A 55,830-nucleotide genomic window follows, 5' to 3' on the forward strand; every position below is an offset into this window, starting at 1 on the left:
AGTCGGGATGGTGGGCGTGAACGTGCCGATCCCCGTGCCGATGGCCTTCCACAGCTTCGGCGGCTGGAAGCGCAGCCTGTTCGGCGACCACCACGCGCATGGCCCGGAATCCGTGCGCTTCTACACGAAACAGAAGGCGGTGACGCAGCGCTGGCCGGCTTCGACGGCGGCAGGGGCCGAGTTTGCCATGCCGACCTTAAAGTAAAATCCGCTGTCAAACCGGCTGGTTCGCTTCTTGCTTACTGCAATGGCTAATTGTTTAGCCATTGCAGATCGCTCCCATGACGTCCAGCCGTACCCAGCCTTTGCGCATCGTTGTCGTCAACACCATTGTCGAGCACGGCGTGCACGAGAATGCGGCCCTGGCTGCCCAAGTGCAGCGCGGCAATGCCTTGCGCATCGGCTTGCTGGAATCGGGCTTCGACATCGTCGCCTCCCTGCCAGCCGACCTCTACCTCCCCGAGCGCATCGCGCAACTGCAGCCTGACCTCATCATCATCGACGCCGAATCGGATGCGCGCGACGTGCTCGAGCACATCGTCATCGCCACGCGCGACGAGCGCCGCCCCATCGTGCTGTTTACCGAAGACGGCGCCACGGCCAGCATCGACGCGGCCATGGCGGCCGGCGTGTCCGCCTATATCGTGGCCGGCTTGCATGCCGAGCGCATCTTGCCCGTGCTGAACGTGGCGTTGGCGCGCTTTCGCCAGGAAGAAAAATTGCGCGCCGAATTGCTCGACACGCGGCACAAGTTGTTTGAGCGCAAGGTGATCGAACGGGCCAAGGGCCTGTTGATGACGCATCACGGCTTGACGGAAGACCAGGCTTACCAGCGCTTGCGCAGCATGGCCATGAACAAGAAACTCAAGCTGGCGGACATTGCCCAGCGCATCCTCGACGTGGAGGACTTGCTGGGATGAATCGTCCATTTCCTGACACATGCTGGTGCAGTGCACCATTCCGGTGCGCTTCCAGCTGCCTGGGACAGGGCATGCACAGGCACGGTCCTTGCTGCTGGATGGGCATGACCTTGCCCATGTCGGCACGGCAAAACAGTATTTATCAGCAAGGAATGGTATGACACAGCAAGCGGGCGCCAATGCCCACCCGACGCGCCCACTGCAGCCGGAAAAACAGACGATACGCATCGGCTACCTGCCGCTGACCGATTGCGCCTCGCTGGTGATGGCTTCAAAGCTGGGCCTGGATGAAAAATATGGCATCAAGATCGAACTGAGCCGGGAGATGTCGTGGGCCGGCGTGCGCGACAAATTGAATAGCGGCGAACTCGACGCTGCCCATGTGTTGTACGGTCTCGTGTATGGCGTGCAGATGGGCATTGGCGGGCAGCGGCACGACATGGCCGTATTGATGAATCTCAATCACAGCGGCCAGGCCGTCACCCTGTCGGCGGCGCTGGCGCGCGAGGGCGCCCACGATGGCCCCATATTGGCGCGGCACATGCGCGGCGCGGCGCGGCCCTTTGCGTTTGCGCATACTTTCCCGACCGGCAACCACGCGATGCTGTTGCAATACTGGCTGGCCGCGCAGGGCATCGATCCGCTGCGCGACGCGCGCGTGATGACGGTGCCGCCGTCGCAGATGGTGGCCGCCTTGCGCGCGGGGCAGATGGATGGTTTTTGCGCGGGCGAACCATGGGGTTACAAGGCCATCGTCGATGGCGTGGGCGTGACGGCCACCACCAGCGGCGCCATCTGGCCCGACCATCCGGGCAAGGTGCTGGGCACCAGCGCCGCGTTTGCCCACCAGCATCCGAACAGTTGCCGCGCCCTGATCGCCGCCGTGCTCGAGGCGGGGCGCTGGATCGATGCCAGCGATGCCAACCGGCTGGCCATGGCGGCCACCCTGGCCGAGCCTGCTTATCTGAATACGCCGCAGGAAACGCTGGCGCCGCGCATCCTCGGTCATTATCAGGATGGCCTGGGCAAGACGTGGGACGAGGCGCACGGTTTGAAGTTTTATGGCGCCGGCGCCGTCAATTTCCCCTACCTGTCGGACGGCATGTGGTTCATGACCCAGCACCGGCGCTGGGGCTTGCTGCGCGACGAACCCGATTACCTGGCGGTGGCTAGGCAAGTCAACCGCATCGACCTGTATCGCCAGGCGGCGGAAATGACGGCCACGCCCTTGCCGTCGTCACCGCTGCGCAGCTCGACCCTGTGCGACGGCGTCGTGTGGGACGGCAGCGCACCGGAAGCGTACGCGGCATCGTTTGCCATCGGCCATTTTTTCTGATTGGAGAGTTCATCATGGCGCAACTTGGAAGCGTGACCCTGGTCGGCGCCGGTCCCGGCGATCCGGACTTGCTGACCATCAAGGCCGTGAAGGCCATCGCGCGGGCCGACGTGGTGCTGATCGACGATCTCGTCAATCCGGCCATCCTCGCGCATGCGGCGCCCGGTGTGCGCGTGGTCGAGGTGGGCAAGCGGGGCGGCTGTGCTTCCACGCCGCAAGCCTTCATCGAGCGCCTGATGCTGGCCGAAGCGCGCGCCGGCCTGCACGTGGTGCGCCTGAAAGGGGGCGACCCCTATCTGTTCGGGCGCGGCGGCGAAGAGCGCGCCTACCTGCGCAGCCACGGCGTGGCCGTCGAGGTGATCCCGGGCATCAGCAGCGGCCTGGCTGCACCGTCCAGCATCGGCGTGCCGCTGACGCACCGCGGCTGGAGCCAGGGCGCCACTTTCGTCACGGGTCACGGCAAGGATAGCGCGTCCGAACCGAACTGGCTTGCGCTGGCGCAAAGCGGCCTGACGCTCGTCATCTACATGGGCGTGGCCAGGGTGGCGGCCATCCAGGCCGGCTTGCTCGCTGGCGGCATGGCGCCCGGCACAGCCGTGGCGGTGGTGCAATCGGCCAGCTTGCCGGCGCAACGCCAGCTGCTGAGCACCTTGCAGCGCTTGCCGGACGATTTGCTGGCCAGCGGCCTGGGCAGCCCCAGCATCATCGTCGTGGGCGAGGTGGTGCGCTGCGCTGATGCCTGGGACGACCATGGCGCCTTGCTGGCCGCGACCGTGTGATTTAGCGGATCGGCAGGGCCACGGGACGGATGGGCGCCGCGTCGCCGCCGCGGAATTTCAGGGAGGCGCCGATGAAGGCGAACTGGTAGACCTTGTCGCGCGACAAGCCTTCCAGGTCGACCAGTTCCAGGATGGGCGTGCCCTGCTGCGCCAGCAGGTAGGTGTGCACGGGCAGGTAATTGCCCGCCACTTCGGAGGGAAATGCCTCGAAACTGAGGTTGTCCGCGCCCACCACCATGGCGCCGCCATCTTCCACGAGGAATTTCGCCGCGTCCAGCGACAGGCCGGGCGGGTTCGCCATATAGGCTTGCGCCTGCTCATAGTGCTGCATGCGGCCCGTGCGTATCAGCACCACGTCGCCTTTTTCCAGCGTCACCTTCTGTTGTGCCAGCGCCGCGCGCAAATCCTGCCGCGTCACGCGGTAATTATCGGGCAGTTGCTGTAATCCCTTGGCTACGGCCACGTCGATCAGCACGCCGCGCGCGACGATGGGCGGCAGTTTTTCCGCGCCCGTCACGGTCCAGCCCCGGTCGCCCAGGTATTGCTCTTCCGTAAAACCGTTCCAGATCTTGCCGTTCAAGCCGAAGTGGTTGAGCGCGTCGATATGCGTGCCCATGTGCGCATACATGGACACGGCCGAGCCCGTGTAACTGACGTGGCGGTTCATCTGTTCGCCCACGTGCATCGAGTCGGCCACCACGTTGCCCTTCGGCGTGTGCGTCATCCACATCTGGTAGGGCGGGTCGCCTGCCGCCTGCCAGCTGGGCATGCCGATGTAGAAATCGACGGCCAGGTCGTAGCTCTTGCCGCCGTCGATGCGGGCCAGGATGGCGGCGCGCGAGGCGGCCGTCATCAGGTTCAGGCGGCCGATCTCGTCTTTCGGGCCCCAGGGGCTGATGCCCACTTCGGGCAGGGCGGTGGCCGGGGCGGCTTGCACTGCGCCGGCCAGCAGCGCCAGCAGCAGGGTGGCCAGGGTGGCGGATGGTTTGAACATGGGGTACTCCTTGCGTGACATGAATGAAGAAGCCGCCATCATATTATTTTCAATTTCAATGATAATCAGCGATAAAATAATAAGATATTCAACTGCAAGGAAAGAATCATGGATGTCCTGGCGCACATGCGCGTGTTTCGCAAGGTGGTCGAGCGCGACAGCTTCAGCAAGGCGGCGCTGGACCTGAACCAGTCGGCGGCGGCCATCAGCAAGCAGGTGCGCCAGCTGGAGGCGCATCTGGGCACGGTGCTGCTGGTGCGCACGACGCGGCGCATGAGTTTGTCGGACGGCGGGCGCGCCTATTATCTGGAATGCTGCCGCCTGCTCGATGAAATCGACGCGCTGGAACTGGCCACGCGCGGCTGCACCGGCAAGGTGGCGGGGCGCTTGCGCGTGAATGCGCCGCTGTCGTTTAGCTTGAAGGTGCTGTCGCCGCTGCTGCCGGTGTTCATGGCGCGCCATCCGGAAGTGAGAATCGAGATGACCCTGGACGACCGCCTGCGCGACGTGGTGGGCGAGGGCTATGACGTGTCGCTGCGCATCCGCGCCGCGCTGGCCGATTCGTCCCTGGTGGCGCGCCGCCTGGGCGATGTCGAGCAAATGATTTGCGCATCTCCCGCCTATCTGGCGCGGCGCGGCACGCCCCGGCTGGCGCAGGACTTGCACGGCCACGATTGCCTGGCTTACCGCCTGGCCGACAGCCCCGGCGTCTGGCAGCTGGACGGCCCGGAAGGGAGCAGCAGCATCGTCCTGCCCGTGCGCTTTTCCGCCGACAGCAGCCTGCTGCTGGCCGACATGCTGGCGGCGGGCATCGGCGTGGGCGCGCTGCCGTCGTTCGTCGCCGCGCCGCTGCTGGCCAGCGGCGCCCTGGTGCGCGTGCTGCCGTCGCACGGCATGGCCAGGCGCGGCGTGTATGCCTTGACGCCCGACGGACGCCACGTGCAGGAAAAGGTGCGCGCCTTTTGCGACTTCCTGGCCGGGGCGTTGCGGGGTGCCTAGGCGCCAGGTGTTTTCCAGGGCAACCATCGAACGCGCTTTTTTTCATGTACAGGTGCGTCGCACAGGGGCTTTGATAGTATCCTCGTACTTGCTGGGCGGCCGGGGCGCCGCACATTCAAGGAAACCGGAATAAGCGATCGACAATGCACACTTTGAGCAAGCGCGGGGCGGGATCAGGCATCAGGATATGGGCGGGTGGCTTGCTGCTGGCATTGGCGGTGGGCGGCGCCCTGTATGCGGGCGCGGCGCGCACGGTCGACGACGATGCCGAACAGCGTTTCGACAACCTCACGCATGGCGCCCAGCATAGCCTGATCACGCGCGTAAAAAGCTATTCCGACCTGCTGCGCGGCCTCGAAGCCCTGTTTCGCACGAGCGAGCAGCTGACGCGCCGGCAGTTTCACGATTACGTGGCCGGCCTCGATATCGCGCGCCAGTTCCCGGCCATCGAATCGGTCAATTACGCGGTGGCCGTCCCGTCGGCGCAGCGCGCCGCCTTCATCGAGGCCGTGCGCCGCGACACCAGCCTGGCGCCGCGCGGCTATCCCGCCTTCACCATCCGTCCCGCGGGGGAGCGGCCGGAATACGCGGTGCTCACCTATCTGGAACCCGATTCCCTGCTGGCCGAACGCATGGGCGTCGATATCGGCGCCAACCCGCTGGTGGCGCAGTCCCTGGCGCAGGCGCGCGACAGCGGCGAAGTCAGCGCGTCTGGCCAGGTGATCATGATCAAGGGGCCGCCCGCGCACGTGGGCCTGGGCATGCGCCTGCCCGTATACCGCAACGGCATGCCGCAAGGCAGCGTGGCCGAGCGCCGCGCCGCCTACCAGGGGTCCGTCGGCATCGGCTTTGGCGTGGCGCAGCTGGTGCACAGCGCGCTCGAACGCAGCGCCCTGGAGCCGCTGCACCTGACCCTGTACAGCGCTGCCGACGCGACGCCCGCCGATGGCGCCCTGCGCATCACGCCGCAGGACCGCCTGCTGTTCAACGATGACGGCGACCTGGCGGCGACGCCGCCGCAACCGGGCAGCGATGCCGACTATTTCGACCAGGTGCTGCCCGTGGCGTACCAGGGCGGCCTGTGGAAAGCCCATTTCCGCGTGCGCAAGGCGGAGCTGTACAGCCCCTTCGACCGCTATTTCCCGTGGCTGGCGCTGGCCGTCGGCGTGGCCGGCACCCTGCTCATTTATGGCTATATCTTTACCCTGTACCGTTCGCGCCGCAACGCGGTGGCGCAGCGCACCCTGCTCGATACGGTGCTCGACAGCGTCGACGCCTATGTCTACATGAAGGACGCCGACCTGCGCTACCGCTACGTGAATGCGCGCACGGCGAAGATACTGGGCCGTTCGGTGGAGCAGCTGATCGGCCGCCAGGATGGCGAATTGATGCTCGGCGATGCGGCCGCGTCCGTGCAGCGCACGGAGCGCCAGGTGTTCGACAGCGGCGCCAAGTTCGTCGGCGAGGAGCGCTTCGTCGATGCGCAGGGCCAGGTGCATCACCTGTGGAGCGTGAAGGTGCCGTTGGGCTTGCCCGGCCCCGTCACGGGCCTGATCGGTCTGTCCACCGACGTGACGGAATTGCACCGGCTGAAGGAGCAGGCCGACGCGGCCAGCCAGGCCAAGAGCGACTTCCTGTCGAACATGAGCCATGAAATCCGCACGCCGATGAACAGCATCATCGGCATGGCGCACCTGGCGCTGAAATCCGTGGCCGACGCGCGCCAGCGCGACTATCTGCAGAAGATCTTCCATTCGGGCCAGCATTTGCTGGGCCTGATCAACGACATCCTCGACTTTTCCAAGATCGAGGCGGGCAAGCTGGAACTGGAAGTGCTGGACTTCCGTCTCGATACCCTGCTGGCGAACATCGCCAGCCAGCTGGGCGACGCGGCGGCCGTCAAGGGCCTGGCGCTGCAGTTCGATATCGCCCCGGAACTGCCGCAGCGCTGGCGCGGCGACCCGCTGCGCCTGGAGCAGGTTCTGCTGAACCTGACCAGCAACGCCATCAAGTTTTCCGACAATGGCAGCATCTTCGTGCGCGTGCGCCAATCCGAGGAGCGGGGCAGCCACGGCATGCTGCGCTTCGAGGTGCAGGACCGCGGCATCGGCATGAATCAGGAAGAGGTGGCGCAGCTGTTCCGCTCCTTCCACCAGGCCGACCCGTCGACCACGCGCAAGTATGGCGGCAGCGGCCTGGGGCTGGTGATCAGCAAGCAGCTGGTGGAACTCATGGGCGGCAAGGTGGGCGTGTACAGCCAGCCTGGCCTGGGCAGCACCTTCTGGTTCACGGCACGCCTGGAGAAAAGCGCGCAGGCCAGCGACGAGCGCATTGCCGAAGTGGAACCGGAAGTGCTGGGCGTGATCCGCGGCGCATCCATCCTGCTGGTGGAAGATAACGTCTTCAGCCAGCAGGTGGGCTGCGAATTGCTGGAAGACGCAGGCGCCACCGTCTGCGTCGCCTGCAATGGCCGCGAAGCGCTGGAATTGCTGGCCCACCGGCGCTACGACTGCGTGCTGATGGACGTGCAGATGCCGGAGATGGACGGCTTCGAGGCGACGCGCCGCATCCGCGCCGACCCGCAGCTTGCCGGCCTGCTGGTGATCGCCATGACGGCCAATGCGGGCAGCGAAGACCGCGCCCGCTGCCTGGCGGCTGGCATGGACGAATTTTTGACCAAGCCGATCGCCCCGAATCTGCTGTTCCACCTGCTGGCGAAATGGTTTCGCCTGCGTGGCGGGATCGGTGGGATTGGTGGCATCGGCCATGCGCGCGCGGGCGACAGGCTGGTGGCGGTGCCGAAAGCGTCGCCATCGGCCGCCTCGCCGGACTTGCGCGATACGGCGATTCTCGACCTGGCCACCCTGGCGCTCACGTTCAGCAATGACCCCGTGAAGATGCGCAAATACACCCAGCTGTTTCTCGACACGGCGCGCGACGGCATTGCCGAAATGGAGCAAGCCATGGCGCTGGAAGACCTGGGGCGCCTGGCCGACCTGGGCCACCGCAGCAAATCGTCGGCGCTGGCCGTTGGCGCCCATGCCTTTGCCGGCCTGTGCGCGTCGATCGAAGGCTTGCGCCTTGGCGGCGACCTGCAGCAGGCGCGCGCCTTGCTGACGGCCCTGGGGCCGGCGCTGGCGCAGGTGGCGGAACAAATTTCCGTGGAATTTGCCGCCAGCGACGCCCCCTGACGCAGGCAGCGGCGATAATACGCGTTTGACGTCTCCGGCCACCCGGCCGGAGACGCGGCAACCCATCGGATCAGCATGCATACTCCCGTCACGCCCGGCCTCCTCATCCTGCATGGCAACCAGCTGGAACAGCTGCGCGCCGCCGTCTTCCAGTGGCTGCGCCAGCATCCGCTGGCGCCCCTGGAAACGGATATCTTCCTGGTGCAGTCGAACGGCGTGGCCGAATGGCTGAAGATCGCCCTGGCCGAGGAGATGGGGGTGTGCGCCGCCACGCGCATCGCGCTGCCGGCGCGCCTGCTGTGGGAAAGCTACCGGGGCATGCTGGGGCGCGAGCGCGTGCCGCGCGTGTCGCCGTTCGATAAATCACCGCTGACGTGGCGTTTGATGCGCCTGTTGCCGTCCTTGCTGGCCGACCCGGTCTTCGCGCCGCTGCGCTACTTCCTTGCCGATGGCGACAGCGAGCGCCGGTTGCAGCTGGCCGAGCGCCTGGCCGACTTGTTCGACCAGTACCAGGTCTACCGCGCCGACTGGCTGGCCGACTGGGCGGCGGGGCGCGACCAGCTGCGCACGGCCCGCAATGAAACCATCGCACTGAAGGACGACCAGCGCTGGCAGGCGCAGTTGTGGCGCGCCGTGGGTAGCGACGTCGAGGCTTTCGAGCGCGACACGGGCCGCGCCGACATCCACGACGCCTTCCTGGCGGCGATTGCCGCCGGCGATGCGCCTGTCGGCAAGCTGCCGCGCCGCGTCGTGCTGTTCGGCGTGTCGGCCTTGCCGTACCAGACCTTGCAGGCGCTGGCCGCGCTGGCGCGCTACACGCAGGTGGTGCTGGCCGTGCCGAATCCATGCCAGTTCTACTGGGGCGACATCATCGACGGGCGCGACTTGCTGCGCGCGCAAAACAAGCGCCAGCGGCAGCGCAACGGCACCGACCTGGCGCAAATCCCGCTCGAAGCGCTGCATGCGCACAGCCATCCGCTGCTGGCCAGCTGGGGCAGGCAAGGGCGCGATTTCATCCGTATGCTCGACGAGTTCGACGAACACGCGCAAGCCGAGGGGCGCGACGACAGCCTGCGCATCGACCTGTTTGGCGAGGAAACGGGCGAGACCCTGCTGCAGCAGGTGCAGGTGGCCATCCGCGAACTGCGCCCGCTGGCCGAACACGAGCAAACGCCGCCCGGTGCGGCCGACCGTTCGATCGAATTTCACGTGGCGCACAGCGTGCAGCGCGAAGTGGAAGTGCTGCACGACCAGCTGCTGGCCATGTTCGCGCACAGCGTCGAAACGGGCCTGCGCCCGCGCGACGTGGTGGTGATGGTGCCCGACATCGACACCTTCACGGCCGCCATCCACGCCGTCTTCGGCCAGTACCGGCGCAATGACGAGCGTTTCATCCCGTTCGAGATCGGCGACGTGAAGGACCGCAGCGTCAACCCGCTGCTCGTCGCGCTCGAGTGGCTGCTGCAGCTGCCGCAGCAGCGCTGCCGCCAGAGCGAAGTGCGCGACTTGCTCGACGTGCCGGCGCTGGCGGCACGTTTCGGCCTGCAGCCGGACGACCTGGCCACGCTGGGCGCCTGGATCGAAGGGGCGGGCGTGCGCTGGGGCCTGGACCAGGAACACCGCGCCGGCCTGGGGCTGGGTGCGGCCGGGGAACAGAATGCGTGGATCTTCGGCGTGCGGCGCATGCTGCTCGGCTATGCCAGCGGCAGTGGCGCCAGCTTTGGCGGCATCGAACCGTATGCGGAAGTGGGCGGCCTCGATGCGGCGCTGGCGGGCTCGCTGGCGCAACTGGTCGAGGCGCTGCTGCACTGGCGCACGGTGCTGGCCGGCGCGCGCACGCCAGCCGAGTGGGGCGTGCAGGCGCGCGCGCTGCTGGCCGCTTTTTTCGACGCCGACGACGAGGGCGACCGTTTGACCCTGGCGCAGCTCGAAGGCGCCTTGCAGGGCTGGCTGGAAACCTGCGAACACGCGGGCTTCATCGAGCCGGTGCCGCTGTCCGTGCTGCGCGTGGCGTGGCTGGGTGCGCTGGACGAGCCCACCCTGAACCATCAATTCGTCTCCGGCGGCGTGACTTTCTGCACCTTGATGCCGATGCGCGCCGTGCCGTTCCGCGTGGTCTGCCTGCTGGGCATGAACGATGGCGACTTCCCGCGCCGCGCGCAGAAGGCCGATTTCGACTTGCTGGCGCTGCCCGGCATGGCGCGCCCGGGCGACCGTTCGCGCCGCGACGACGACCGCTATCTGATGCTCGAAGCCCTGCTGGCCGCGCGCGATAAATTGTACGTGAGCTGGGTGGGGCGCAATGTGCGCGACAATTCCGAGCAGCCGCCGTCCGTGCTGGTATCGCAGCTGCGCGATTACCTGGCCGCCGGCTGGTCGCTGGACCGGCACCTTGTATCGTTGACCACCGAGCATGCGCTGCAGCCGTTCAGCCGCCGCTATTTCGAGGCCGATGGCTTGCTCACGTATGCGCGCGAATGGCGTGTCGCGCATGCCGATGCGGATGCGCAGGCCGAGGAACTGGCGCTGGGTCCTTACGAGCTCGATCCCGGCACCCGTCTGAAGCTGGGCGAGCTGGCCAGCTTTTTGCGCCAGCCCGTCAAATACTTTTTCCGCCGCCGCTTGAGCGTGTATTTTGCCGATGCGGCCATGCTGGGCGAGGATGAAGAGCCGTTCGGCCTGAATGCGCTCGAGCGCTATCTGCTGGAAGACACCATGCTGGACGACGGCGGCGCCCTGGAAGCGGCGGATGACGTGCGCGCCAGCCTGGAAGCGCGCGCAGCGAAGCTGGCGCGCGAAGGCGTGCTGCCCATCGGCTTGATCGGCCAGCAAGTGCAGGCGCAACTGGTCGAGGCGCTGGTGCCCGTGCGCAGCGCGTGGCTGTCCTTGCGCGCCTCGTTCCCGTACGCGGCTGACAAGCGCGCCATCAACTTGCCGTTTGGCGAAGTGCAGATCGACGACTGGCTCGACAAATTGTGCAGCAACGGGCGGGAAACGGCTTGGCTGATGCAGATTTCCTCGAAGGTGACGGACAAGGCGGGCCTGGCGCGCGGCGACAAGCTGATGCTGATGTGGCTGCGCCAGCTGGCCGCCGCCGCCCTCGGCTTTTCCGTCACCGGCTACCTGGTGGCGCGCGACGCCATCGTCAGCATGGCGCCGCTCGATCCGGCCGCTTCGCGCGCCGCCCTGGCCACCTTGCTGGCGCTGTGGCGCGAAGGCATGAACCATCCGCTGCCCACGGCGTGCAAGACGGGGCTGGCGCTGGTACAGCAGGGTGATCCGCGCGCCGTCTACGATGGCGGCTTCGATATCTCGGGCGAGCGTGATGAACTGTGCCTGGCGCGCTTGTGGCCCGAGTTTTCCGCGCTGGCCGCCGAAGAAGCGTGGCAGGACTGCACGCGGGAGCTGTATGGCCCGCTGGCCGACTGGCTGCAAGAACACATCACCATCGACCCGATCAGCGCGCCCGATGACGGCGCGGGAGAAGAACAATGACGAGCCATCTGCTCAACCCCCTGGCGTTCCCGCTGCACGGCTCGCGCCTGATCGAAGCGTCGGCCGGCACGGGCAAGACCTGGACCATCGCCGCGCTGTACGTGCGGCTCGTGCTGGGGCATGGCGACGACGACAGCCGTTTCACGCGTCCCCTGCTGCCGGCCGACATCCTCGTGATGACATTTACCCGCGCCGCCACGCGCGAATTGTCGAACCGCGTGCGCGAGCGCCTGATCGAGGCGGCTGCCTATTTTCGCCACGAATTTGGCATTGGATCCGGCGGCAGCGATCCGTTTCTCGACGCCTTGCTGGAGTCCTATCCGGACGAAAGCGAACGGCAAAAGGCTGCGCACCGGTTGATGCTGGCCGCCGAGACGATGGATGAAGCGGCCATTTTCACCATCGACGCCTGGTGTCAGCGCATGCTGCGCGAGCACGCGTTCGACAGCGGCAGCCTGTTCGACGAAGAGCTGGTCAGCGACGAGCAAGCCCTGTTCGAGGATGCGGCCCACGATTACTGGCGCCAGCAAGTCTATCCCTTGCCGCCGCAGGCACTCGACGTGCTGCTGGCCTGCTGGTCCGACGTCGGGGCGCTGAAGAAGGGCGCGCGCGAGCTGGCGCGCCGCGCGGATATCATGGGCATGGCCGACGAAGAACCGCTATCTGCCCTGATCGCGCGCGAACAGCGGGTACTGGCCGCGCAGCTGGCCACCCTGAAGGCGGGCTGGGTCGAGCGCGTCGACCAGATGGCCGCCTGGATCAACGACCACCGCGCCGCCAATCCCAAGTGTTTTAACGGCGTCAAGATGAAGCCGGACAATCTGGCGAAGTGGTTCGACGGCTTGCGCAAGTGGGCGCAAGACCCGCTGCTGCTGCTGCCGGCCATCACGGCCAAGGCGTGGGAACGCTTGACGCCGTTCGGCATCGAAGATGCGTTTGCCAAGAGTTTCTCGGCGCAGGTGCCCGAGTGCTTCGCGCATACGGAGGCGCTGGGGATCGCCCTGGCCGCATTGACGCCGCTGGCGCACAAGCTGCACCTGCATGCGGCGGCGGCCATCGCGCGGCGCATGGATCAGTTGAAGCGCCAGTCGCGCCAGTTCGGCTTTGCCGACATGCTGCAGCGGCTGCACGACGCGCTGGCCGGCGAGAATGGCGCGGCCCTGCGCCAGCGCATCATCGACCAGTATCCGCTGGCCATGGTCGATGAATTCCAGGATACGGCGCCGGCCCAGTACCAGATTTTCAACCTGCTGTACCGCATCGCCGACAACGATCCGGCGCTGGGCCTGTTTTTGATCGGCGACCCGAAACAGTCGATCTACGGCTTTCGCGGCGCCGACATCCAGAGCTACCTGGCGGCGCGCCGCGCGACGACCGGCCGCCACTACCAGCTGGGCACCAATTACCGCTCGACGGCGCCGCTGGTGGCGGCCGTCAACCAGCTGTTCCTGCACGCCGAACGCGACGAAGTACCGCTTGGTGCCTTCCGCTATCGCAAAGGTGATGACAATCCGCTGCCGTTCGAAGCCGTCGACGCCAAGGGCCGCGCCGAGCACCTGGTGAACGCCGGCGGCCCGCTGCCGGCCCTGCTGGCCGCTTGCGCCAGCGATGAAGGGCTGCGCGGCGACAGCTACCGCGAGTATTTCGCGCAGCACTGCGCCGAGCACATCGTCGCCATGCTGGGCGACCCGCAAGCCGGTTTCGATGGCCCCGACGGTTTTGCGCGCCTGCAGCCGGCCGACGTCGCCGTCCTCGTGCGCGACCGCAAGGAAGCGGCGGCCATCCGCCGCGCGCTGGCGCGCCGCCGGGTCGCCAGCGTCTACTTGTCCGACAAGGATTCCGTCGTCGACAGCGAGGAAGCGCAAGATGTGCTGCGCTGGCTGGCGGCGCTGGCCAATCCCCTCGACGGGGGACTGGCGCGCGCCGCGTTTGCCACGCGCACCATCGGCCTGTCGCTGGGCGAACTGGCGCGCCTGTCCAGCGACGAACTGGAATGGGAACGCCGGGTCGAGCAGTTGAAGGCCTTGCACCTGATCTGGCAGCGCCAGGGCGTGCTGGCCATGCTGCGCCGCTTCATCCACGAGCTGCAATTGCCCGCCATGCTGCTGCAGCAGACGGGCGGCGAGCGGCGTTTGACGAATCTGCTGCACCTGGCCGAACTGCTGCAATCGGCCAGCCGCCAGCTCGATGGCGAACAGGCGCTGATACGCTGGCTGGCCGAGCAGATCGCCGGCGAAGGCGAGGGCGGCGACGAGCGCGTGCTGCGCCTGGAAAGCGATGCGGAGCTGGTGAAAGTCATCACCGTGCACAAATCCAAGGGCCTCGAATACCCGCTCGTGTATCTGCCGTTTGCCGTTACGGCGCGCAAGGTGGATAAGCGCAACCGCAGTTTCTTCGACTATGCGGATGACAAAGGCGAACGCCGCCTCGACTTGTCGCTGTCCGACGAAGCCATGGCGGCGGTCGAGGAAGCGCGCATCGAGGAAGACTTGCGCCTGCTGTACGTGGCGCTGACGCGCGCGCGCCACTTCCTGTGGCTGGGCGTGGCCGCCCAGGCGGCGCGCAAGGCGGGCGAAAATACCTTGCACGAATCGGCGCTTGGCTACCTGCTGACGGGCGGCGACAAGCTGCCGGCGGAGCAATTGCCGTTGCGCTGGCAGCAGGTGGCGGGCGACTGCGACGCCATCTACGTGACTTCCCTGGCACAGCCCGACGCCTGCACGGTGCTCGACCGGGTCGAGCGGCGTCCTGAATTGCGTCCCGCCCCCGTGTTCGCGGGGGAATTCGAACGCGACTGGTCGGTGGGCAGCTTCACGTCGCTGACGCGCCAGATCGGCGCCGTGGCGGCCGCGCACGTGCCGCAGCGGGCGCTGGAAGAAACCCTGCTGGAAGATGGCACGGGCGTGCCCGCCGCGTCGCCACTGCAGACGGGCGACGCGCCATGGCACCGCTTCCCGCGCGGTTCCGTGCCCGGCAATTTCCTGCACGAGCAGCTCGAATGGATGGGCAGCGAAGGCTTCGACAGCGTCCACGAGGCGCACTTCGACACGCGCCTGGCCGCGCGCTGTGAGCGGGCGGGCTGGGGGCACCGCCAGGAAGACGCCATCGCCTGGCTCAGGGAAATCGCGCTCACGCCGCTGCCGCTGCTCGATGCGTCGCTGTCGCAGCTCGATAGCACCCTGTCCGAGATGGAGTTCTGGTTCCCCAGCGAGCATTTGTCCACGGGGGCGCTCGACCAGCTGTGCACGCGCCTGCTGCTCGACGGCGCGCCGCGTCCCGTGCTGCCGCGGCGCCAGCTGCACGGCATGCTGAAAGGCTTTGCCGACCTGGTCATCGAACAGGATGGCCGCTACTGGGTGCTCGACTACAAGTCGAATGCGCTGGGCGCCAACGACGCGGCCTATCACACGGCCGCGCTGGCGGCGGGCATGGCGCAGCACCGCTACGATATCCAGGGCGCCATCTACATGCTGGCCCTGCACCGGCTGCTGAAAAGCCGCCTCGGCGACGCGTACGACCCGGCCGAACACCTGGGCGGCGCCATTTTCCTGTTCCTGCGCGGCATCGCGAATGCGGACACGCATGGCTGCTACTGGCTGGCGCCGCAGCTGGAACTGCTGGACGGCCTCGATCAACTGTTAGAAGAAACGGAACACCATGCAGCATGACGCACAGATGAACGCCTTGTTTGCCCATGTCGACGGCGTCGCCGAGGATGGCCATCTGCGCCGCCTGAGCGCCGCCTTTGCCCGCTTCATCGCCAGCCTGGACGAGCAGGCGCCGGATGCGCCCGCCGTGGCCGTGGCGTGCGTGGTGCTGTCCGAGCTGGAAGGGCGGGGCCACAGCTGTTTGATGCTGGCTGACCTGGCCGGCGAACCGTCGCAGCTGCTGGGCTGGAGCGAGGAGCTGTGGCATGGCGTGCTGGCCGTTTCCGGCCCGCTGCCCGACAGCGCCGCAGGCTGGCGCGCGCTGCTGGCCCGCGCGCCGCAAGTATGGCAGGTGGATGCGCCGGACGTGCGCCAGCCGCTGGTGCTCGATGGCGACCGCCTGTACCTGCGCCGCTACTGGCGCGACGAAACCCTGGTGGGCGGGAAAATCGCCTTGCGCGCGCAGGATTTGAGCACGCCGCCGCTGGCGCAGGTGCGGCAATGGCTCGACATCCTGTTCGATCAGCCGACCCGGGACGGTGGCCCGGACTGGCAAAAGGTGGCGTGCGCCGTCGCCCTGCGCGGCAAGGTGGCCATCATCACGGGCGGCCCGGGGACGGGAAAAACCTACACGGTGGCCAGCCTTTTGACCTTGCTGTTTGCCGTCTCGCCGCAGCCGGAGCAGCTGCGCATCGCGCTGGCCGCGCCCACGGGCAAGGCGGCCGCGCGGCTGAAGCAGTCGATCGACAAGGCGCTGGAAGGCTTGGCGGCGAAGGCGGCGCGCGGTGATCAAGGCTTGCCCTTGCTGGAACTGGCGCGGCGCATGGGCGCGGCCCGCACCCTGCATAGTTTGCTGGGCGCGCGGCCCGATACGCGCGCCTTTGCCCACCACGCGGGCAATCCGCTCGAGGTCGACGTGCTGATCGTCGATGAAGCGTCGATGGTGCACCTGGAGATGATGGCGTCCGTGCTCGACGCCTTGCCGCCCACGGCGATCCTGATCCTGCTGGGCGACAAGGACCAACTGGCGTCCGTGGAAGCGGGTGCCGTGCTGGGCGACTTGTGCCACGACGCGCAGGCGGGCGGCTATACGGCCGACACCATCGCGTATGCGCAGGCGGCCAGCGGCGTGGCCATTCCACCTGCCTTTGCGGGAGCGGCGGGCGCGCTGGCGCAGCAGACGGTGATGCTGCGTCACAGCCACCGTTTCAGCGGTCCGATCGGTGAGCTGGCGCTGGCCGTGAACGGCGGCAGGCCGGATCTGGCCAAGGCCTGCTTCGCCGGCGACAGCGGCGGCCAGCTGGCGTGGAGCGTGACCGCGCAGCCGGACGAGGTGCTGCGCCTGGCCCTGCGCGGCAGGAGCGATGCGCCGGGCGGCTACCAGCCCTACCTGGAACTGGTGAATGCGGGCGAGGAGGGCTATGCGCAGCACGACGACTGGGTGCGCGCCGTGCTGCACGCTTTTGAAGCGTTCCGCATCCTGTGCGCCGTGCGCGAGGGCGAGTGGGGCGTGGCGGGCCTGAACACGGCCATCGAGCTGCGGCTGGAAAAGGAAGGGCTGATACGCCGCAGCGAATGGTATGTGGGCCGTCCCGTGATGGTCACGCGCAACGATTACGGCACGGGCGTGTTCAATGGCGACATCGGGCTGACCCTGCGCGACCCTGCGCGGCCCGGCTCCCTGCGCGTGTATTTCCTGGAAGGCGAAAACGTGCGCAGCGTGCTGGCCACGCGTTTGCGCCACGTGGAGACGGCGTTCGCCATGACGGTGCACAAGTCGCAAGGCTCGGAATTCCGCCATACTGTGCTGGTGTTGCCGCAGGAAGGCGGCGCCATGCTGGCGCGCGAACTGGTTTACACGGGCATCACGCGCGCGCGCGACTTCTTCACCCTCGTCTCGCCCACGCAGGCCGTGCTGTTCGACGCCATCCTGCGCCGCACGCAGCGGGCCAGCGGCCTAAGGGGGTTAATCGGCTGATGGCTTGACCGGGTTAGACAGGTTTCCATGTGGAAATATATGTGTTGTATTCCGAATATTGATGGAAATTGTTCCGATTTTTGTGTGAAAATGCTTTCGTAGAGAAAGTAGTGCAAAAGCACTGTTTCACGCCAATAAAATCGAAACGAGGAACCCATCATGTTGTCTTCCCTTCGCACGCGGCTGGTACTGATTTGCGTGGCCATCGTCGTGCTGTCCATGCTGGCCTTGTCGGTCGCCAATTACGTCACCACGCGCAGCAGCATGCTGGCGTCGTCTGACCAGCAGATGCAGCAACTGCTGCAAAGCCAGTCGGCCGTGCTGGCGCAATGGGTCGATGGCAAGAAAAAGGTCATGGCGTCCATCGTCATGTCCGCCGAGACGCCCGATCCGCTGCGCGCCTTCCAGATCGCGGAAAAGGCCGGCGATTTTGCGGAAGTGTTCATCGGTTACGCGGACAAGCGCTCCGTGTTTACCCATCCGGGCCGCCCGGCCGATTTCGATCCCACTGCGCGCGCCTGGTACACGGACACCGTCAAGGCGGGCGTGCCGATGCTCACGCCGCCGTATGTGGACGCGGCCAGCCACAAGCTGGTGGTGTCGTTCACGGCGCCTGTCGGGCCGAAAGAGGCGCCGAGCGGGGTGGCCGGCGCGGACGTGCTGCTCGATACGGTGATCGCCAACGTGGTGGCGATCAAGCCGACGCCGCACAGCTTTGCCTTCCTCGTCGACCAGAGCGGCACCATCATCGCCCATGCGAACAAGGATTTGAGCCTGCAGCCGGTGGCGAAACTCGATGCGGCGCTGTCGGCCGCGCAGGTCAATCGCCTGGAAAGCACGCGCACGAGCGATGCCGTGCGCCTCGATGAGCGCGACGGCAAGCTGTATGTCACGCGCGTGGCGGGCACCGACTGGCTGCTGGCCGTGGTGCTGGACCAGCAGGAAGCCATGCAAGCGTTGCAGACGATGCTGACGACGGCCACCGTCACGGCCGCGCTGCTGACGGGGCTGGCGGCGCTGCTGCTGTCGCTGCTGGTGTTTAAAATGCTCAAGCGCCTGGAACTGGTGCGCGATGCGCTCGACGATATCGCCTCGGGCGAAGGCGACCTGACGCGCCGCCTCGACGCTTCCGGCGTGGATGAACTGGCGCAGATCGCCGGCGCCTTCAATCGCTTCATCGACAAGATCGCCGCCGTTCTCGTGAAAATCCGCACGGCCAGCGAATCGGTGAAGGTGTCGTCCTCGGAAATCGCCGCCGGCAACCAGGACCTGTCGTCGCGCACGGAACAGCAAGCCAGTTCGCTGGAAGAGACTGCCGCCTCGATGGAAGAGCTGACCAGCACGGTGAAGCAGAATGCGGACAATGCGCGCCAGGCCAACCAGATGGCGCAATCGGCGTCCGGCGTGGCCAGCAAGGGCGGGCAAGTGGTGGCGCAGGTGGTCGATACCATGGCCTCGATCAACGATTCGTCGAAGAAGATCGTCGACATCATCAGCGTCATCGACGGCATCGCCTTCCAGACGAATATCCTGGCCTTGAATGCGGCCGTGGAAGCGGCGCGCGCGGGCGAGCAGGGACGGGGCTTTGCCGTGGTGGCGACGGAAGTGCGCAGCCTGGCGCAACGCTCCGCCGGCGCGGCCAAGGAAATCAAGCTGCTGATCGACGATTCGGTGGGCAAGGTCGATTCGGGCGCGCGCCTGGTCGACGAGGCTGGCGCGACGATGCAGGAAATCGTCGACAGCGTGCGCCGCGTGACCGACATCATGGGCGAGATCACGGCCGCCAGCGCCGAGCAAAGTTCCGGCATCGAGCAGGTGAACCAGGCGATCGCGCAAATGGACCAGGTGACGCAGCAGAATGCGGCCCTGGTGGAGGAGGCGGCCGCCGCCGCGGAAAGCCTGCAAGACCAGGCCAGCACCCTGGCGCAGGTGGTGGGCGTGTTCAAGCTCGATGACGGGCAGGCGCCGGCGCCTGTCAAACCGGTGGCGCGCCCACCTGTCGTGCAGCGCATCGCCAGCCGTCCTGTCGCCAAGGCGGCTGCCCGCAAGACGGAACAGTCCGAGGAGTGGGAGACTTTTTAAGTCGTGTTCAGACCCGCCGGGGCGCCAGGGTCGGCGCCATCTGCCTGGCCACCTCGAAAAAGGCGTTGGTGGCGGGCGTGTTCTGGCGCCGGTCGCGCACGGCCAGGCCCACCTTGCGGCTGACGGGCGGGTTTAACGGCAGGGCGACCAGTTCCGGATACTGCTCGCGCAAGCGCTGCGGCAGGGCCAGTTCGGCGACGATGGACAGGCCGTCGCCGCGGCTGACCATGTCGAGGATGGTGATCACCTGGCTGATGCGGTAGGGCACATGCGGCTGCAAGCCCGCGTTGGCGAACAGCGGCTCGATCAGGCAGGCGCAGCCCGCCTCGGACATGATGAACGGCCCCTCGCACAGCTGCGCCAGGGTGATGGCGGTTTCGCTGGCCAGCGCATGGCTGCGCGGCACCAGCGCCATCATCTGGTCTTCCACCAGCGGCGCCGTATCGAAACGTTCGTCGGGCAGCACGACGAAGCCGACATCGACCCGGCGTTCGCGTATCCACTGCACCACTTCATGGTCGGCGCCTTCGTCGATGCGCAGGTCGATGCCCGGATAGCGCAGGCGAAATTGCGCCGTGATGGCCGGCAGCAGATTCAAGGAAGACGTCGGGCCGAAGGAGCCGATGCGCAGGGTGCCCTGGCGCTGGCCCAGCACGTCGGCCGCTTCCTGGCGCATGGCTTCCGACAGGCCGAGGATTTCGCGCGCGCGCACGAGCAGCTGGCGGCCCACGTCCGTCAGTTCGGCCGAGGCCTGGTGGCGCACGATCAGGTCCACGCCCATCTCCTTTTCCAGCGCTTTTAATGCATGCGAGACGGCCGACTGGCTGATGCCCAGCTGCGCGGCGGCGGCGGAAAAGCCGTGCAGTTCGGCCACCAGGGTAAAAATTTCCAGTTGCGTGAAGGTCATGGTGTGGTTTTATTGAGTTATGAGTATTTGCTCATTATTTCATGAGTTGATATTAGTATTAATATATATGCACACCACCCGCCGCACAAGCGGCTTTACAGGATATCCCATGTCTTCTTCCGCCGTACCCCAGGCTCCGCTGCTCGCCGCGCAGTCGCCGCTCGTCTACATCAAACTGATCTTCGTCGCCCTGTTCTGGGGCGGCACCTTTATCGCCGGGCGCGTGCTGGCGCAGCAGATGCCGCCCATGACGGCCGCCAGCGGCCGCTTCGGCGTGGCCGTGCTGTTGCTGCTCGTGCTGGCCTGGAAACTGGAAGGGGGCTTGCCGCGCCTGGACCGCAAGCAGCTGGCAACGACGGCGGCCCTGGGCCTGACGGGCATCTTTTTATATAACCTGTGCTTCCTGGCGGCCCTGTCGCGCATGCCGGCGGGGCGCACAGCCCTGTTCGTTGCCCTGAATCCCATCGTCACGGCGCTGGCCTCGGCCATGCTGTTCCGCGAACGGCTCGGTTCCTTCAAGTGGCTGGGCATCATGCTGGCGTTTTGCGGCACGGCCATCGTCATCACGCGCGGCGATCTGGCCGGCGTGCTGCACGGCACGGGCGGCGGCATCGGCGCCGGCGAGATCTTCATGTTCTGCGGTATTTCCAGCTGGGCCGCCTATACCCTGATCGGCCGGGTCGCGCTGAAGGGCTTGTCGCCGATAGCGGCCACCACGTATGCGGCTATGTGGGGCCTGGCTTTCCTGCTGCTGGGGGCGGCCGTGGAATTTCCGACAGTGCCGTGGCACAGCTTCGGCTGGCAAGTGTGGGCCGCCATCGGCTACCTGGGCGTGTTCGGCACGGTGATCGGCTTTGTCTGGTATTACGAAGGCGTGAAAGCGCTGGGACCGTCGCGCACGGCCGTGTTCAACAACCTCGTGCCCGTGTTCGGCATCGTGCTGGCGGCGGCGCTGCTGGGCGAGCCCGTGCTCGTCTCGATGCTGGTGGGCGGCGCGGTGACGATTGCCGGCGTGGTGATGACCAACCGGCAAGCGAAGTAAGTAGCTTTCCGGTATGAAAGCACGCCTGAAAAACGTTCAGGGCAAGGCGCAGTGCCGCAGGCAGTACGCTGGTACGGCCAGGCACTGCAACGCCGCCATGGGCGTTTTCTCAGCCGTGCTTATTTTGCGCGGCGGCGTTTGGATGGCTTCGCCGGCGCCTTCTTGTGCCGGCTGACGGAAGCGCGCATCACCTTCGGTTCTTCGATGCCGTTCTCGGCCGCCAGCATGCGGCGGATGTTGACGGCGTCCATGGCGCGCACGGAATTGGCGCGCGCGTTGAGCAATATCATGGTGGCGAACTTGCCGGCCGACTTGATGCGCATGATCAGGCAGCGGCCCGCTTCATTCGTGTAGCCCGTCTTCGACAGGCCGATATCCCAGCCCTTGGCGCCCACCAGGCGGTTCGTGTTGTGGTATTCCACGTCGCGCCCCTTGATCTGGATCACGTCCTTCGAATCGGTGGTGATGCGGCTGATTTCCGGGTAGCGCGAGGCGGCCACGGCCATCTTGACGAGGTCCGCTGCCGTCGACTGGTTGTTCGGCGACAAGCCCGTCGGTTCCTCGATCACGGTCTGGTGCATGCCCAGGGCCTTGATCTTGGCGTTGACGGCCACGGCAAAGGCGGTGGGGCCGCCGGGGAAGGTGCGCGCCAGCGAGGCGGCGGCGCGGTTGTCGGACGACATCAGCGCCAGTTGCAGCACGTCGTGGCGGCTCAGCGTGGCGCCCACGGGCACGCGCGAGGTGCTGTGCTTCAAGGTGTCGACATCCTCGCGGTCGATGCTGATTTCTTCCTGCATATTGGCCTTGGAGTCGAGCACGACCATGGCCGTCATGAGTTTGGTCAGCGAGGCGATGGGCACCACCACGTTGGAATTTTTTTCAAGCAAGACTTTGCCTGTGCCGTCTTCGACCACTAGGATCGACTGGGAACCGAAGGGCACGGCGATGGCCGCTGTCGAAAGCGTCATCAGCACCGCGGCGAACATTTTTTTGAGCATGGGATTGTATGTGGGAAAGCAGTTTTGGGGCGCCATCGTGGGCGCTGCGCGCAAATCCGGAAGCGGGCCGCGCGGGGACGCGGCGTGTATCTCGGAGGCAATATTTGCCAAGCTTAAACAATACCATTAAAGATCAAGCGATGTCTACGGGATAAGGGCGCCACAGGCTGTGTAGCGGCCAATTTGACAAATAAACGGGGCTATTCTTGCCGTAGTGAAAATTGTTGCACGATTATTGATTTCGTCTTGGAAACTTCGTATTATTTCAGCAATATTGGCAGCCATGGTCCGGCAGGCGCCGCGCGCTTCGTCGTTGATGCCTGCCGCTTCGTGCTTCGTCGCCCCGCGCTATGCCCTGCAACGGGGGCGCCGTAGACTGCGTTCATGCCTGAATCACAGACCACGGAGAACGCATCGTGTTAAAAAAATGTATGGACTGGTACCGCAGCATCGACGAAGAAGCGCTGCGCGTATTGAAACATCCCGAGATGGCGGCGCAGCTCCAGGGACGGGGGCGCCGCTACGTCGCCATGAAGCTGGCCGGGCTGACGCCGATCGAGCGCCAGCAGCTGCACGATTTCCTGCTCAAGTATCGCGGCGCCGGTTTTTATATCGCCGCGCTCAAGCTGATGCTGCTGTTCAGCGCCATCGGCGCCGTCCTGCACCTGCTGCTGCCGGCCAAGTTCGAATTGCTCAAAGCCGTCATCTTCAGTAACGGCCTGGGTTTTGCGCTGGCGTGGGGCCTGGTGGGCGTCTGGTTCAATTACCGCAGTTCCGTGCGCAACAAGTTCAAGAAACTCTTGCTGATCGTGTCGACCTGCGCGGCAGGGGTATCGGCCGGCGTGCTGCTGGCCGGTTTGAACGATACCGGTTCCATGGGCATGGCTTTCGAGCGCTTGCTGCGCGTGGGCGGCATCGCCTTGCTGGTGGCCAGCCTGTTTTACATGGTGCCGCTGGCAATCGTGACCACCTGGCGCAACCGGCAGTACGAGGCGCTGACCTTGCAGCTGCAGCAGGATGCCGAGCGCGAGCGTCTGGCGCGCGAACTGAGCGAATCGCAGCTGCGCCTGCTGCGCGCGCAGATCGAGCCGCATTTCCTGTTCAATACCCTGGGCGCCGTGCAGCAACTGGCGGAGCAGGGCGCGCAAGGCGCCGGCAGGGCCGCGGCGCTGACGGCCGACCTGATCGCCTTCCTGCGCGCCAGCCTGGCGGAGATGCGCAGCGAACAAGTGCCCCTGCAAAGCGAGTTCGACATGGTGGCCGCGTATCTGCGCGTGATGCAGGCGCGCATGGGTTCCCGATTGCGCTATGCGCTGGACTTGCCGGCCGAGTTTGCGCACGCGACGATCCCCAGCATGATCTTGCTGACCCTGGCGGAAAATGCCATCAAGCACGGTATTGAACCATCCTTGCGTGGCGGCGAGATCAGCCTGTCGGCGCTGCGGGTGGACGGCATGCTGCGCCTGCGCGTGCAGGATACGGGCATGGGGTTGCCGGAAGGCGGCACGGGCAGCGCCCAGGGAGGCGGCCTGGGCCTGGAAAACGTGCGCAGCCGGCTGTCGCTGTCCGATCCGTCCGCCAGCCTGAGCGTGCGCGACGGCGACGAGGGCGGCGTGATCGCCGAGATATTGCTTCCCATTAAAATTGCATCCAGCCTGAAAGAACTTGCCGCATGAACCCCACCATCCTGATCGCCGAAGACGAACCCCTGATGCGCGAACGCCTGCAAACGATGCTGGCGCTGGCCTGGCCCGAGGCGCGCATCGTGCTGGTGGCGGAGAACGGCAACGATGCCTGGGACGGTTTCCTCGAGCATGAGCCGGACGTGGTCTTCCTCGACATCCGCATGCCGGGCCTGTCGGGCCTGGAAGTGGCCGAGCGTATCGGCACGCGGGCACACGTGGTATTTGTCACCGCGTATGACCAGTATGCCGTCGATGCCTTCGACGCGGGCGCCGTCGATTATCTGTTGAAACCCGTGCAGGCCGAGCGGCTGCAGCGGGCGCTGGCCCGGCTGCGCGACAAGCTGGGTGCCCAGCCGGCCGACATGGCCCACTTGCTGCAGTCGCTGCGCGCGGCGCTGCCGGCGGCGCCGCGCGAAAAACTGAAATGGATCAAGGCCAGCGTGGGCAAGCAGATCCGCCTGATCGACATCGACGACGTGCTGTTCTTCCAGGCGGACACCAAGTACACGCGCGTGGTGCTGGCCGGCTCGGAAGCGCTGGTGCGCACGCCGCTGAAGGATTTGCTGGGCGGCCTCGATCCGGAACAGTTCTGGCAAATCCACCGCGGCACCATGGTCAACGTGAAAGCCATCGAGGCGGCCGAGCGCATCGACGCCGAGCGCATGCAGGTGCTTCTGCGCGGCAGCGCGGAAAAGCTGCCCGTCAGCCGCACGTTTACCTATTTGTTCAGGGATTGATATGATGGCAATGTTTTTAATCTGCCACCATATGGACTTTTCATGACAATTCTACGCCGCTGGTTCGCCGCCATCCTTCTTTCCTTGCTCTCCTGTACTGCCGCCCACGGGGCGCAGAAGGAGGAAAAGGTCGTGTATCACGTCAATGACGCCAGCAATGCCACGGCTGCGCTGAGGAATATCCGCAACCACCTCGATGCCAGCCCGCAGGCGACCATCGTGCTGGTCGCCCACGGTCCCGGCATCGACTTCCTGCTCGACGGCGCCATCGACAAGCAGGGCACTCCGTATGACGTGGTGGTGCGCGAGCTGGTCAAGCGGGGCGTGAGCTTTCGCGTCTGCAATAACACCTTGCAAGGACGCAATATCGACCGCCAGCGCGTGCTGCCCGAAGCCGTCATCGTGCCGTCGGGCGTGGCCGAACTGAGCCGCCTGCAGGCGCAGGAAGGCTATGTGTATATCAAGCCCTGATGCACGCGCCGTTGCCAGATGGCAAGGGCGCGGCGCATGGACAGGCGATGCTTACTGGATCTTGGCGATCGACACCTCCGTCGATTTCACCAGCGCGATGACTTCGCTGCCCACTTTCAGGTCCAGGTCCTTGATCGAGCGCGAGGTGATCACCGACGTGACGATGCCGTGCGGCGTTTCCACGTCCACTTCCGACACCACGGGGCCAAAGATGATTTCCTTGATCTTGCCGCGAAACTGGTTGCGTACATTTACTTCCGAGATAGCCATGATATTTCCTTTGTACCCGTAATACGCCGTGCGGCGCGACATGGCCAGAGTACGGCGCGCGCGCGCTTTTGACCACGAATCGATGCGCATATCGATATGCGGAAATGGTGCGCGGATGCCGCCGCAAGCATATTATTCGCCTATACTCGTCCGTCTATCCACGCGGAGGTTTGCCATGCGTCCATGCTTGCTGTCGTTCCTGTTGTTGCCCCTGCTGTTGCCCACCTCTGCCGCGCTGGCGCAACCGGTCGCTGCCCTGCAGCCGATGGCTTTCCTGGCCGGGAATTGCTGGAAGGGAGAGTTTCCTGGTGGTAAGCAGACGGATGAGCACTGTTTCCAGTGGTTGTATGGCGGCCGGATGCTGCGCGACGTGCACACGGTGCGCAGTCCCGGCAAGCCCGATTACGTGGGCGAAACCACGTATTACCACGACGCCGCCGAAGGCAAGGTGGCCTTTCTGTATGTGGAAAACAGCGGCGGCTACAGCCGCGGCACGATGCTGCCGGCGGACGGCGGCCTCGATTTTCCTGCCACGCAATACGTGGGCGCCAGCGGCAAGGCGCTGACGTACCGCGTGCGCTGGACGCCGTCGGGCGATGCCTATGAGGCGGCCAGCGAGATGCTGGTGGACGGGCGCTGGCTGCCGCAATTCAAGCTGCTGCTGAAAAAACAGTGACGCGGCGGCAATAAAAAAACCGGGACTCGTCCCGGTTTTTTTATTGATGTGGCGCAAGCTTACTTCTGATAAATCTTGTCGAACTCGCCGCCATCGTCAAAATGTTTCTTTTGCGCTTGTTTCCAGCCGCCAAAGACGTCATCGATGGTGAACAGGGTGATCGGCTTGAAGCTGGCTGCGTATTTCTTCGCCACTGCCGCCGAACGGGGGCGCAGATAGTGCTTGGCGACCAGTTCCTGGCCTGGCTCCGAGTACAGGTATTGCAGGTAAGCCGTGGCTTCCTTGCGGATGCCGCGGCGGTCGACGACCTTGTCGACGACGGCCACCGGCGACTCGGCCAGGATGGAGATGCTTGGATACACGACTTCGAAGTTGTCGCCGAATTCGGCGCGCACCAGCTGCACTTCGTTTTCAAACGTCACCAGCACGTCGCCGATTTCGCGCTGCGTGAAGGTGGTGGTGGCGCCGCGGCCGCCGCCGTCGAGCACGGGCACGTTCTTGAACAGCTTGGTAACGAGCTCGCGCGCCTGCGCTTCGCTGCCGCCTTTTTTCACGGCATAGCCCCACGCCGCCAAATAGGTGTAGCGACCATTGCCCGAGGTTTTCGGGTTCGGCACGATGACCTTGATGCCGGGCTTGGCCAGGTCGTCCCAATCCTTGATGTGTTTCGGGTTGCCTTTGCGCACCAGGTACACCATGGTCGAGTAGAACGGCGCCGCATTGTTCGGGAATTTCTTGGCCCAGTCGGCCACCACCAGGCCGCGGTCGACGAGAATGTCGATGTCATTGGCCTGGTTCATGGTCACGACGGATGCTTCCAGGCCATCGGCGACGGAGCGCGCCTGTTTGCTGGAGCCGCCGTGCGATTGCTTGATGGTGATGGTTTCGCCCGTTTTGGCTTTCCAATCTGCAATAAATGCGGGATTCACGTCCTTGAACAGTTCGCGCATCACGTCGTAGGACGCGTTCAGCAAGACCACCGGTTCGGCGGCGCTGGCGGCCATCGGCAGGCTCATGGCGGCAGCGGAAGCGGCCAGGGCGCTGGCCAGGAACCAGCGGCGCGAGCGTTGGGTGAGCGTTGCTGCGGCAGTCGATACGGCGTTGGAATGGGTCATGTTGAACTCTTGTTGTGAGAATAGATAGACATAGTCTAAAATTCCGGCCGGAAAAGAAACGAATTTTTCGTAATATGCTTAGATTCGATTCCCGTTTGCGCTAAAAAACATATATCGATTTCTGGAAACATTCGTGGGCAAGATGCGCATCAGCACTTAGTCTGCACGCATGGCGCCATAGGCAAAACCGGTCCGTGGCGTGCGGCAAAAAACCCGAAAGCGCCGCTTGGTGTATAGTCGAATCGCACGATACAGGGGTAAAACCGCCTGCATCGGCAACTGGAATATTTTGTGAGCGTACATGAGTCTTGAAATTCGTATTGCAACATCGACCGACGCTTTCGAGGCGTGCAACGTATTACGACGCTCCATCGTCGAATGCTGCAGCCTCGATCATCGGGACGATCCGGCCATCCTGGAAGCCTGGCTGGGTAATAAAACACCGCAGATGGTGGCGTGCTGGTTCGCGTCGCCCACCAATTTTTCGCTGGTCGCAGTCGAGGCGGGCGCCGTCGTCGGCGTCGGCTTGCTGACGCGCGCCGGCAAGCTGGCCCTGTGCTACCTGCTGCCCGAGGCGCAAGGCCGCGGCGCCGGCAAGGCGCTGGTGGAGCAGCTGGAAGCGCAGGCGCGCGAGTGGGGCATCAAGGCTTTGCAACTGCACAGCACGGCCAGCAGCCAGGCCTTTTTCGTCAAGCAGGGGTATGTCGAGGCGGGCAATGTCCGCTCGCCGTATGGCGTGGAAACGATTTTTTGCTGGAAACAGATTGACCCCGCAGGCATCGCCAGCGGCGACCCCAAGCGCAAGCGCTTTTGCAACTGCAATTCGGCCTGACGCCGGTCTTGCACCTCAGCCCGCCCATCCGGCGGCGGGCCATTTCCTCCCTTTGAATATTTCCCTTCAGTAACTGATCTGGATATACACGCCTTGTTGCGCGCTATCGTTTGCCGGCAGCAAGGTGCCGCCGGCAAACAGTTTCAGTTCGCCGGGCGCGAACGCCAGCCAATCCTCGTTTTGCGTCAATGGATGCGTGGCGATGACGGCGATGCGGTCGTCCAGGTGATTATGCTGGCGAAAGTCGATGCTGCGCTCGCAGTCGATCAGTTGCGCCACGGAAAACGGGTATTCGCGTATCACGTAGTGCAAATGCGTGGAACAGTGGGCAAACAGCAGTTCGCCGTCCGACAGGATGAAATTGAAGGTGCCGTGCGCGGCAATCTCGCGCGCCACTTCGCTGATGGCGGCGCGCAAGTGGGCGCGCGCGGGTTCGCCCAGGGGAAACTGCGTGCGCAAGCGGGCCAGCAAGTGGCAAAACGCCTGTTCGCTGTCCGTGTCGCCGCTGGCGCGATAGTGCGCATTGGCGGGCGCGCGCCACGTTTTCAAGTCGCCATTGTGGGCGAAAGACCAGGTCTTGCCCCACAGGTCGCGGGCGAACGGGTGCGTGTTTTCCGGCGCGATGCGGCCTTGCGTGGCCTTGCGGATGTGCGCGACGATGTTTTTCGCTTTCACGGGATGCTGCTGCACCCGGGCCGCCAGCGGCGAATCGATGGCCGCCAGGTGATCCGTCAGCAAGGTGCAGCCGCTACTGGAATGATAGGCGATGCCCCAGCCGTCGCGATGCTCGTCCGTGCGTCCGCCCCGTTCGGCAAAGCCGGCAAAGGAAAATCCCAGCGCCGCGGGCTTGCTGCTGTTCATTGCGAGTAACTGGCACATGGCGGCCCTTCCTGATGGTATCGGTACACGCCCACAGTAAAGGCCGGGGCAGGCCGCCGGAACGAATGTTTCCGACTATCGTTATGCACTGTCCGTTGTTACGGCCATATATGCTGGGCGCATATCAAATGGCGAAACCATTCGTTCTCCTTTGGTTGGCGCTGCCTTACTCTGCACACTTTGGCGCCGCCTTCCCCATGAGGGCAGCTGGCGCAGCCCGATGAAGGAGCACGTATGCCATTTCCCGTCCTGAAAAACTACCTGGCCCGCCTGTCGCACCAAACCCAGGCCGGCACCAGCGTCTGGCTCGACGGGGAGGGCAGGGCGCTGGGGCGCTTTTTTAATTGCACCATGACCAGCGCCTTCCAGCCGCTGCGCGAACTCGAAAGCGGCAAGCTGGTGGCGTTCGAGGGCCTGGCGCGCAGCGTGTCGAAGGCGGACGAGGGCTTGTCGCTGTGGCGTTTGCTCGACCATGCGGCCAGCGACGATGAATCCGTGGAACTGGACCGGCTGTGCCGCATGTTGCACGCCATTAATTTTTTCCGGCAGGCGGAAGCGGAGCAGGCCGACCTGTACCTGAACGTGCATGACCGCCTGTTGAGCGCCGTCAGCAGCAATCACGGCCATGCCTTCCAGCGCATCCTCGACGCGCTGGGCTTGCCCATCGAGCGCATCGTGCTGCAATTGCCGACGGTCACGCCAAACCAGGGTTGGCTGCTCAACTACGTGGCCGACAATTACCGGCGCAACGGTTTCCGCCTGGCCATCAACGTGGCCAGCGTGCATGAAGCCACGGGCATGCTGGAGCGCCTGCACCCGCATGCGTTCAAGCTCGATGCGGGCAACCTCAGCGACGAGCAGGCCGTCGCCAGCTTCGTCACCCTGTGCCATGCGGCGAAAATCCGCGTCGTCTTCAAGCGCCTCGACACGCCGGCCGCGCTGGCTGCGCTGCAGCGCGTCGCCGCCATCACGGGCTTGCCCATCGTGGCCCAGGGTTATCTGCTCGACAAGCCATTGACGGCGCTGGCGCAGGCAAAGCAGGACGCGGCCGCCAGTGCCGCCGCGTGAGCGGTTTCCCGCTTAAGCCAGCTCAGCGGAAAATACGTGAGAAACAGGCAGAGACGATAGAAAATGAGGGTTTTTCTTCGCAGCACAATACGCTATAGTATTCCCATCGTTATATTGGACTGACTATGGCATCGCGCAGAAACTTTCTACACCATGGTATGGGCCTGGCCGCGTTGGGCCTGGTTGCCACCCCTCTCATCGGCTGCGCCTCGCGCACGGCCGCTCCCGCCTCGGCTTCGGCCAGCGCCAAGCCGCGCGCGCCGCGCACAGGCGTGCCGCCCCAGCCGACGCAACTGGCCAGCATCGACCGCTCGATCACCTCGCAGCAGCGCGCGGCCATCACCGAGATGGAACCGCCTCCCGACATCTTCGACGCACAGGCGCTGGACCTGGAATTCTGGCTCAAGCCCCGCACCCTGGAAGTGGTGCGCCCGGCCAGCAATGAAAAAGCCAGGCTGCTGTACTGGAAAGATGGCGAAGTCATCGATTCCGCCTACCAGGAACTGTGCCACTTGCTGCGCGACGTGAACGGCAAGAAGACGGCGCCCATCGACCCGAAACTGCTGGAAACCCTGTGGGGCACGCAGGCGTTCGTGGCCCGCTACGGCATCGAGCAGCCGCTGGAAATCTTGTCGGGCTACCGCACGGCCGAGTCGAACAGCCGCCTGCGCGAAGCGGGCGTGCCGGCTGCGCGCCAGTCGCTGCACATCTCGGGCCGCGCCGCCGACATCCGCGTGGCGAATTTGAACGCGGAAGTGCTCGGTTCGCTCGTGCGCAGCTTCAAGCAGGGCGGCGTGGGCTTCTATTACCGCTCCGGCCCCCGTGGCGGCTGGATCCATGCGGATACGGGCCTGCAGCGCACCTGGAAGGGTTAAGCGTTAGCACTGAGCGCTAGTCACGCTAGTCATAGTGATACGGCGGTTCCGGCACGCTGTCGTTGCCGGCGCGCCGCCATGCGTCGAAATTCACGGGGCGTTCCCAGTAAATGCGCCAGCCCAAGCGCTGGCTCGTTTGCGCCTCGGGATGCTCGCGCAGATAGCCGTCGATAAAGCGCGTGAATTCCGAGACATAGCCGCCGCGGCGGTAGGGAAGTGGACGAGTCATGGCTCCTCCTGCTGTTGACATTTCTTTCATTCTATCGCCAGCGGCGGAAAAGCGCCGCCCGTTTCCAGCTTCCCATGAAACTCTCCAGCCATAACATCGAACTGTTCCTGGCCGTCGTCGACGGCGGCTCGTTCTCGGCCGCCGCGCGCGCCTTGCGGCGGGCGCCGTCGGCCGTCAGCATGGCGATGGCCAATATCGAGGCGGAACTGGGCATCACCCTGTTCGACCGGGGCGCGCGCGAAGCCGTGCCCACGCCGGCCGCGCTGGCCCTGCTTCCCCACGCGCGCCTGATCGCCGAGCAGTTGAAACAGTTGCACCTGCACGTGCAGGAATTGTCGCAGGGGCTGGAAAGCCGCATTTCGCTGGGCATCGCGGCCGAGCTTGACCATACGCCTTTCCTGGCCGCCGTGCGCGCCCTGTCGCAGCGCCATCCGCTGCTCGATATCGAAGTGCTGACGGCGCCGCAGGACGATGTGCTCGACATGCTGCACCGGGGCCGCATCAGCGCCTGCATGGCTTTCGCTGGCGGGCGCATCAATCACGAAGAACAGTTCCAGCTGGTGGGCAGCGATGCCTTGCTGGCGATTATTTCCACCCAGCATCCGCCCAGCGCGGCGGGCCAGCCCCTGTATATCGAGGAATTGGTGAATTTGCGCCAGATCATCGTCGCCAGCCGCGAACTCGACCTGGCCGATGCGCGCCCCGTGGTGGGGCTGTCCTATTGGCGCACGGACAGCTTGCCGATGGCGCTGGCCATGGTGGAAGCGGGCTTGGGGTGGGGCAACTTTGCCGCTTCGGCCATCCAGCATTCTCTGGCGGCGGGGCGGGTGCGCTGCGTGGCGTTCAAGAATACGGGCAATGGCCTGGTCGTGCCCATCCACCTGGTGTGGATGAAGGACCGGCCGCTGGGCATGGCGGCGCGGTCCTTTCTTCAGTTACTCAGCGAAGCAGCCTGAACGTCAGTGGCTTCTTCCTTCGGCTGCTGCGCCGACAGGGGCACGCCGAACAGGCCGTCGAAGAAGTAATTGAAAATGAAGCTGTAGCACGGGATGATCAGCATCAGCGCGAAGTCCAGCACGAACGCTTGCCACAGGCTGATATCGAGCCACCAGGCGATCAGCGGGATCAGGTAGATGACCAGGGTGATCTGGAAGCCGATCGCGTGCAGGATGCGGCGCCAGACGGTGCGCGTGCGCGACACTTGCCGGATTTCCCAGTATTCGAAGGCCGTGTTGTAGAGCAGGTTCCAGATCACGGCGATGGTGGTGATCATGATCGCCAGCGGCCCCGTGCTGGTGGGCGACTCGCCCGAAAGCAGGGTCAGCCAGGCCGTGGAAATGGCCATGCCGATGATTTCAAAGGCGGTGACGTAGACGATTTTGCGTTTGATGCCTTGCATGTAAAGCCTGTAAAGAAGAGATGGCGCGTATTTTAAGTCAGGTGTTCTGATGTTTGAAGTCGATAGCTGTCAGTTTTTCTGATGGATTCGCTGTGGGAATACCGCGCGTGGCGCGAACGGTGGATAATGGCGGCTGGCAGGCAACCGGTCCCGCCGCATCACCGCAGAAAAGGTCAACGAGCATGCAAGGCGCAGCAGACAGCAATATCCCCGATACCCCCGCCGATACCCCCGCCGGCGCGGACGAACGTCCCCGTTTCCGCCCCCGTCCGTGGGAGCACCTGGAAACGCCGTACGACGTGGAAGTGTGGATCGAAGAACATAACCGCAGCATGCAGGACAATATCCGCGCCACGGAAACGGGCGTGGGCATCTGCTATACCCTGGCCGAAGGGGGCGATATCTATATGCAGACGAGCGCCGACGGCGCCGTCGTGCTCGACGTGACGCCGGACGCGGCCTGGGTCTCTCCCCTGATCAGCGCAGCCACGGGTTGCGAGGCGCCGGATGGGGCGCTGTGGATCTTGCCTGACGATAAGTTGATCCAGCTGATCGTGGGGCTATCGAGCCTGGTGGCCAGCACCTTGCTGGTGGTGGGCCATGATTTCGGCTTGCGCCGGCGCGGCATGGGCCGCTGAGCCGTTCGCGCGCCGCCGGGGCCGGGCGGCCATGCTCCATGCCCCATGTTCCATGCCTCTTGTCCCGCTCCCGTTTGCGCTGTATCATGCGGGCGTTGCAAAATATGCCATGCCCGCGCCTGGCATGCCCTCCGCCTACATTCGATGAAAAGCCTGTAATGCACAAAGACAAGCTGGACCTCCGCGACATCAGCCTGGTGTGCGTGGAAACGCGTTATCCCGAGCTGGCCAGCTTTGCCATCGAGCGCTGCCTTGCCGGCGCCGATTTCAAGGAATGCCTGCTGTTCACTTCCCGCCTGCATGACTTGCCCCCGCATATACGCCAGGTGCTGATCGCCCCCATCGAGAGCGTGGAAGCGTATTCGGCATTCATGGTGCATGAGCTGGGCGCCCATTTCAGCGGCACGCATGCGCTCGTCATGCAGTGGGACAGTTTCATCGTTGATGCGCGTCAATGGCAGAGCGCTTTCCTCGACTGCGATTATATCGGCGCACCGTGGTCGCATCGCCCGGTGGCCGTCGGCAATGGCGGCTTCTCGCTGCGTTCGCGGCGCCTGTATGACATCTTGCCGCAGCTGGCCATCACGCAACCCCATCCTGAGGATTATGCGATCTGCGAATTGCATGGCGACCGGCTGCGCGAGGAGTTCGGCGTGCGTTTCGCCGATGCGGGCCTGGCTTCCAGCTTTGCCTTCGAAGGCATCATGCCGGCCGGTCCCACGTTCGGTTTCCATGGTTTTTTCAACTTTGGCGAAGTGCTGGACGACACGGAACTGACCGATTACCTGCGCAAGTGCGACGATGCCATAATGCATGCGCCAACCGCGCGCGGGCTGATCAAGCAGCTGTACCGCTCCGGCCGCTACCGGATGGCGGCACGGATATTGCGCCGGCGCATCAACGGCGGCGCGGCGCTATTCGGCGATGCCTGCCTGCTTGCCTTGCGTACAGGCATGCACGCGCTCACGCACGCCCGCTCGCGCCCAGCGTCGCCGCGCGCATAGCCGTCCTGGCGGCTGCCGCACCGGCTGCCGCCATGCATCGCTCGACACTGAGCCTTGCGCATGCTAGTCTCGGGACAGCATCCGCCTGATCGCCTGGGCGGTGGTGCAAAGGATAGCCATGGACAATACACCGCATGCGGTCTCAGCTCCTGATTCCTCCCTGCATGGCCAGGACCCCGTGCCGTGGCCGGCCACTCCCTTGCTTGACGATGGCGTCTTCAGCCCGGAACGGGTGAAGGCCGAGCGCGAGCAAGCCTATTTCAACGATTTATACCTGCTGGCGCCCGTCGCCTATTTCGTGCTCGGTCTCGATGGCGTGATCGTGCAAGTCAACCTGGTGGCGGCCGAATTGTTCGGCCTGGTGCGCGAGCGCCTTGGCCACGTGCTGTTCCGTTCGTATGTGCACGAGGCGTTCCGCCACGATTTCGAGCAATTCGTGCAGCGCGTGCTCAATAGCAGCGAGCCCGAGCGCATCCAGCTGCAGGTGCGGCGACGTCCCGGCGCGCGCGAGGCCGGCTTGCCCGTCAGCCTGCTGGGCAGCGCCGATCCGAACGGCCAGGCGCTGCGCCTGGTGCTGGAGCAGGCCGAAGGCAAGCTGGCCGCGCTGGAACGCAGCGAAGAGCGTTTCCGGCGCATCGTGCACAGCGCCGAGGAGGGCATCTGGGAAATCGATGCGCAGGCGCTGACCAGCTTTGTCAATCCGAAGATGGCGCAGATGCTCGGTTGCCAGATCGAGGATATGCTGGGTCAGCCGCTGGCCGCCTTCATGGATGACGAGGGACGCGCCATCCTGGAGCGTAACATTGCGCGGCGCCAGGATGGCATCGTCGAGCGCCACGAATTCAAGTTCCTGCGGCGTGACGGCAGCACCTTGTGGGCCACCCTGGCCACCAATCCCATCTTCGACTCCGGCGGCACCTACCTGGGGGCGCTGGCGCTGGTCGGCGATATCACGGTGCAGCGCACGGCGTCCGAGCGCCTCTGGCGGCAAGCCAATTTCGACCCCTTGACTGGCTTGCCGAACCGCCACCTGTTGCTCGACCGCTTGCAGCACGAGGTGCGCCACGCCAGCCGCGAAGGCGGTTGCCTGGCCTTGCTGTTCATCGACCTCGATTATTTCAAGTTAGTGAATGACCGCCTGGGCCAGGAGAAGGGCGACATGCTGCTGCGTCAGGCGGCGCTGCGCATCTGCGAGCGGGTGCGCGCCAGCGATACGGTCGCGCGCCTGGGCGGTGACGAGTTCGCCGTCATCCTGGCCGGCGTGCGGCAGCTGGGCGGCATCGAGCGCGTGCTGCAGGAATTGACGACGGCGCTGGCCCTGCCTTTCGTGCTCGACGGCGACACGGCGCACGTGTCGGCCAGCGTGGGCGTGGCGCTGTATCCGGCCGACGCGGAGGCGACGGACAGCTTGCTGCGGCATGCCGACCAGGCCATGTATGCGGCCAAGAGCGCGGGGCGCAACGGCTACAGCTACTTCACGCCGGCCTTGCAGCAGGCGGCCGACCTGCGCCGTGCGACGGTGCGCGAGATGCGCCTGGCGCTGGCGCAGGACCAGTTCGAAGTGCATTACCAGCCCATCATCCGCCTGTGCGATGGCAGCATCGAGCGGGCAGAGGCGCTGCTGCGCTGGCGCCATCCGCTGCGCGGCTTGCTGCTGCCCGCCGATTTCATCGCCTTCGCCGAGGCCAACGGCCTGATCATCGATATCGGCGAGTGGGTCTTCCGCCAGGTCGTAAGCCAGGCGCGGCAGTGGCAAACGGCGCATGGCGCCGTGTTTCAGATATGTATCAACAAGTCGGCCGTGGAATTTCGCTGCGATGCCGCGCTCTACCAGGACTGGGGCAATGCGCTGGCGCGGGCGGGCCTGGCGCCGGGCGCCATTGTCATCGAGGCACCGGAAGCCGTGCTGCTCGACGAGACGCGCCCGGTGGCCGACCGTCTGCGCCAGTTCCGCGCCATGGGCCTGGCGCTGGCGCTCGACGACTTTGGCGCCGGCAACACTTCGCTGGCTTGCCTGAAGCGGGGCGATCTCGAGGTACTCAAGCTCGACCCTTCGCTGGTACGGGAACTGGGGGCGGGAGGCGCGGCGCCGGCCGTCTGCGCGGCCATCATCAGCCTGGCGCAGGGGCTGGGCCTGAAAGTGGTGGCGGAAGGGGTGGAAACGGCCGCGCAGCGTGAGTTGCTGCGGGCCGCCGGTTGCGATTATGCGCAGGGTTATGTATTTTCAGGCGCGGTGCCTGTGGAGCAGCTCAGTGCAATGCTGGCCGCGGGCCGGCGCTTTTAATCCAGGCCCAGCAGCGCGACGACGCGTTCGCGGCTGATGCCGACCAGCGCGGAGCTGATCGCCAGCAGCGATTCATAGCCGGGCTGGCGGGCTTTTTCCATGAAGTTTTCCGCCAAGGTATCCATGCTGACGTGCACTTGTACCGGTTGCGCGCGGGCCACCCGTCCCGTGGCTTGCGCCAGGGCCAGGCTGACGGAGCTGCGCGCCGCCTGCAACTGCGCCAGCGCCTGCACCACTTGCTGCAAGGTGGCGCGCAGGGCTTCCGTGTCGCCGGTATTCCATTCTTCCGGGGCGATGGCGGCAGGTTCCGCATCCGTGCGCACGCGGCTCATCTGGCCGGTCGGGTAGCGGATGCCGCTGCCGCGCACGGACAGGCTGTCGCGCACGTTGGCCCAGGCCGCTTCCGAGGTGCTGAACACCAGTTCGCCGTTCTCGCCCAGCTTGACGCCGATGCCGGACGGCATCAGTGCGCGGTCGAAGCGGGAAACGATTTCGCTCTGGCTCAAGCCAGGTTCGATGTTGACCGAGCGCAAGGCCTGGTTCGCGCCGCCGACGGAAAAGGCCAGCACTTCCTGCGGGCCTTCCTGCAGGCTGGCCATGGTCAGGCCGCGGATGCTGAAGTTCTGTTGCGCCGCCTGCGGGCTGGTATAGCTGAGCTGTGCGTCGAGCGTGCCGCCCGAGGCGCTGGCGCGCTGGCGCCAGGTATTGCTGAACTGGCGTACCCGGGCCTCGACTTGTCCTTCGCGGCCCTGGCGCGCGGCCAGCTTGGCCGCCAGTTCGCTCTTCAGCGCTTGCAACTGGCTGCTGCTGCGGTCCAGGTAGTCGAGGGTTTGTTGCGCGTTAGAAATTTCTCCCTGCAGCTGGTGATCCCAGTTGCTCAGGCCACGCTGCAGGCTCGCCGTCGAACTCCTCGCCGCCGGCGCGTCGCTGCGTGCGCTGGTGCCGCTTTTGACCGCGGCGGACGCGTCATCGACGACGCGGGCTGTGCCGGCGCCTTTGGCATTGACGCCGGACGAGGAGGAAGTCTGAACGATTTGCATGATGGTCAGAGAAGATCAAACAGGGAAAGGGTGCCAACCTTGGCGTACGCCTTGTATGTTGCCTGCAGGGCCGTCTGGTAGCCGTTCAGCTCGATGGCGGCCGCGCCCATGTCGGTCTTCTTCAAGTCGGACAAGGCCATGTCATTCGACAACGAGACGTTGGCCAGGTTGCCGGAGAGCGTGGTCAGGATGTTTTGCGCGCCGCCAAAGATGGCGATCTTGCCAGAGAGTAAATCCATGCCGTCATCGGTGCCATCGAGCGCCGCACCCACCACGCTGCGCACAGCCGGGTCGTTCGGGCTGACGCCAGGCTTGCCCAGCGTATCGATGGCCTGGTCGATCTTGTTCAGCCACACTTCCAGCTTGTCCACGTCGACGTTGGCCGCCTGCGTCACGCCATTGCCCACCACCACGGTCTGCGTGGCGGTGTTGCCGTTGTACGTGTAGCGCAGGCCGGGGGCCGCAGCGGGATTGAACGCGATGGCCGGCTTGTCGGTATCCGTGCCGGAAAACATGTAGCGGCCTTCCTGGTCCTTTAGGTTGGCCGTGTACAGCACGCTGTCGCGCATGGCGATCAGCGATTGCGTCATCGCATTCAGGTCGTCCGGCGCATTGCCGCCGTCGGCGGCCCACACCAGCAGGTCGCGCGCCTGGCCCATGTCGGTGACCATGCTGGTCAGATAGTTTTCGTTTTTCAGCAGGCGCACTTTCACCGTGGCGATATTGTCCTGGTATTGCGTGACCATGGCTTGCTCGCGCGTCAGGCGCGAAATGCGCACGTTGCCGATCGGATCGTCCGATGGCAGCTGGATGCGCAAGCCCGAAGCCATCTGCTGGGTCAGGTAATTGATGCGCTCTTGATTTTGCTGAAGAGAAATATTAATCAGTGATTGGTACTGGCTGCTGGCGACACGCATGATCTTCTCCTTAACCCATCATTTGCAAAGTGGCATCAAACAAGGTATTCGCCACGGAAATGACTTTCATGTTTGCCTGGTACATATTCTGGAATTCGACGAGGTTCATCGCTTCCTCGTCCTTGTTCACGCCGCTGGTCGACTTCCAGTCGTCGATGGCTTGCGCGCGCACCGTGTTGGAAGTCTTCAGCAGGGCCTGGTTCTGCTGGCTGTAGATGGCCAGCTTGCCGACGAGCTGCGTGTCCGCATCGCTCAACAGGACCGGACCCACCCAGCTGACGTTGATCGGTTGATTCTTGATATCGATCAATTTCTGCAAGTTGCCGCTATCACCGGCCGCGCCTGTCAACGACAGGGCCAGGTCCTTGGCGTTGAAGCCGGGGGTAATGCTCAGCTTGCCATTCGCGTAGGCCAGTAGGGGACCGCCGGACGTGCCAGCCATGGTCTTGCCCAGGGCCAGTTGCGCGTTGACCTTGCTGGTCAGCTGGGTCGCCATGTCTTGCAGCGACTGCTGCAGCGGTTTCAGGGTATTTTTCTCGAATTCGCCCAGGCCACCCATCTGGCCGCCGATGGCGACCAGATCGAGGTTGTACGACGACTTGGCGAAATCGAGTGTCAGGGTTTGGTCGCCCGTGTTCGTCATGCTGCTGGTCAAGGTGCCGGCCAGGCTGCCGATGACCAGCGGCTGGCCCGACTTCAGCGCGATATTGCGCGAGCCGTCCGGCTGGTCGAGGACGTCGATGCCCATTTGCGAGGCCAGGCCGTCGATCAGCTGGTCGCGCGCATCCATCAGCGAGGACACGTTCGTGCCCGAGGCCGTGGCCGTGCTGATGCGCTGGTTCAGCGCGGCGATATTGGCCAGGGTGGTATTGGCTTGCGGCACGATCGCTGCGCGTTGCTGTTGCAACGACAGCAATTGGTTGCCCATCACGGTGCTGATGCTGTTGAAGCGCTGCGCCATGGAGTCGGCGGAGGTGATGATCTGCTGGCGCAGCGGTGTCGACGTCGGGTCGACGGCCGAGGCGTTGAGGGCGGCGAAAAAGCCGTCGATGCCGTTGCTGATGCTGGAAGCATCGTCGCCCATCACGCGCTCGAGCTGGGTCAGGTAAGGCTGGGTCTGCGAACGGGCGCCCTGGTCGGACGCGGCGCGCCACATTTGCTGGCTTTTATATGCATCGGCAAAGCGCAGCAAGGCGGACACTTCCACGCCATTGCCGGCCGAGCGTACGCCGGCGGTGGCGCCCAGCGATGACAGCAACACACCCTGGCGCGTGTAGCCCGCCGTTTGCAGGTTGGCGATGTTCTGGCTGGCCGCATTGAGTGCGGCCTGGGCGGCGATGCTGCCTGACAATGCATTGCTGATGATGCTCATTGGGCAAGTTTCTTTCGTGAAGAGTGTGGCGCGTGCGGGTGGGCAAGCATTGAATCGTTGTTACCTTGTACAGGCGACGCTTCAGACGGATTTATTAAGCGGTGCCGCAATATTGTCGGTATTGACAGTGCTTTTGGCGGCCACGGGGGCGCCGGCCGCCGGCAGCAGCTGGCGCAGGATGGCGTCGGCGATGCCGAAGGCGCGCTGGCCGGCCATCTTGTCGGCCACCAGGTTGTCGGCCATTTCCAGCATGTCGCTGTTGATGGGGTCCTTGAAGACGCTGTCTTCGCCCGCCATCTCGCGCGTGCCCGAACGCATCTGGCGCAGCATGTGCGAGATGAAGAACGCTTCGAACTTGACGGCCGCCTCGGTGGCCTTGGCCGCATAGCGCGGGTCGGCCGGCGTGGCGGCCGCAGGGGAGCGGTCGTCGAGCGCCGAGGGCAGGGCGCTGCTGCTGTCGTTGATATTCATCATATGACCACCAGTTCGCCTTCGATGGCGCCAGCCTGGTCGAGGGCTTGTAAAATTGCCATGATGTCATCGGGCGACGCGCCCAGGCTGTTGACCACGTCGATGATCGATTGCAGCTTGGCGCCGGCCGGCCATTTGAACATATTGCCGTTGCCCTGGTCGACGGACACCTTCGATTGCGGCGTGACGGTGGTCTGGCCGCGGCCGAACGGCGCCGGCTGGCTGACGGCCGAGCTTTCAGAAATGACGACCTTGAGCGAGCCGTGCGTGACGGCGGCCGCCTTCACGCGCAAGCCTTCGGCGATGACGACGGTGCCCGTGCGCGAATTGAAGACCACTTTCGGCGTATCGACGCCGACGTCGACGCTCAAGGCTTCCAGCTTGGCCATGAAGGCCACGCGCTGGGTCGGGTTTTCCGGCGCCAGCACTTCCACGCTGGTGGCGTCGCGCGTGGTGGCGACGGCGCCAAAGCGGCGGTTGACGGCTTCGACGATATTGATGGCCGTCTCGAAATGCGGGTGGCGCAAGTTCAGGGTGACGGTCGGCTTGGTCGAGAAATCGCTGAGGATCTCGCGCTCGATGTTGGCGCCGTTGGGAATGCGGCCCGAGGTGGGCGTGTTGACGGTGACGGACGAGCCGCTCTTGCCGGTGGCGTTCAGGCCGCCGACGACGACGTTGCCTTGCGCCAGCGCATACGTTTCATTGTCGGCTGCGCGCAATTGCGTCAGCAGCAGGGTGCCGCCGCGCAAGCTTTTCGCATCGCCCAGGGACGAGACGGTGACGTCGATGGCCTGGCCACGGCGGTATCCTGGTGGAAACACGGCGCTGACCATGACGGTGGCGACGTTCTTGCTTTTCGCTTCGGCGCCGTCCGGCATCTTCACGCCGAACTGCTTGAGCATGTTGACCACGGACTGGCTGGAAAACTTCACCTGGGTGGTGTCGCCGCTGCCGTTCAGGCCCACGACGAGGCCGTAGCCGACCAGCGGGTTGTCGCGCACGCCCTCGATACTGACCAGGTTGCGCAGCACTTGCGCGGCGCTGGCGGGCAGGGCAAAGCCGGAGAGCGCGGCCAGCATGGCTGCCAGGGGCAGGGCGGAACGAAATTTCATGAGGTCACCTTAAAACGGCATCCATGGGCCGACGAAGAAACGCGTCAGCCAGCCTGGTGTATTGGCTTCGGCCAGGGTGCCCTGGCCGGAATAGGCGATCTGTGCATTGGCGATGCGCAAGGACGAGACCTGGTTGCTGGAATCGATGTCGGCCGCGCGCAGGTAGCCGCGCAGGCGCACGAATTCCTCGCCCTGGTTCAGGGTCAGGGTTTTCTCGCCCTGTACGCGCAGCAAGCCGTTCGGCAGGACTTCCTGCACGATCACGGTGATGGCGCCGGACAGCGCATTTTGCTGCGTGCTGGTCGAGTCGCCGGCGAAGTTGCGGTCGGCCGACAGGTCGACGCCCGTCTTGGGGAGGGTCTTGCCGAGGATATTGGCCGCCTTCACGCCGACGGACGAGCCCTTGTTGAACGAGGTGCCCGCCTTCTTGCTGGCCTGCGTGGTTTCCTGCAGCGCCACCGTGACGACGTCGCCGACGCGGAAGGCGCGGCTGTCCGAGATCAGGTCCAGGCTTGCGTCGGGATTGAACACGCCGCCGGCCACGCCGCCGCGCGCAGCGCTGCGCGGCGCCACGGGTAGCGGCGTGTCGGAAAAGCTCGGTGCCACCGGCGCGGCCGGCTGGCTGGCGCAACCGGCCATCAATACCAGCAGCATGGCTGCCGTGGCTTTCATGGCGACTGTCATCAGCGTGCCGCTTGCGCCAGGTATTGCAGCATATTGTCGGCGGCCGACAGCACCTTGGTGTTCATTTCATAGGTGCGCTGGGCAGCGATCATGTCGACCATCTCTTCGACCACCTGCACGTTCGAGCCTTCCAGCGCGAACTGCTTCAGCTTGCCCAGGGCGCCTTCGCCGGGACGGCCTTCCGTCGGCGTGCCGCTCGATGCCGTTTCCTGGAACAGGTTTTCACCGAGTGCCAGGAGGCCCGTCGGGTTGACGAAGCTGGAGAGGTTCAGCTGGCCCAGCTGGGTGCCGTTGACATTGCCCGGCACGGTGGCCGTGACCATGCCGTTTTCGCCGATGGTGATGGCCGTGGCGTTGTTCGGCACGGTGATCTGCGGCACCAGGGGCAGGCCCTGGGCGTTGACCATCACGCCGTTTTCATTGATGCCCAGCTGGCCGGCGCGCGTGTAGGCCGCTTCGCCGTTCGGGCGCAGCACCTGCAGGAAGCCGTTGCCGGTGATGGCGACGTCGAATTCGCGGCTCGTCGTTTGCAGGCTGCCGGTGGTAAACACCTTTTGCGTGCCGACCATGTGCGTGCCGTTACCCAGCTGTACGCCCGAAGGCGAGAGGGTGTTGTCGGCGCGCTGCGTGCCCGGCTGCTGCTCGACCTGGTAAAACAGGTCTTCGAAGACGACGCGGTCGCGCTTGAAACCGACGGTGTTGACGTTGGCCAGGTTATTCGCGATGGCTTGCAGTTTGGCATCTTGTGCCTGCACGCCGGTCTTGCTGATCCACATTGCTGGATTCATGTGTTGCTCCTAGTAATAGATTGGCGTGGGGCTCAGGCGCCCAGCAGGCGGTTGCCCGATTCCGTCATGGAATCGCTGGCCTTGAATACTTTCATCTGCATCTCGAAACTGCGGTTCAGGCTCATGGTGGCGACCATTTCCTCGACGGCCGAGACGTTGCTGCCTTCCAGGTGGCGGTCGCGGATGCGTACCGCCGGATCGGCCTGCAAGTCTTCGCCGCTGCGCGCCACGATCAGGCCCGCCTCGTTCTTGGTCAGCTCGCCCGCTTCGGCGTTGACCAGCTTGAGCTTGTCGACCGTCTGCATTTGCGCGGTGCCCGGCACCTGGATGGAAATCGTGCCATCGCTGCCGATCGACAGGCTGGTGTGCTCGGGAATCGTGATCGGGCCGCCTTCGCCCAGCACGGGCCGGCCATTGATGGTCAGCGCGCCCGTTTCATCGAGATCCATGGCGCCGGCGCGCGTGTAGGCTTCGCCGTTTTGCCACTGCACCGCAAGAAAGCCGGGGCCCGTGACGGCCACGTCGAGTTCGCGTCCCGTTTCCTTGATGGCGCCCGTGCGCGTGCCGACGGCGCTCGACTGCGTCTGCGTCATGTGACGGTCGTCGTAGCCATAGCCGTTTTGCAACGGCTGGGCAGTGGACACTTCCAGGTTGGCGCGAAAGCCGCCCGTCTCGATGTTGGCCAGGTTATTGGCGTGTACCTGCTGTGCCCGCAGGGCACGGTCGGCCCCGCTCATGGCGGTATAAATCAGCGCATCCATTGCTCTTTACCTTTGCGTATCGTGGATTACAGCGCTTGCATCAGCGATTGCAGCATGGCGTTCTCGGTCGAGATGACCTTCGAGTTCGCCTGGTAGTTACGCTGCGACGTCATCAGGCCCACCAGTTCGGAGGTGATGTCGACGTTCGACTGTTCCAGCGAGCTCGTCGTCAGTTTGCCGGCCATGCCGACGCCCGGACGGTCATACATGGCGGTACCGGACGTGGTCGAGGCGACCCAGCTGGTATCGTTGACGGCCGTCAATGCGCCTTCGTCGGGGAAGGTGGCCAGGGCGATCACGCCGATGCTTTGCTTCTGGCCGTTCGTGTATTTCGCCACGACGGAGCCGTCATCGGCCAGTTCCACGCCCGTGTAGGTGCCCGAGGCATAGCCGTCGGCACGGTCGGTCGAGGTGGTCGCTTCGCCGGCGAACTGGGTGGTGCCCGTGTAGTCGATGGCGATCGACAGCGGCGCGGCGCCTGCCGGCGTGCCCAGCGCCAGGTTGACCGGCGCGGTCAGGTTCAGCTTGCCGGAGGTATTGAAGGTCATGCTCGTCACCGTCCCCAGATCGGCGTTGTCGAGGGTGTAGTGCACGTCCACGCCCGTTGCCGTCTTGACGAAGTACTGGCCCACCGAGTGCTTGGCGCCCAGCGAATCGTAGACGATCGAGGACTTGGCGCTGTTGTAGCTCAATTCATTGGTCTTGTCGAAAGCCGGGGTCTTGATGGTCCATTCGGACGACATGTTGGCGGCATACGCCAGCTTGGTCGACGCCACGGCGGGAATCTGGCCCGTCGGAATGTTCATGTCGCCCATGGTGCCCAGGGTGGTGCTGCCCTTGACGGCGGCATAACCTTGCACCAGGCGGCCGTTCGAATCGATCAGCTTGCCTTCATTGCTGGCCGAAAAGATGCCGACGCGGCTGTAGGTCATGGTGTTTTGCGCATCGCGCGTGACGAAGTAGCCGCGGCCATCGATGGCCGCGTCGAGCGCGCGGCCCGTGTTCAGCACGCCGCCATTGAGCGACATGCTTTGCGTGATCGAGCCCACTTCCGTGCCCGTGGCGCGCGAACCGGCGTACATGGCCGAAAAGTTGGCGCGGCTGCTCTTGAAACCGTAGGTGCCGGCATTGGCGATATTGTTACTGGTGCTGTTCAACTGTTGGTTGATGGACTGGATACCGGACAGGGCGATGTCGAAACTCATGTTGACTTCCTTTAGTGAAGGACGAGATTAGTGTGCAGGAAACGAAGGGGCGAGCGGATCAGGCCGTCTTGCCGTTAAAGCCGGTGATCGCGCCAGGGTTGACTTCGCCCAGGTTCGACACGCTCAAAATCATGCTGCCGCTGGACGACAGGCGCACGCTGTTGAGCTTGCCTGCAATGTCGACCGTTGGTTTTTCAGCGCCGCTGGTACTGACCGTCATGCTGTAGGTGCCGGCAGGCAAGCCCAAGGCCACGGGATCGATGGTGAACGGCACCGTGCCGGGCGCCTTGGCGCCCAGTTCGATCTTGTATTCCTTGTCGTCCAGCCCTTTCAGGGTCACGGTGGTCTTGGTGGTGCTGGCGGCCAGCGCGATGGTGCCGCTGACCTTGCTCTTGTCGAGCTGGACCGTTTCGGTGTTGACCATGACTTCCGAGCCCACTTGCGCGCCCAGGGCCAGCACTTGCATCGATTGCAGCACGCTGGCATTGGCGCTGGTCAGCGCCGACAGGTTTTGCATCGCTTCCGTCTGCGCCTGCTGCGTCAATTGATTGACGAACTGGCTCGGATCGGTCGGCGCGAGGGGATCCTGGTTCTTGATCTGCGCGACCAGCAACTTGGTGAACATATCCTGGGTGGCATTGCTTTGCGACTTGACGGCATTGCTGTTGCTATTGCTGCCGCTGGTGTTATTTGTAAAGAGGTTGGTTTCCATGGATTATGCTTCACCTAATTTGAGGAGCGATTGCTGCATCGACTTGATGCGGCCCAGAACTTCGACATTTGTTTCAAACGCGCGCGACGCCGACATCATGTCGGTCATCTCGGCAACCTGATTGACGTTGGGATAGAACACCATGCCATCGGCATTGGCCATCGGGTGGCCCGGTTCATAGACCTTGCGCAGCGGCTCATCGCTTTGCACCACGTCGAGGACCTGTACTCTTCCACCGGCGCCGCTGGCGCCAGGGCCGTCCATCACGGCCGCAAACACGGGCTTGCGCGCGCGGTAGGTTTCGCCTTCGGAACCGGCAACGGAATCGGCATTGGCCAGGTTGCTGGCGATGGTATTGAGGCGCACGGTTTGCGCCGCCATCGCCGAACCGGCGATCTTGGAAATGTCCTGGAAGCTCATGCTGATCCTTATTGTCCGGAAATGGCCTTGGACAGACCCTTCAGTTTCATGTTGACGAAAGTGAGGCTGGTCTGGAAGTCGGTGGCATTCTGCGAGAACGCCGCCTGCTCGACGCCGATTTCGACGGTGTTGCCGTCGCGGCTAGGGTGGTAGGGGACGCGGTACAGGGCGCTGGCATCGTCATCGGTCGACAGCAGGCCCGCCTCGTTGTCCTGCAACTGCTGCAGGGCGCTGCCGAAATCCATGTCCATGGCCTGGAAGCCGGGCGTGTTTTCATTGGCGATGTTGGCGGCCAGTACGCGTGTACGGTCGGCACGCAGCGCGAGTGCATCGGCGTGCACGCCCAGCGCATCCTTGAAATTAATCCCCATGGTCATCCTTTGTGTTGAATTCGATCGTGCTTTTTGCGGTTCGGGCCAGAAAATAGGTGGTGCAGAGGTAAAATCCCAGCCTGGTCATGTTGACGCATGGTAAGGTCATGCCGCTTCAGTATCTTTGATTAAGGTTAGCAATGATTTACTTTGAGAACTATTCCGTGATGTGGAACAAGGCGCAATGTCGTCACATACTGCTTCCGGGCCTCTTTTTACTGACCAGCCTATATAGTAGTGCAGGATGCGCAGAATTGCCAGCCGACAATATATTTTCGCGTGTGGAACAATTGGCGCGCGAGCAATTGGTGCAGCAAGCAACCTCGGCGGGACTGCTGGAACCGCAGTTTCAAGTGGCCGTGGTAAAAAGCACGCGCCCCGTGCCGGCGTGCGCGGCGCCCGTCGCGCTGGAAACGGCGGACAGCCGTTCGGCGCAGCGCATGCGCTTCGTGGCAGTGTGTCCTGGAAGCAACGGTTGGCGCTATGAAATGCTGGCGCGCGGCAGCATCACGGCCCAGGTCGCGGTGACGAGCGCCCCCGTGACGGCAAATACGCCGTTGCAGGCGGGCGACGTGACCCTGGCGCGGCGCGACGTGACGATGGTGCCGGACAGTATTTCCTCCTTGCCCGGCGCCGTTGGCCTGTCGAGCCGGCGCAGCTTGCGTGCCGGCGAAGTGCTGCGGCAAGGGCAACTGGCGTCGCCCGTGTTGATCAAGCGGGGCAGTGCGGTGAATATCGTGGCCCGCAAGGAGCAGGTGGAGGTGAGCATGTCCGGCGAAGCGCTGGATCCGGGCGCGCTGGGCGAGGTGATTCGCGTGCGCAACGCCACCAGCGGCACGGTAATACGTGCCAGGGTGGTCGATGCGGGCGTGGTGGAACCGGCCGAACTTCCCGGCCGTTAAGGAAACTACTCGGCGGCGGCCGTGCGCTGCAAACGCGTCGCCAACTGGGTCAGCTTGGCGGCATAGTTGGGGTCGGTGGCATAGCCGCCGCGCGCCAGGCCTTGCGCGAAAGCGCCCGCGTCGCTACCCGTGTTCAGGGCAGCGCGGTAGCGGGGATTGTCGAGCAATACTTGCGCATAGTCGCGGAAGGCGCTGGCCTGGTCCGGATAACTGCGGAAACGTTCCGTTTTCTTCAGGGCCGTGCCGCTGCCCGCCTCGTATTCGGTGGTGACATTGCTGGCCACGTCGCCTTGCCATTTGCCGCCGGCCTTGATGCCGAATAGATTATTCGTGTCCGCGCCCGTGCCCTGGCGCAGCGGACGCTGGCCCCAGCCCGATTCCAGCGCCGCGTGGGCGGCGACGATTTCCGGCGCCACGCCCAGGCGCGCGCCCGTTTCCTTCGTCCATGGCTTGATCGAGGCGAGGAATTGTTGCTGCGTTTCGCCGATCTCGCCACCCTGATTGATGCTGCCCAGCACATTGACGGGCTGGCTCTGATCCAGGTAGGCGCGGCCTTGCGGGTTCAGGCTGGTGGCGTTGCCGCCGCCCTGTTCGATGAAGCGGGCCACTTCGCCCTGTACTTGCCGGAACACGCTGCTGAAACTGCCGGCGCCTGCCGTGGCAGGGGTGGCGTGCATATTGCTTTGCACGGCATTCGTCGCCATCGTCGACGGCGTGGCGGCCATGGCGCCCATCTGTGAAAAATCAGCCTGGCGCATACGTATCTTCCTCGCCATGCAGCACGCGCTGCATGATGCTGTACTGCTCTGTTAATAAATCGCTGTTGCGGGCATTCAGGCGCTTGCATTCGAGCACCATCTGCTCGAGCGCAGCCCAGTCGCGCTCGGCGGTGGTGCGCGCGTCATCTTGCAACAACGCAAACAATTGCGGCATATCGCCTTGCGGGCCCAGCAGGGCAGTGACGAGGCTGACCCGTTGGCGGCGGCGCGCATCGAGGGGCTCGACGGCGGCGATCACCTGGTCGGCCAGTGCCGTCAATTGCGCGCTTTGATGGTGCAAGGTCGCCTGGAATTGCTCTTCCAGCACGGTTTGCAGGGCGGCATAGCCGATGCTGTCGTCTTTCATGCCTTGCAGTACGCGGCGCACGGCTTCCTGGCGCGTGATGCCCTTGCGCGGCGCGGTCACGATTCGCCGCCGTGGAAACGCTGGATCAAGCCTGCCAGTTTCGACGGATCGAACGGCAATTCGCCCTTGGCCAGCGCATCGCGCAGCATGGCCACGCGCTCATGGTCGATTTCAGGCATGGCGCGCAGGGCGGCCATGGCCGGTTGCAGCACGGCCGATTGCAGTTCCGCCCCGGCCGACGAGCCGCCCATGGCGCCGGCGGCGCCCGCGTTCTCGGCGATCGCCTCGGCCGGCGCGACGGCGCTGCTGCGTACGGCAGCACCGGTATTGCCGGAGGAGATTTTCATACGTTGTCCCTTGCCCTTAATTTGCATGCTCATCCCGCTCCTTCTTTGCGGGCAAGCCCAGTTTCTCGCGCAGGCGCTGCAAGGTGCCCGAGTCCGGTTCGCCCACTTGCAATTCTTCGCCCTGCGGCTTTTGTCCGGCCATGCCGAACATGGCGGCGATGCTGTCAGCCTGGCCACGCGTCAATATTAACAGTTCGATGCGGCGGTTGATGCCGGCGCTGGCGTTTTTTACGTCCAGCGGCGCGCGGTCGGCCATGCCGACCACTTGCAGCACGCTGTCCGGACTCATGCTGCCGATCAACAATTGCGCGCGCGCCGACATGGCGCGGTTGGCCGACAGGGTCCAGTTCGAAAAGCCTTCATAGCCGGTATTGGCGTATTGCATCGAGTCGGTGTGGCCGACGATCAGCATCTGGTTATCCATTTGCGCAAACACGGGGCCCATCTGGCGCAGCAGCTTGCGGAAACGGTCGGTCGGCACGGCGCTGCCGCGCACGAACATGCCTTGCTTGTCCGTGTCGTGCAGCATGACGCGCAAGCCGTACGGCGTGATCACGGATTGCAAATTGCTCTTCAATCCCGCTTCATCGCTGAGCTTATCGAGCGCGCGCGACAGGCTCAGCAGGTCTTCCGGCGACTGGTAGCTGACCTTGGTCTGGTTTTGCGGCGCGGCGCCAGCCTTGCCGTCCTGCATCTGCTTGCCTTCCGTGCGCGTGTCGCCCGTGCCCTTGCGGGGCATGGGGAAGCGCTCGATCAGGCTGCCGCGCGGGCCGCCTTTCTGTTCCGGCATGACGCCCTGGCCTTCGCCCTGGCGGCTGCCTGCCGACGCATCCATCATGATTTCCTTCATCGCCTGCTGCTCGCGCGCGGCCATCAGCCACAGCACGAGGAAGAGCGACAGCAGGGCCAGGCAAAAGTCGGCGAACGCTACTTTCCAGGCGCCGCCATGGCCATCGTCGTCGTGCTTGCGGCCGGCACGCTTGATGATGGCCTGTTCATGTTTTTCATGCGGCTTTAGCACGGCGGCCTCCCCGGCCTTGGCCTTGCTCTTGTTCGGCGCCGCCATCTTCCAGCGCATTGATCCAGCTTTCCAGCTGGGCGAAGCTAGGCTTGATGTTCAGCTGCACCAGGCGGCGGCCCGCATCGATGGCCAGCAGGGGCGGTTTGCCCGCCACGTGCGTGACCAGCACGACCTTCACGCATTCCATGGTCGAGCCTTCCTCGCCCACCAACTGTTTCATCATGTTGCACATCGGATCGAGCACGCCGTAGCAGAAGAAGATGCCGATGAAGGTACCGACCATGGCGGCGCCCACCTTTTCCGAGATTTCCGCCGCATCGGCGCCGTCGGCCACGGAATTCATGGCCATCACGATGCCCAGAACGGCGGCCAGGATACCGAAACCGGGCATGGCTTCGGCGATCTTGTGCAAGGATTTCGACGGTTGCAGCAATTCGTCGTGAATGGCTTCCAGTTCCTGCTCCAGCACGCCTTCCAGCTCATGCGCGTTGATCTTGCCCATCGCCATCAAACGGAAGTTGTCGACGATGAAGGCGAGCAGCTTCGGCTCTTCCAGCACCAGCGGATAGCGCTGGAACAGGGCGCTTTCGCGCGGCGCCTCGACGTGGGCGTCGAGCGCCTTCAGGCCGCCGGCGGCCGTTTGCAGCAGTTCATACATCAGCAGCAGCAACTGGCGCTGGAATTCCGAGCCTTGTTTCTTGTGCGTGACGATCTTGCGCATCTGGTGCAGCATTTCACCGAGTACATGCTTGGGGTTGCCCAGCACCAGGGCGCCGACGGCGGCGCCGATGATGATGATCAACTCGACCGGTTGCCAGATCGCGTGGACGGTGCCGCCCATCAGGGCGAAGCCTCCGAATACACACCCCATCACGATTAAGATACCGATAATTACCATGTCAACTGCCTTTCTGCGTCATTGTGCTGCGTCAATTTGATGGATAGTGCTGAAACTTATGCGTCTTGCAGCATGGTTTTCATCTTGCCCAGCGCCGTCTTGTTCAACTGGCAGACGCGGGCGTCGCTCAGGTCTAGCACGGCGGCAATTTCTTTATAGCTCAGTTCGAATTCGTAATACATCTGGATCACGCGCTGTTCCCGTTCGTCCAGCGTGCGCAGCGCCTGTTCCAGGCTGCGCCGCACCATCAATTGCTCTTCCGGGCTCGGTGCGCTGTCGGCTTGTCCCAGGCTTTCCTGCAGCACTTCATCAAAACTGGCGATCAGCTCGGCGTTTTCCGCCAGCTGGTACTCCTGGAAGGCTTCCGGCGTCAGCTTCAGGGCAGCCATGATTTCCGCTTCCAGCGGCTCGCGCCCCAGGCGCCGGGTCAGGGCGCGCACGCTGTCGCGCAGGCGGTGGCTTTCCTGGCGCACGGCGCGCGGACGCCAGTCCTGGCGCCGCAATTCATCGAGGATGGCGCCGCGGATGCGCAGGCTGGCATAGCTGCCGAACGACTGGTCCGGCACGCCGTAGCGGCGCAAGGCTTCGAGCAAGCCCATCAGGCCGATCTGTTCCATGTCGTCGCGGTCGATGGCGCCCGACACCTGCGAATTGAGCTGGCGCACGATGCGTTTCACCAAAGGGGAGTACGCCACCAGATGTTGTTGTTCTTCGGCAACACTGAGCACTGCCGCGCAAGCGCTGGCGGCGGCATATTCGCCGGCGCCATACGCTTCCTGGTATTGCTCTACATAGGCCAAGGGATCTCCCACTAGGTCGGCTGGCGTGTTGGCTTATTCAATGATCAGCTTGCCGACCATGACTTCGGTGAACGGTTTTTCCATCTGTTCGCGTTCATAGCTGACATTGAAGGCCTTGTTGATCTGTTCGGCAAATTGCTCCACCGTCATCGTCTGTGCCTTGTCCATCGGGAAACTCGACAGGGTGCTGACGGCGATCGAACGCATCAGCGGCAAGTGGTCCTTGGTCAGCTTTTCCTTTTCCTCGGTGGTGGCGATCACCAGGTCGGCCGACAGGTAATGCGTTTCGCCTTCGCCGGGGCCGCGCCGCAGCATCACGATGACCTTGTCCAGCGTGAGGAACTTGCGCGCCTTCTTGCCCGTGGCCGGCGGCGGGGTCTTGGCTTCGGCCACCTCGGCATGGCCGGCAACCGGCTTGGCCAGGTACCACATGGCGCCGCCAGCGGCGCCGGCGGCCAGCACGGCCACGGCGACAAAGCCGCCTATCAGTTTCATTTTCATATTCATCAGGCAGTCTCTCGCTCATGCATGGCGTAAGTGGTACCGGCAGGGCTGCCGTCGGACAGGGCGCGTCCCGGTTCCGCGTCGTCGTTCTGGCGGCCCGGTTGACGCTGGCCGCGCGCATCGCCTTCGGCAAACGCCTGGGCGGCGGGGCTGCGCGGGGTGGCGCTGATATTCACGGCCACCTCGGTGTACTGGCGCTGCGCCAGGTCGCTGCGCATGTTTTCGCCGATGCCTTGCAGCTGGCGCAACACTTCCGAGTTCGACGCCGTGACGTTCACCTGCAGCGCGCCAGCCGTGTGGCGGATGGAAATTTCAATGCGGCCCAGCATGGGCGGGTCGAGGCGGATCGTCGCGTGTTCGCTGTTGCGGCCGATCTGCGTCTGCAGGCGTTCGCCGAGTGCTTCGCGCAGCGGTTCCTGCCATTGCTGGGCAGGGCCGTTGAGTTTGATGGTGTCGCCGGACGGAGCCGCCGTGGCCGTATTGCCGACTGCGCCCGTCAAGCCCAGGTTGGGCGTGGCGGGGGCCGGCGTCGCGGCGCCGCGTTCGCCTTCGCGCGCGGCAGGGGCGGCGGCGGCGGCGGCCGTCACGGGAGCGCCCTGTTGCAGCAGCGCTTCGAACGGCTGTGCCGGCGCGCTGCCCTTGGCGGCGGTCGCCGGGTTGGCGGCGGCCAGCGGTTCGCGCGTGTCGCGCCCTGGCGCTGGCGCCATTGCCGGCGCGGAGAGGGTGACGGCAGCGGGATGCAGGCTGATGTTGAGTGCCGGGTTGGCTTGCGCCGCACTCGCCTGCACCAGTGTTTGTGCCTGCGCTGCGGCGCGCGCCTCGGCTGCGGCCGCGTCCGTTGGCGGCAGCATCGTCACCGGCAAGCCGATGACGGGGGCGGCCATGGCCGGCAGGCTGCTGTCGGCCTGGCTGTCGCTGTCCTTGGCGGGAGCAGGCGCGGGTGCGCCGGCGTCGGCCGTTTCCACGGCTGTCACATCGAGCACCTGCGCAAACAGAGGCAGCGCGGAGGGCGCTGTCCCGCTGCTGCCATAACTAGGCGTACCGGGCAAGGCAGCGGCCTGTGCCGGCGCTGGCGCCGGTGCGGATGCAGCGGAGGCTGCCGGTGCCGGAGCGGCCGGCGCCGTGTTGAAGTTCATGATCATGCTTGATTCCCGTCCGAGTCGTATTCGCCGAGCGCGGCGTAGGCGACCCAACCTTCCTTATTTGCCTGTAATGCACCCAGGTGTAATCCCAGGCGTTCTTTTTCCTCAGAGCAAATTTTAACCGCTTGCGCGTGAATTTTGCGCAATTGCAACAATTCTGTTTGTTCCAGCGCATTCCATGCGCCCCGTTCAGCCAGCAGCGGGATGTTTTTCGCCAGGCTGGCCGAGAGTTTTGCCATCGCCTCCCAGTCCGGCTGCGCGATGGCCGCGCTCAATTGCTGGCTCAGCTGCTGCAGCGCGGCGCGCCTAGGCATTGTTGGCCTGGACGCCCACCCAGCCGCGCTTGATGGTGGTCATCAAGGTCGTCACTTCGTCGATCAGGGTCGGGTCGAGCTTGATGCCGGCCGTGTACAGGCGGGCCACGCAATAGTCGTACAGGCGCGCCAGGTTGACCACCACTTCGCCGCCATTGTCGAAATCGAGCGAACTCGACAGACCGTTGATGATCTGCGTGCATTTATCCAGGCTGATGGCCTTTTGTTCGTAGCGCTTGCCCACGATATGCCCGCGCGCGCGCGCCAGTTCTTCCAGCAGGCCGTCCGTCAGCACCAGTACCAGCTCGACCGGTGTGGCGCGGGCGGTCTGGGCATCCAGGTTGACGGCGTGGTAGTTGCCGTAAGCTTCATTGTTTAACATGATTGTATTCTCGCTATGTTAACTGTGGCGGCGCGGCAGGCGCATCCGCCTTAGGATTTATTGTTGCTAAACATGGCATCGAACATATCGGACGTCTTGCTCATTTGCTCCTGCATTACTTGCAGGCGTGAAAATTGATCGAGGAAACGTTTGTATGCCGTGTCATATTGGGCCGTGAGGCGCTCGCCGCTCTTGACCAGGCTTTTCTGCAGCTTGTCCGTGGCGGCCTGGCGCTGGGTGATCTGGCCCTTGGTGACATTGCTCCACTGGCCCAGTACCTTGTCCAGGCTGCCGAGCACGCCGGCCGGGGCGGACAGGCTGTTGTTGCCAAAAAGCTTGTCCAGGCCCGTCGGGTTGTCTGCCAGCTTGGCCGTCAGCTTGGCGGCGTTGAGGCTGATGGTGCCGTCGCGCTGGGCCGTAATGCCGTAGGACACGAGCGAGACGCCATTGACGTTCAGGCGCAGAGCATTGCCCATGCTGCTGCGCAGGGCGTTCAGGCCGGAATCATGGGCGAAGATGCCTGCGGCGATGTTCTTTTCCGGATTGCCGGGGCTGGCCAGGCCATCCATCAGGGTTTTCAGCTTGTTGTAGGCATCGACGAACGCCTGCACGTTGGCGGCGGTGCCGGAGTTGTCCGTGGCGACGGTCAGCGTGACGGGCGCTTCGGCGGCAGTCATGGCGCGCGTGAACGTGATTTTCACATCCTGCACGTTGGTGAATGTATTCGATGCCTGCGTGATGGCCGTGCCGCCAGGTTTGCCGCCCAGCCAGACGGTGGCGTCGTCAGCCTTGACGACTTCCTTGATGTTGGCCGGAGCGATCAGCGCGCCTTTCAGCGCGATATTGTCGACAGCGCTGGCGTCGAGCGTGGCGGCGTTGGCAATGCCCGTCGCATTCGACGTCAGTACCAGTTGCGCCTGGTTATTGATGGTCACGATGGAAGCCGTGACGCGCGAATTGTTCTTGCTGTTGCCGTTGATGGCGGCAGCGATTTCCTGCGGTGTCAGTGTGCCGTTGCCATCCTTGTCGGCGGCGGCCAGGTCGATGTCGAGCGTGTTGTCGCCCACGCCATCGCCGATTTTCACTTTCAGCGTACCCGTGCCATCGGCGGTATTGACGCTGCTCAAGCCGCCGTACGACATCTGGCTGGCCGTGGCCAGTTTTTCAACAAAAAAGGAATAGGTGCCCGGCGTCGCATTGATGCCGGCCGTGGCCGTGCCGTAACCGGCGGCCGGGAAGGTGGCGGACTGGCTCAGCACCGACTTGCTGCTGGTCATGGACGACATGGCGCTCTGGAAGGCCGAGATGGCCGACTTCAGGTTGCCCAGCGCCGTGCTGGTATTGCTGGCCAGCGTGTTTTGCGCCTGCAGGGCGGCCTTTTGCGCGGCGACAGCCTTGGTGGCCAGTTTTTCGGCCGTTGGGATCGGATCGTATTGCGGTGCAGTAATTACGCTTGCCATGCCAGACTCCTGAATAAAGGGATATACCGGTACAAGGCGACCCCCATTCCCGTTTTGTGAAGTTTTCCTGAAAGAAACTTACACAAACCTCATTTTACCTGCCCGCGGAACCAGAATTGCGTCGCCAGCTCGTCTTGCCGCTTGGCATCAACTCGGTGTTGCTCATTTGCAACATGCTTTTGCTTTTGCGTCAGCACCTGGTCCAGCACTTCGCGCTTGGCCCAGGCCGTATTGAGCGCGCGTTGCGAAACGGCCATGTTGGCTTCGTGCAAATGTAGGTCGGTACGGTGCTGGTCGGCCATCTGCATGACGGCTTGCTTGAAGTTGCCGCAGTTGACGGACAGGGCCAGGGGCAGGGCGCCGCTGGGGCCGCTATCCGTGTACAGGCCCGTCAAGCGCTCCAGGTTTTTCTGGTAGCGCTCGCGCACGGCCGTCTGCGCCGCCATTTCGCCTTGCAGGCGTTCCACTTCGGTGCTGCGCAGGCCGACCAGGGTGGTCAGGTTGCGGATGGTATGCGCGTCGCTCACGTATGCTCCTAGGCCATGATCTGTT

At 64.4% G+C, this 55,830-nt stretch carries 56 protein-coding genes (1 of these 56 only partly in view); 23 read left to right on the forward strand and 33 right to left on the reverse strand.

Features of this window, described 5'->3' with window-relative positions; translation table 11 throughout:
- From O3301_RS00005 to cobA, 4 genes are all read left to right on the forward strand, one after another.
- A partial coding sequence (locus O3301_RS00005) for an aldehyde dehydrogenase family protein (RefSeq protein ID WP_305055129.1) occupies positions 1-205 on the forward strand: 205 nt, incomplete at its 5' end.
- A gap of 76 nt (positions 206-281) precedes the next feature.
- A complete protein-coding gene (locus O3301_RS00010; protein WP_099664422.1) occupies positions 282-920 on the forward strand; it encodes an ANTAR domain-containing response regulator in 639 nt (212 codons plus the stop codon).
- Between the two features lie 157 nt (positions 921-1,077).
- Positions 1,078-2,256, forward strand: a complete 1,179-nt coding sequence (locus O3301_RS00015; RefSeq protein WP_305055130.1) for a CmpA/NrtA family ABC transporter substrate-binding protein — start codon at positions 1,078-1,080, stop codon at positions 2,254-2,256.
- Positions 2,257-2,270: 14 nt separating this feature from the next.
- A complete protein-coding gene (cobA, locus tag O3301_RS00020; RefSeq protein ID WP_305055131.1) occupies positions 2,271-3,035 on the forward strand; it encodes a uroporphyrinogen-III C-methyltransferase in 765 nt (254 codons plus the stop codon).
- A 1-nt stretch (position 3,036) separates the two neighbouring features.
- Here cobA and O3301_RS00025 read toward each other — a convergent pair whose 3' ends face one another.
- Positions 3,037-4,029 (reverse strand): cyclase family protein, encoded by a 993-nt coding sequence (locus tag O3301_RS00025; protein ID WP_305055132.1) that lies wholly within the window; start codon positions 4,027-4,029, stop codon positions 3,037-3,039.
- Between the two features lie 108 nt (positions 4,030-4,137).
- Here O3301_RS00025 and O3301_RS00030 point away from each other — a divergent pair, with 108 nt between their 5' ends.
- The 6 genes from O3301_RS00030 to O3301_RS00055 all read left to right on the forward strand — a co-directional run bounded on the left by O3301_RS00030 (position 4,138) and on the right by O3301_RS00055 (position 19,421).
- Entirely contained in the window at positions 4,138-5,028 is an 891-nt protein-coding gene (locus O3301_RS00030) for a LysR family transcriptional regulator (protein ID WP_305055133.1), read from the forward strand.
- A 143-nt stretch (positions 5,029-5,171) separates the two neighbouring features.
- Complete coding sequence (locus O3301_RS00035; RefSeq protein ID WP_305055134.1) at positions 5,172-8,219, forward strand: CHASE domain-containing protein; 3,048 nt, start codon at positions 5,172-5,174, stop codon at positions 8,217-8,219.
- Positions 8,220-8,294: 75 nt separating this feature from the next.
- Positions 8,295-11,714, forward strand: a complete 3,420-nt coding sequence (gene recC / locus O3301_RS00040) for an exodeoxyribonuclease V subunit gamma (RefSeq protein WP_305055135.1) — start codon at positions 8,295-8,297, stop codon at positions 11,712-11,714.
- A complete protein-coding gene (recB, locus tag O3301_RS00045; protein WP_305055136.1) occupies positions 11,711-15,382 on the forward strand; it encodes an exodeoxyribonuclease V subunit beta in 3,672 nt (1,223 codons plus the stop codon). The genes recC and recB overlap by 4 nt, the downstream gene beginning before the upstream one ends.
- Positions 15,372-17,339, forward strand: coding sequence for an exodeoxyribonuclease V subunit alpha (gene recD, locus O3301_RS00050; RefSeq protein ID WP_305055137.1), 1,968 nt, complete (start codon positions 15,372-15,374; stop codon positions 17,337-17,339). The genes recB and recD overlap by 11 nt, the downstream gene beginning before the upstream one ends.
- A gap of 159 nt (positions 17,340-17,498) precedes the next feature.
- Positions 17,499-19,421 (forward strand): methyl-accepting chemotaxis protein, encoded by a 1,923-nt coding sequence (locus O3301_RS00055; RefSeq protein ID WP_305055138.1) that lies wholly within the window; start codon positions 17,499-17,501, stop codon positions 19,419-19,421.
- Positions 19,422-19,428: 7 nt separating this feature from the next.
- On the opposite strand, the gene O3301_RS00060 is transcribed toward O3301_RS00055, so the two are convergent.
- Positions 19,429-20,328 (reverse strand): LysR family transcriptional regulator, encoded by a 900-nt coding sequence (locus O3301_RS00060; RefSeq protein ID WP_305055139.1) that lies wholly within the window; start codon positions 20,326-20,328, stop codon positions 19,429-19,431.
- Between the two features lie 109 nt (positions 20,329-20,437).
- Here O3301_RS00060 and O3301_RS00065 point away from each other — a divergent pair, with 109 nt between their 5' ends.
- The gene (locus O3301_RS00065) at positions 20,438-21,370 is read left to right on the forward strand and encodes a DMT family transporter (protein WP_305055140.1); all 933 of its coding nucleotides are present in this window, start codon (positions 20,438-20,440) and stop codon (positions 21,368-21,370) included.
- A gap of 119 nt (positions 21,371-21,489) precedes the next feature.
- Here O3301_RS00065 and O3301_RS00070 read toward each other — a convergent pair whose 3' ends face one another.
- A complete protein-coding gene (locus tag O3301_RS00070; RefSeq protein ID WP_152255233.1) occupies positions 21,490-22,368 on the reverse strand; it encodes a serine hydrolase in 879 nt (292 codons plus the stop codon).
- 416 nt (positions 22,369-22,784) lie between these two features.
- On the opposite strand from O3301_RS00070, the gene O3301_RS00075 reads away from it, so the two are divergent.
- From O3301_RS00075 to O3301_RS00085, 3 genes are read left to right on the forward strand one after another with little or no spacing between them, the layout of a single operon-like run.
- A complete protein-coding gene (locus O3301_RS00075) occupies positions 22,785-24,044 on the forward strand; it encodes a sensor histidine kinase (protein ID WP_305055141.1) in 1,260 nt (419 codons plus the stop codon).
- The gene (locus O3301_RS00080; RefSeq protein ID WP_289905412.1) at positions 24,041-24,790 is read left to right on the forward strand and encodes a LytTR family DNA-binding domain-containing protein; all 750 of its coding nucleotides are present in this window, start codon (positions 24,041-24,043) and stop codon (positions 24,788-24,790) included. The genes O3301_RS00075 and O3301_RS00080 overlap by 4 nt, the downstream gene beginning before the upstream one ends.
- Before the next feature lie 42 nt (positions 24,791-24,832).
- Positions 24,833-25,261, forward strand: a complete 429-nt coding sequence (locus O3301_RS00085; protein WP_289905411.1) for a DsrE family protein — start codon at positions 24,833-24,835, stop codon at positions 25,259-25,261.
- Between the two features lie 51 nt (positions 25,262-25,312).
- On the opposite strand, the gene O3301_RS00090 is transcribed toward O3301_RS00085, so the two are convergent.
- Complete coding sequence (locus O3301_RS00090) at positions 25,313-25,531, reverse strand: molybdopterin-binding protein (protein ID WP_034757699.1); 219 nt, start codon at positions 25,529-25,531, stop codon at positions 25,313-25,315.
- A gap of 175 nt (positions 25,532-25,706) precedes the next feature.
- Here O3301_RS00090 and O3301_RS00095 point away from each other — a divergent pair, with 175 nt between their 5' ends.
- Complete coding sequence (locus O3301_RS00095) at positions 25,707-26,207, forward strand: hypothetical protein (protein WP_305055142.1); 501 nt, start codon at positions 25,707-25,709, stop codon at positions 26,205-26,207.
- A 59-nt stretch (positions 26,208-26,266) separates the two neighbouring features.
- On the opposite strand, the gene O3301_RS00100 is transcribed toward O3301_RS00095, so the two are convergent.
- Positions 26,267-27,322 carry a sulfate ABC transporter substrate-binding protein gene (locus O3301_RS00100; protein ID WP_099664405.1) on the reverse strand — a complete coding sequence of 352 codons (1,056 nt, stop codon included), beginning with the start codon at positions 27,320-27,322 and terminating at the stop codon, positions 26,267-26,269.
- Between the two features lie 301 nt (positions 27,323-27,623).
- Between O3301_RS00100 and O3301_RS00105 the strand changes: the two genes are divergently transcribed.
- Positions 27,624-28,154 (forward strand): GNAT family N-acetyltransferase, encoded by a 531-nt coding sequence (locus O3301_RS00105; RefSeq protein WP_099402317.1) that lies wholly within the window; start codon positions 27,624-27,626, stop codon positions 28,152-28,154.
- A gap of 66 nt (positions 28,155-28,220) precedes the next feature.
- On the opposite strand, the gene O3301_RS00110 is transcribed toward O3301_RS00105, so the two are convergent.
- The gene (locus O3301_RS00110) at positions 28,221-29,033 is read right to left on the reverse strand and encodes a class II glutamine amidotransferase (protein ID WP_305055143.1); all 813 of its coding nucleotides are present in this window, start codon (positions 29,031-29,033) and stop codon (positions 28,221-28,223) included.
- Positions 29,034-29,267: 234 nt separating this feature from the next.
- Between O3301_RS00110 and O3301_RS00115 the strand changes: the two genes are divergently transcribed.
- Complete coding sequence (locus O3301_RS00115) at positions 29,268-30,101, forward strand: EAL domain-containing protein (protein ID WP_077403090.1); 834 nt, start codon at positions 29,268-29,270, stop codon at positions 30,099-30,101.
- 125 nt (positions 30,102-30,226) lie between these two features.
- Complete coding sequence (locus O3301_RS00120; protein WP_369812161.1) at positions 30,227-30,976, forward strand: YcbK family protein; 750 nt, start codon at positions 30,227-30,229, stop codon at positions 30,974-30,976.
- A gap of 25 nt (positions 30,977-31,001) precedes the next feature.
- Here O3301_RS00120 and O3301_RS00125 read toward each other — a convergent pair whose 3' ends face one another.
- Positions 31,002-31,205 (reverse strand): DUF3460 family protein, encoded by a 204-nt coding sequence (locus O3301_RS00125; protein WP_305055144.1) that lies wholly within the window; start codon positions 31,203-31,205, stop codon positions 31,002-31,004.
- Between the two features lie 74 nt (positions 31,206-31,279).
- Here O3301_RS00125 and O3301_RS00130 point away from each other — a divergent pair, with 74 nt between their 5' ends.
- Positions 31,280-32,161 carry a LysR family transcriptional regulator gene (locus O3301_RS00130; RefSeq protein ID WP_099664400.1) on the forward strand — a complete coding sequence of 294 codons (882 nt, stop codon included), beginning with the start codon at positions 31,280-31,282 and terminating at the stop codon, positions 32,159-32,161.
- Here O3301_RS00130 and O3301_RS00135 read toward each other — a convergent pair.
- A complete protein-coding gene (locus tag O3301_RS00135) occupies positions 32,137-32,604 on the reverse strand; it encodes a PACE efflux transporter (RefSeq protein WP_099664399.1) in 468 nt (155 codons plus the stop codon). The two genes, O3301_RS00130 and O3301_RS00135, sit on opposite strands and share 25 nt — an antisense overlap.
- 182 nt (positions 32,605-32,786) lie before the next feature.
- On the opposite strand from O3301_RS00135, the gene O3301_RS00140 reads away from it, so the two are divergent.
- The 3 genes from O3301_RS00140 to O3301_RS00150 all read left to right on the forward strand — a co-directional run bounded on the left by O3301_RS00140 (position 32,787) and on the right by O3301_RS00150 (position 36,530).
- Positions 32,787-33,242, forward strand: coding sequence for a hypothetical protein (locus tag O3301_RS00140; RefSeq protein WP_305055145.1), 456 nt, complete (start codon positions 32,787-32,789; stop codon positions 33,240-33,242).
- Between the two features lie 158 nt (positions 33,243-33,400).
- Positions 33,401-34,246, forward strand: a complete 846-nt coding sequence (locus O3301_RS00145) for a DUF5672 family protein (protein WP_251349177.1) — start codon at positions 33,401-33,403, stop codon at positions 34,244-34,246.
- A gap of 118 nt (positions 34,247-34,364) precedes the next feature.
- A complete protein-coding gene (locus tag O3301_RS00150; protein WP_305055146.1) occupies positions 34,365-36,530 on the forward strand; it encodes a bifunctional diguanylate cyclase/phosphodiesterase in 2,166 nt (721 codons plus the stop codon).
- Here O3301_RS00150 and O3301_RS00155 read toward each other — a convergent pair.
- The 12 genes from O3301_RS00155 to flgB form a co-directional block, all read right to left on the reverse strand.
- Positions 36,527-37,570, reverse strand: coding sequence for a hypothetical protein (locus O3301_RS00155; protein ID WP_305055147.1), 1,044 nt, complete (start codon positions 37,568-37,570; stop codon positions 36,527-36,529). The two genes, O3301_RS00150 and O3301_RS00155, sit on opposite strands and share 4 nt — an antisense overlap.
- Positions 37,571-37,575: 5 nt before the next feature.
- The gene (gene flgL / locus O3301_RS00160; protein WP_077403114.1) at positions 37,576-38,487 is read right to left on the reverse strand and encodes a flagellar hook-associated protein FlgL; all 912 of its coding nucleotides are present in this window, start codon (positions 38,485-38,487) and stop codon (positions 37,576-37,578) included.
- Positions 38,488-38,497: 10 nt separating this feature from the next.
- Positions 38,498-39,859 (reverse strand): flagellar hook-associated protein FlgK, encoded by a 1,362-nt coding sequence (gene flgK, locus O3301_RS00165; RefSeq protein ID WP_305055148.1) that lies wholly within the window; start codon positions 39,857-39,859, stop codon positions 38,498-38,500.
- Between the two features lie 81 nt (positions 39,860-39,940).
- Positions 39,941-40,333 carry a flagellar biosynthesis protein FlgJ gene (locus O3301_RS00170; protein ID WP_369812162.1) on the reverse strand — a complete coding sequence of 131 codons (393 nt, stop codon included), beginning with the start codon at positions 40,331-40,333 and terminating at the stop codon, positions 39,941-39,943.
- Positions 40,330-41,442 carry a flagellar basal body P-ring protein FlgI gene (locus O3301_RS00175; protein WP_070219890.1) on the reverse strand — a complete coding sequence of 371 codons (1,113 nt, stop codon included), beginning with the start codon at positions 41,440-41,442 and terminating at the stop codon, positions 40,330-40,332. Before O3301_RS00175 ends, O3301_RS00170 begins: the two co-directional genes overlap by 4 nt.
- 9 nt (positions 41,443-41,451) lie before the next feature.
- Positions 41,452-42,114 (reverse strand): flagellar basal body L-ring protein FlgH, encoded by a 663-nt coding sequence (flgH, locus tag O3301_RS00180; RefSeq protein WP_180278556.1) that lies wholly within the window; start codon positions 42,112-42,114, stop codon positions 41,452-41,454.
- 11 nt (positions 42,115-42,125) lie between these two features.
- On the reverse strand, positions 42,126-42,914 hold the full coding sequence (gene flgG, locus O3301_RS00185; RefSeq protein WP_171985002.1) for a flagellar basal-body rod protein FlgG: 789 nt from the start codon (positions 42,912-42,914) through the stop codon (positions 42,126-42,128).
- 32 nt (positions 42,915-42,946) lie between these two features.
- Positions 42,947-43,675, reverse strand: coding sequence for a flagellar basal body rod protein FlgF (locus tag O3301_RS00190; RefSeq protein ID WP_099664392.1), 729 nt, complete (start codon positions 43,673-43,675; stop codon positions 42,947-42,949).
- A 26-nt stretch (positions 43,676-43,701) separates the two neighbouring features.
- A complete protein-coding gene (locus O3301_RS00195) occupies positions 43,702-44,880 on the reverse strand; it encodes a flagellar hook protein FlgE (RefSeq protein ID WP_251349174.1) in 1,179 nt (392 codons plus the stop codon).
- Positions 44,881-44,938: 58 nt separating this feature from the next.
- Positions 44,939-45,592, reverse strand: a complete 654-nt coding sequence (locus O3301_RS00200) for a flagellar hook capping FlgD N-terminal domain-containing protein (RefSeq protein WP_099664390.1) — start codon at positions 45,590-45,592, stop codon at positions 44,939-44,941.
- Between the two features lie 3 nt (positions 45,593-45,595).
- Positions 45,596-46,012, reverse strand: coding sequence for a flagellar basal body rod protein FlgC (gene flgC / locus O3301_RS00205; protein ID WP_034757795.1), 417 nt, complete (start codon positions 46,010-46,012; stop codon positions 45,596-45,598).
- Between the two features lie 8 nt (positions 46,013-46,020).
- Positions 46,021-46,383 (reverse strand): flagellar basal body rod protein FlgB, encoded by a 363-nt coding sequence (gene flgB, locus O3301_RS00210; protein ID WP_034758109.1) that lies wholly within the window; start codon positions 46,381-46,383, stop codon positions 46,021-46,023.
- A gap of 254 nt (positions 46,384-46,637) precedes the next feature.
- Here flgB and flgA point away from each other — a divergent pair, with 254 nt between their 5' ends.
- Positions 46,638-47,285, forward strand: a complete 648-nt coding sequence (gene flgA, locus O3301_RS00215) for a flagellar basal body P-ring formation chaperone FlgA (RefSeq protein WP_289915612.1) — start codon at positions 46,638-46,640, stop codon at positions 47,283-47,285.
- A 5-nt stretch (positions 47,286-47,290) separates the two neighbouring features.
- On the opposite strand, the gene O3301_RS00220 is transcribed toward flgA, so the two are convergent.
- From O3301_RS00220 to fliI, 13 genes are all read right to left on the reverse strand, one after another.
- Positions 47,291-48,043, reverse strand: a complete 753-nt coding sequence (locus O3301_RS00220) for a glycoside hydrolase family 73 protein (protein WP_305055149.1) — start codon at positions 48,041-48,043, stop codon at positions 47,291-47,293.
- Positions 48,030-48,470, reverse strand: coding sequence for a flagellar export chaperone FlgN (gene flgN, locus O3301_RS00225; protein ID WP_305055150.1), 441 nt, complete (start codon positions 48,468-48,470; stop codon positions 48,030-48,032). Before flgN ends, O3301_RS00220 begins: the two co-directional genes overlap by 14 nt.
- The gene (gene flgM / locus O3301_RS00230) at positions 48,467-48,757 is read right to left on the reverse strand and encodes a flagellar biosynthesis anti-sigma factor FlgM (protein ID WP_034757812.1); all 291 of its coding nucleotides are present in this window, start codon (positions 48,755-48,757) and stop codon (positions 48,467-48,469) included. Before flgM ends, flgN begins: the two co-directional genes overlap by 4 nt.
- A gap of 16 nt (positions 48,758-48,773) precedes the next feature.
- Positions 48,774-49,835: a flagellar motor protein MotB gene (locus O3301_RS00235; protein WP_099664387.1), complete on the reverse strand. Its 1,062-nt coding sequence runs from the start codon at positions 49,833-49,835 to the stop codon at positions 48,774-48,776.
- Positions 49,762-50,676 carry a flagellar motor stator protein MotA gene (motA, locus tag O3301_RS00240; protein WP_034757817.1) on the reverse strand — a complete coding sequence of 305 codons (915 nt, stop codon included), beginning with the start codon at positions 50,674-50,676 and terminating at the stop codon, positions 49,762-49,764. The genes O3301_RS00235 and motA overlap by 74 nt, the downstream gene beginning before the upstream one ends.
- A gap of 56 nt (positions 50,677-50,732) precedes the next feature.
- Entirely contained in the window at positions 50,733-51,476 is a 744-nt protein-coding gene (locus O3301_RS00245; protein WP_077403148.1) for a FliA/WhiG family RNA polymerase sigma factor, read from the reverse strand.
- Between the two features lie 33 nt (positions 51,477-51,509).
- Entirely contained in the window at positions 51,510-51,977 is a 468-nt protein-coding gene (locus tag O3301_RS00250; protein ID WP_251349230.1) for a flagellar basal body-associated FliL family protein, read from the reverse strand.
- A 5-nt stretch (positions 51,978-51,982) separates the two neighbouring features.
- The gene (locus tag O3301_RS00255; RefSeq protein WP_305055151.1) at positions 51,983-53,122 is read right to left on the reverse strand and encodes a flagellar hook-length control protein FliK; all 1,140 of its coding nucleotides are present in this window, start codon (positions 53,120-53,122) and stop codon (positions 51,983-51,985) included.
- Complete coding sequence (locus O3301_RS00260; RefSeq protein WP_305055152.1) at positions 53,119-53,436, reverse strand: hypothetical protein; 318 nt, start codon at positions 53,434-53,436, stop codon at positions 53,119-53,121. Before O3301_RS00260 ends, O3301_RS00255 begins: the two co-directional genes overlap by 4 nt.
- The gene (gene fliS, locus O3301_RS00265) at positions 53,429-53,818 is read right to left on the reverse strand and encodes a flagellar export chaperone FliS (protein ID WP_070219791.1); all 390 of its coding nucleotides are present in this window, start codon (positions 53,816-53,818) and stop codon (positions 53,429-53,431) included. Before fliS ends, O3301_RS00260 begins: the two co-directional genes overlap by 8 nt.
- Before the next feature lie 50 nt (positions 53,819-53,868).
- Complete coding sequence (gene fliD / locus O3301_RS00270; RefSeq protein ID WP_289915603.1) at positions 53,869-55,278, reverse strand: flagellar filament capping protein FliD; 1,410 nt, start codon at positions 55,276-55,278, stop codon at positions 53,869-53,871.
- Positions 55,279-55,367: 89 nt separating this feature from the next.
- The gene (locus tag O3301_RS00275) at positions 55,368-55,805 is read right to left on the reverse strand and encodes a flagellar export protein FliJ (protein WP_046684908.1); all 438 of its coding nucleotides are present in this window, start codon (positions 55,803-55,805) and stop codon (positions 55,368-55,370) included.
- An 8-nt stretch (positions 55,806-55,813) separates the two neighbouring features.
- On the reverse strand, positions 55,814-55,830 hold the final stretch of the coding sequence (gene fliI, locus O3301_RS00280) for a flagellar protein export ATPase FliI (RefSeq protein WP_077403166.1). Its footprint extends 1,294 nt past the window's final position; 17 of the gene's 1,311 nt are visible here — the last part of the coding sequence; its start codon lies off the right edge, out of view; its stop codon occupies positions 55,814-55,816.

The organism is Janthinobacterium sp. SUN211 (assembly GCF_030587315.1).
Lineage (GTDB): Bacteria > Pseudomonadota > Gammaproteobacteria > Burkholderiales > Burkholderiaceae_D > Janthinobacterium > Janthinobacterium kumbetense.

Excerpts from the sequence above, each read along its gene's own strand:
- O3301_RS00130 (WP_099664400.1), top strand. The coding sequence starts at position 31,280 with ATGAAACTCTCCAGCCATAACATCGAACTGTTCCTGGCCGTCGTCGAC.
- recD (WP_305055137.1), top strand. The coding sequence starts at position 15,372 with ATGCAGCATGACGCACAGATGAACGCCTTGTTTGCCCATGTCGACGGC.
- O3301_RS00055 (WP_305055138.1), top strand. The coding sequence starts at position 17,499 with ATGTTGTCTTCCCTTCGCACGCGGCTGGTACTGATTTGCGTGGCCATC.
- O3301_RS00095 (WP_305055142.1), top strand. The coding sequence starts at position 25,707 with ATGCGTCCATGCTTGCTGTCGTTCCTGTTGTTGCCCCTGCTGTTGCCC.
- O3301_RS00150 (WP_305055146.1), top strand. The coding sequence starts at position 34,365 with ATGGACAATACACCGCATGCGGTCTCAGCTCCTGATTCCTCCCTGCAT.
- fliD (WP_289915603.1), bottom strand. The coding sequence starts at position 55,278 with ATGGCAAGCGTAATTACTGCACCGCAATACGATCCGATCCCAACGGCC.
- flgH (WP_180278556.1), bottom strand. The coding sequence starts at position 42,114 with ATGAAAGCCACGGCAGCCATGCTGCTGGTATTGATGGCCGGTTGCGCC.
- O3301_RS00070 (WP_152255233.1), bottom strand. The coding sequence starts at position 22,368 with ATGCTCAAAAAAATGTTCGCCGCGGTGCTGATGACGCTTTCGACAGCG.
- O3301_RS00090 (WP_034757699.1), bottom strand. The coding sequence starts at position 25,531 with ATGGCTATCTCGGAAGTAAATGTACGCAACCAGTTTCGCGGCAAGATC.
- O3301_RS00220 (WP_305055149.1), bottom strand. The coding sequence starts at position 48,043 with ATGCGCCAGGCTGATTTTTCACAGATGGGCGCCATGGCCGCCACGCCG.
- cobA (WP_305055131.1), top strand. The coding sequence starts at position 2,271 with ATGGCGCAACTTGGAAGCGTGACCCTGGTCGGCGCCGGTCCCGGCGAT.
- O3301_RS00250 (WP_251349230.1), bottom strand. The coding sequence starts at position 51,977 with ATGAAAATGAAACTGATAGGCGGCTTTGTCGCCGTGGCCGTGCTGGCC.
- motA (WP_034757817.1), bottom strand. The coding sequence starts at position 50,676 with ATGGTAATTATCGGTATCTTAATCGTGATGGGGTGTGTATTCGGAGGC.
- O3301_RS00025 (WP_305055132.1), bottom strand. The coding sequence starts at position 4,029 with ATGTTCAAACCATCCGCCACCCTGGCCACCCTGCTGCTGGCGCTGCTG.
- flgL (WP_077403114.1), bottom strand. The coding sequence starts at position 38,487 with ATGCGTGTCGCCAGCAGCCAGTACCAATCACTGATTAATATTTCTCTT.
- O3301_RS00145 (WP_251349177.1), top strand. The coding sequence starts at position 33,401 with ATGCACAAAGACAAGCTGGACCTCCGCGACATCAGCCTGGTGTGCGTG.
- O3301_RS00125 (WP_305055144.1), bottom strand. The coding sequence starts at position 31,205 with ATGACTCGTCCACTTCCCTACCGCCGCGGCGGCTATGTCTCGGAATTC.
- O3301_RS00255 (WP_305055151.1), bottom strand. The coding sequence starts at position 53,122 with ATGATCATGAACTTCAACACGGCGCCGGCCGCTCCGGCACCGGCAGCC.
- flgM (WP_034757812.1), bottom strand. The coding sequence starts at position 48,757 with ATGAAAATCTCCTCCGGCAATACCGGTGCTGCCGTACGCAGCAGCGCC.
- O3301_RS00110 (WP_305055143.1), bottom strand. The coding sequence starts at position 29,033 with ATGTGCCAGTTACTCGCAATGAACAGCAGCAAGCCCGCGGCGCTGGGA.
- O3301_RS00170 (WP_369812162.1), bottom strand. The coding sequence starts at position 40,333 with ATGATGAATATCAACGACAGCAGCAGCGCCCTGCCCTCGGCGCTCGAC.
- O3301_RS00190 (WP_099664392.1), bottom strand. The coding sequence starts at position 43,675 with ATGGATGCGCTGATTTATACCGCCATGAGCGGGGCCGACCGTGCCCTG.
- fliS (WP_070219791.1), bottom strand. The coding sequence starts at position 53,818 with ATGTTAAACAATGAAGCTTACGGCAACTACCACGCCGTCAACCTGGAT.
- O3301_RS00105 (WP_099402317.1), top strand. The coding sequence starts at position 27,624 with ATGAGTCTTGAAATTCGTATTGCAACATCGACCGACGCTTTCGAGGCG.
- flgB (WP_034758109.1), bottom strand. The coding sequence starts at position 46,383 with ATGGGGATTAATTTCAAGGATGCGCTGGGCGTGCACGCCGATGCACTC.
- O3301_RS00035 (WP_305055134.1), top strand. The coding sequence starts at position 5,172 with ATGCACACTTTGAGCAAGCGCGGGGCGGGATCAGGCATCAGGATATGG.
- O3301_RS00060 (WP_305055139.1), bottom strand. The coding sequence starts at position 20,328 with ATGACCTTCACGCAACTGGAAATTTTTACCCTGGTGGCCGAACTGCAC.
- O3301_RS00115 (WP_077403090.1), top strand. The coding sequence starts at position 29,268 with ATGCCATTTCCCGTCCTGAAAAACTACCTGGCCCGCCTGTCGCACCAA.
- flgK (WP_305055148.1), bottom strand. The coding sequence starts at position 39,859 with ATGAGCATCATCAGCAATGCATTGTCAGGCAGCATCGCCGCCCAGGCC.
- recB (WP_305055136.1), top strand. The coding sequence starts at position 11,711 with ATGACGAGCCATCTGCTCAACCCCCTGGCGTTCCCGCTGCACGGCTCG.
- flgG (WP_171985002.1), bottom strand. The coding sequence starts at position 42,914 with ATGAATCCAGCAATGTGGATCAGCAAGACCGGCGTGCAGGCACAAGAT.
- O3301_RS00065 (WP_305055140.1), top strand. The coding sequence starts at position 20,438 with ATGTCTTCTTCCGCCGTACCCCAGGCTCCGCTGCTCGCCGCGCAGTCG.
- recC (WP_305055135.1), top strand. The coding sequence starts at position 8,295 with ATGCATACTCCCGTCACGCCCGGCCTCCTCATCCTGCATGGCAACCAG.
- O3301_RS00135 (WP_099664399.1), bottom strand. The coding sequence starts at position 32,604 with ATGCAAGGCATCAAACGCAAAATCGTCTACGTCACCGCCTTTGAAATC.
- O3301_RS00030 (WP_305055133.1), top strand. The coding sequence starts at position 4,138 with ATGGATGTCCTGGCGCACATGCGCGTGTTTCGCAAGGTGGTCGAGCGC.
- O3301_RS00080 (WP_289905412.1), top strand. The coding sequence starts at position 24,041 with ATGAACCCCACCATCCTGATCGCCGAAGACGAACCCCTGATGCGCGAA.
- O3301_RS00085 (WP_289905411.1), top strand. The coding sequence starts at position 24,833 with ATGACAATTCTACGCCGCTGGTTCGCCGCCATCCTTCTTTCCTTGCTC.
- O3301_RS00195 (WP_251349174.1), bottom strand. The coding sequence starts at position 44,880 with ATGAGTTTCGACATCGCCCTGTCCGGTATCCAGTCCATCAACCAACAG.
- O3301_RS00155 (WP_305055147.1), bottom strand. The coding sequence starts at position 37,570 with ATGCAAATCGTTCAGACTTCCTCCTCGTCCGGCGTCAATGCCAAAGGC.
- O3301_RS00015 (WP_305055130.1), top strand. The coding sequence starts at position 1,078 with ATGACACAGCAAGCGGGCGCCAATGCCCACCCGACGCGCCCACTGCAG.
- O3301_RS00100 (WP_099664405.1), bottom strand. The coding sequence starts at position 27,322 with ATGACCCATTCCAACGCCGTATCGACTGCCGCAGCAACGCTCACCCAA.
- O3301_RS00235 (WP_099664387.1), bottom strand. The coding sequence starts at position 49,835 with ATGCGCTGGAAGATGGCGGCGCCGAACAAGAGCAAGGCCAAGGCCGGG.
- O3301_RS00010 (WP_099664422.1), top strand. The coding sequence starts at position 282 with ATGACGTCCAGCCGTACCCAGCCTTTGCGCATCGTTGTCGTCAACACC.
- O3301_RS00120 (WP_369812161.1), top strand. The coding sequence starts at position 30,227 with ATGGCATCGCGCAGAAACTTTCTACACCATGGTATGGGCCTGGCCGCG.
- O3301_RS00140 (WP_305055145.1), top strand. The coding sequence starts at position 32,787 with ATGCAAGGCGCAGCAGACAGCAATATCCCCGATACCCCCGCCGATACC.
- O3301_RS00175 (WP_070219890.1), bottom strand. The coding sequence starts at position 41,442 with ATGAAATTTCGTTCCGCCCTGCCCCTGGCAGCCATGCTGGCCGCGCTC.
- O3301_RS00260 (WP_305055152.1), bottom strand. The coding sequence starts at position 53,436 with ATGCCTAGGCGCGCCGCGCTGCAGCAGCTGAGCCAGCAATTGAGCGCG.
- O3301_RS00200 (WP_099664390.1), bottom strand. The coding sequence starts at position 45,592 with ATGGAAACCAACCTCTTTACAAATAACACCAGCGGCAGCAATAGCAAC.
- flgC (WP_034757795.1), bottom strand. The coding sequence starts at position 46,012 with ATGAGCTTCCAGGACATTTCCAAGATCGCCGGTTCGGCGATGGCGGCG.